Annotated in this window: 54 protein-coding genes and 1 pseudogene (2 of these 55 running past the window's edge); 36 read left to right on the top strand and 19 right to left on the bottom strand. The window is 69.5% G+C overall.

The window, feature by feature from the left end:
- The 6 genes from gltB to FQ137_RS01790 form a co-directional block, all read left to right on the top strand.
- Positions 1-628: the 3' end of a glutamate synthase large subunit gene (gene gltB / locus FQ137_RS01815; protein ID WP_149290872.1), read on the top strand. It extends 3,974 nt beyond the left edge of the window; the window shows 628 of its 4,602 coding nt (coding positions 3,975-4,602); its start codon lies beyond the left edge, outside the window; the stop codon is at positions 626-628.
- Entirely contained in the window at positions 621-2,093 is a 1,473-nt protein-coding gene (locus FQ137_RS01810; protein WP_149290871.1) for a glutamate synthase subunit beta, read from the top strand. The genes gltB and FQ137_RS01810 overlap by 8 nt, the downstream gene beginning before the upstream one ends.
- An 88-nt stretch (positions 2,094-2,181) precedes the next feature.
- The gene (locus tag FQ137_RS01805) at positions 2,182-2,529 is read left to right on the top strand and encodes a hypothetical protein (protein WP_149290870.1); all 348 of its coding nucleotides are present in this window, start codon (positions 2,182-2,184) and stop codon (positions 2,527-2,529) included.
- A gap of 124 nt (positions 2,530-2,653) precedes the next feature.
- Positions 2,654-2,854, top strand: a complete 201-nt coding sequence (locus FQ137_RS01800) for an RNA-binding S4 domain-containing protein (protein ID WP_149292576.1) — start codon at positions 2,654-2,656, stop codon at positions 2,852-2,854.
- Positions 2,854-3,408, top strand: a complete 555-nt coding sequence (locus FQ137_RS01795) for a hypothetical protein (RefSeq protein ID WP_149290869.1) — start codon at positions 2,854-2,856, stop codon at positions 3,406-3,408. Before FQ137_RS01800 ends, FQ137_RS01795 begins: the two co-directional genes overlap by 1 nt.
- A gap of 135 nt (positions 3,409-3,543) precedes the next feature.
- Positions 3,544-3,963, top strand: a complete 420-nt coding sequence (locus FQ137_RS01790) for a hypothetical protein (RefSeq protein ID WP_149290868.1) — start codon at positions 3,544-3,546, stop codon at positions 3,961-3,963.
- A 249-nt stretch (positions 3,964-4,212) separates the two neighbouring features.
- On the opposite strand, the gene rraA is transcribed toward FQ137_RS01790, so the two are convergent.
- Complete coding sequence (gene rraA / locus FQ137_RS01785; protein WP_149290867.1) at positions 4,213-4,695, bottom strand: ribonuclease E activity regulator RraA; 483 nt, start codon at positions 4,693-4,695, stop codon at positions 4,213-4,215.
- Between the two features lie 133 nt (positions 4,696-4,828).
- Between rraA and FQ137_RS01780 the strand changes: the two genes are divergently transcribed.
- The 3 genes from FQ137_RS01780 to FQ137_RS01770 all read left to right on the top strand — a co-directional run bounded on the left by FQ137_RS01780 (position 4,829) and on the right by FQ137_RS01770 (position 8,714).
- Positions 4,829-5,995, top strand: a complete 1,167-nt coding sequence (locus tag FQ137_RS01780; protein ID WP_149290866.1) for an amidohydrolase family protein — start codon at positions 4,829-4,831, stop codon at positions 5,993-5,995.
- Positions 5,992-7,509 (top strand): phospholipase D-like domain-containing protein, encoded by a 1,518-nt coding sequence (locus FQ137_RS01775; protein WP_149290865.1) that lies wholly within the window; start codon positions 5,992-5,994, stop codon positions 7,507-7,509. The genes FQ137_RS01780 and FQ137_RS01775 overlap by 4 nt, the downstream gene beginning before the upstream one ends.
- A 113-nt stretch (positions 7,510-7,622) precedes the next feature.
- Complete coding sequence (locus tag FQ137_RS01770) at positions 7,623-8,714, top strand: hypothetical protein (protein ID WP_149290864.1); 1,092 nt, start codon at positions 7,623-7,625, stop codon at positions 8,712-8,714.
- A 46-nt stretch (positions 8,715-8,760) separates the two neighbouring features.
- On the opposite strand, the gene FQ137_RS01765 is transcribed toward FQ137_RS01770, so the two are convergent.
- Positions 8,761-9,648, bottom strand: a complete 888-nt coding sequence (locus tag FQ137_RS01765; protein WP_149290863.1) for an oxidoreductase — start codon at positions 9,646-9,648, stop codon at positions 8,761-8,763.
- Positions 9,649-9,710: 62 nt separating this feature from the next.
- A complete protein-coding gene (locus FQ137_RS01760) occupies positions 9,711-10,529 on the bottom strand; it encodes a MerR family transcriptional regulator (RefSeq protein WP_149290862.1) in 819 nt (272 codons plus the stop codon).
- 125 nt (positions 10,530-10,654) lie between these two features.
- Between FQ137_RS01760 and FQ137_RS01755 the strand changes: the two genes are divergently transcribed.
- The gene (locus tag FQ137_RS01755; protein ID WP_188064723.1) at positions 10,655-12,220 is read left to right on the top strand and encodes a succinic semialdehyde dehydrogenase; all 1,566 of its coding nucleotides are present in this window, start codon (positions 10,655-10,657) and stop codon (positions 12,218-12,220) included.
- Between the two features lie 362 nt (positions 12,221-12,582).
- Here FQ137_RS01755 and FQ137_RS01750 read toward each other — a convergent pair whose 3' ends face one another.
- On the bottom strand, positions 12,583-13,143 hold the full coding sequence (locus tag FQ137_RS01750) for a copper resistance CopC family protein (protein ID WP_149292574.1): 561 nt from the start codon (positions 13,141-13,143) through the stop codon (positions 12,583-12,585).
- A gap of 2 nt (positions 13,144-13,145) precedes the next feature.
- The gene (locus FQ137_RS01745; protein ID WP_149290861.1) at positions 13,146-13,991 is read right to left on the bottom strand and encodes a DUF6474 family protein; all 846 of its coding nucleotides are present in this window, start codon (positions 13,989-13,991) and stop codon (positions 13,146-13,148) included.
- A 112-nt stretch (positions 13,992-14,103) separates the two neighbouring features.
- Between FQ137_RS01745 and FQ137_RS01740 the strand changes: the two genes are divergently transcribed.
- A complete protein-coding gene (locus FQ137_RS01740) occupies positions 14,104-15,789 on the top strand; it encodes a TM0106 family RecB-like putative nuclease (RefSeq protein ID WP_149290860.1) in 1,686 nt (561 codons plus the stop codon).
- 263 nt (positions 15,790-16,052) lie between these two features.
- Complete coding sequence (locus tag FQ137_RS01735) at positions 16,053-16,706, top strand: hypothetical protein (protein WP_149290859.1); 654 nt, start codon at positions 16,053-16,055, stop codon at positions 16,704-16,706.
- A 93-nt stretch (positions 16,707-16,799) separates the two neighbouring features.
- Here the strand turns inward: FQ137_RS01735 and FQ137_RS01730 are convergent, their stop codons facing one another.
- From FQ137_RS01730 to FQ137_RS01720, 3 genes are all read right to left on the bottom strand, one after another.
- Positions 16,800-17,567 carry an SDR family NAD(P)-dependent oxidoreductase gene (locus FQ137_RS01730; RefSeq protein WP_149290858.1) on the bottom strand — a complete coding sequence of 256 codons (768 nt, stop codon included), beginning with the start codon at positions 17,565-17,567 and terminating at the stop codon, positions 16,800-16,802.
- Between the two features lie 78 nt (positions 17,568-17,645).
- Positions 17,646-19,694 (bottom strand): neutral/alkaline non-lysosomal ceramidase N-terminal domain-containing protein, encoded by a 2,049-nt coding sequence (locus FQ137_RS01725; protein ID WP_149290857.1) that lies wholly within the window; start codon positions 19,692-19,694, stop codon positions 17,646-17,648.
- Positions 19,695-19,901: 207 nt separating this feature from the next.
- Complete coding sequence (locus FQ137_RS01720) at positions 19,902-20,504, bottom strand: superoxide dismutase (RefSeq protein WP_149290856.1); 603 nt, start codon at positions 20,502-20,504, stop codon at positions 19,902-19,904.
- A 159-nt stretch (positions 20,505-20,663) separates the two neighbouring features.
- Here FQ137_RS01720 and FQ137_RS01715 point away from each other — a divergent pair, with 159 nt between their 5' ends.
- Positions 20,664-21,107 (top strand): NUDIX domain-containing protein, encoded by a 444-nt coding sequence (locus tag FQ137_RS01715; protein ID WP_255583354.1) that lies wholly within the window; start codon positions 20,664-20,666, stop codon positions 21,105-21,107.
- Between the two features lie 14 nt (positions 21,108-21,121).
- Here the strand turns inward: FQ137_RS01715 and FQ137_RS15295 are convergent, their stop codons facing one another.
- The gene (locus FQ137_RS15295) at positions 21,122-21,295 is read right to left on the bottom strand and encodes a hypothetical protein (protein WP_188064719.1); all 174 of its coding nucleotides are present in this window, start codon (positions 21,293-21,295) and stop codon (positions 21,122-21,124) included.
- Between the two features lie 106 nt (positions 21,296-21,401).
- Here FQ137_RS15295 and msrA point away from each other — a divergent pair, with 106 nt between their 5' ends.
- Entirely contained in the window at positions 21,402-22,079 is a 678-nt protein-coding gene (gene msrA / locus FQ137_RS01710) for a peptide-methionine (S)-S-oxide reductase MsrA (RefSeq protein WP_149290854.1), read from the top strand.
- 147 nt (positions 22,080-22,226) lie between these two features.
- On the opposite strand, the gene FQ137_RS01705 is transcribed toward msrA, so the two are convergent.
- Positions 22,227-22,430 (bottom strand): cold-shock protein, encoded by a 204-nt coding sequence (locus FQ137_RS01705; RefSeq protein WP_007629661.1) that lies wholly within the window; start codon positions 22,428-22,430, stop codon positions 22,227-22,229.
- A gap of 261 nt (positions 22,431-22,691) precedes the next feature.
- On the bottom strand, positions 22,692-23,063 hold the full coding sequence (locus FQ137_RS01700) for a DUF488 domain-containing protein (RefSeq protein ID WP_149290853.1): 372 nt from the start codon (positions 23,061-23,063) through the stop codon (positions 22,692-22,694).
- 60 nt (positions 23,064-23,123) lie between these two features.
- Here FQ137_RS01700 and FQ137_RS01695 point away from each other — a divergent pair, with 60 nt between their 5' ends.
- The 4 genes from FQ137_RS01695 to FQ137_RS01680 all read left to right on the top strand — a co-directional run bounded on the left by FQ137_RS01695 (position 23,124) and on the right by FQ137_RS01680 (position 26,866).
- Positions 23,124-23,966, top strand: a complete 843-nt coding sequence (locus FQ137_RS01695) for a DUF4328 domain-containing protein (RefSeq protein ID WP_255583347.1) — start codon at positions 23,124-23,126, stop codon at positions 23,964-23,966.
- Positions 23,967-23,969: 3 nt separating this feature from the next.
- The gene (locus tag FQ137_RS01690) at positions 23,970-24,800 is read left to right on the top strand and encodes a glycerophosphodiester phosphodiesterase family protein (protein ID WP_149290852.1); all 831 of its coding nucleotides are present in this window, start codon (positions 23,970-23,972) and stop codon (positions 24,798-24,800) included.
- A gap of 52 nt (positions 24,801-24,852) precedes the next feature.
- The gene (locus tag FQ137_RS01685) at positions 24,853-25,764 is read left to right on the top strand and encodes a DUF5926 family protein (RefSeq protein WP_370452371.1); all 912 of its coding nucleotides are present in this window, start codon (positions 24,853-24,855) and stop codon (positions 25,762-25,764) included.
- Between the two features lie 133 nt (positions 25,765-25,897).
- Positions 25,898-26,866 carry a hypothetical protein gene (locus FQ137_RS01680; RefSeq protein WP_149290850.1) on the top strand — a complete coding sequence of 323 codons (969 nt, stop codon included), beginning with the start codon at positions 25,898-25,900 and terminating at the stop codon, positions 26,864-26,866.
- 10 nt (positions 26,867-26,876) lie between these two features.
- Here the strand turns inward: FQ137_RS01680 and FQ137_RS15470 are convergent, their stop codons facing one another.
- From FQ137_RS15470 to FQ137_RS01665, 3 genes and pseudogenes are all read right to left on the bottom strand, one after another.
- Entirely contained in the window at positions 26,877-28,373 is a 1,497-nt protein-coding gene (locus tag FQ137_RS15470; RefSeq protein ID WP_255583344.1) for an LCP family protein, read from the bottom strand.
- 64 nt (positions 28,374-28,437) lie between these two features.
- Complete coding sequence (locus FQ137_RS01670) at positions 28,438-29,289, bottom strand: CPBP family intramembrane glutamic endopeptidase (protein ID WP_149290849.1); 852 nt, start codon at positions 29,287-29,289, stop codon at positions 28,438-28,440.
- A pseudogene (locus tag FQ137_RS01665) lies at positions 29,286-29,990 on the bottom strand (APA family fibronectin-binding glycoprotein); the annotation flags it as partial. The pseudogene FQ137_RS01665 and the gene FQ137_RS01670, both read right to left, overlap by 4 nt.
- Positions 29,991-30,016: 26 nt before the next feature.
- Here FQ137_RS01665 and FQ137_RS01660 point away from each other — a divergent pair.
- Genes FQ137_RS01660 through FQ137_RS01650 form a run of 3 tightly spaced genes read left to right on the top strand, consistent with a single transcriptional unit; the run spans position 30,017 to position 32,141 of the window.
- A complete protein-coding gene (locus FQ137_RS01660) occupies positions 30,017-30,556 on the top strand; it encodes a hypothetical protein (protein ID WP_149290847.1) in 540 nt (179 codons plus the stop codon).
- 20 nt (positions 30,557-30,576) lie between these two features.
- Positions 30,577-31,512 carry a prephenate dehydratase gene (gene pheA / locus FQ137_RS01655; protein ID WP_149290846.1) on the top strand — a complete coding sequence of 312 codons (936 nt, stop codon included), beginning with the start codon at positions 30,577-30,579 and terminating at the stop codon, positions 31,510-31,512.
- Complete coding sequence (locus FQ137_RS01650; protein ID WP_149290845.1) at positions 31,509-32,141, top strand: histidine phosphatase family protein; 633 nt, start codon at positions 31,509-31,511, stop codon at positions 32,139-32,141. The genes pheA and FQ137_RS01650 overlap by 4 nt, the downstream gene beginning before the upstream one ends.
- 38 nt (positions 32,142-32,179) lie before the next feature.
- Here FQ137_RS01650 and FQ137_RS01645 read toward each other — a convergent pair whose 3' ends face one another.
- Together FQ137_RS01645 and FQ137_RS01640 are read right to left on the bottom strand one after the other, a co-directional pair.
- Positions 32,180-32,530: a metallopeptidase family protein gene (locus FQ137_RS01645; protein WP_149290844.1), complete on the bottom strand. Its 351-nt coding sequence runs from the start codon at positions 32,528-32,530 to the stop codon at positions 32,180-32,182.
- Positions 32,527-33,645, bottom strand: coding sequence for a septum formation family protein (locus FQ137_RS01640; protein ID WP_255583339.1), 1,119 nt, complete (start codon positions 33,643-33,645; stop codon positions 32,527-32,529). Before FQ137_RS01640 ends, FQ137_RS01645 begins: the two co-directional genes overlap by 4 nt.
- A 46-nt stretch (positions 33,646-33,691) precedes the next feature.
- Here FQ137_RS01640 and FQ137_RS01635 point away from each other — a divergent pair, with 46 nt between their 5' ends.
- Both FQ137_RS01635 and serS read left to right on the top strand, forming a co-directional pair.
- On the top strand, positions 33,692-34,135 hold the full coding sequence (locus FQ137_RS01635; protein WP_149290843.1) for an ankyrin repeat domain-containing protein: 444 nt from the start codon (positions 33,692-33,694) through the stop codon (positions 34,133-34,135).
- 60 nt (positions 34,136-34,195) lie between these two features.
- Entirely contained in the window at positions 34,196-35,458 is a 1,263-nt protein-coding gene (gene serS, locus FQ137_RS01630; protein WP_149290842.1) for a serine--tRNA ligase, read from the top strand.
- A 31-nt stretch (positions 35,459-35,489) separates the two neighbouring features.
- Here the strand turns inward: serS and FQ137_RS01625 are convergent, their stop codons facing one another.
- Entirely contained in the window at positions 35,490-36,008 is a 519-nt protein-coding gene (locus FQ137_RS01625) for a PaaI family thioesterase (protein WP_149290841.1), read from the bottom strand.
- 60 nt (positions 36,009-36,068) lie between these two features.
- Between FQ137_RS01625 and FQ137_RS01620 the strand changes: the two genes are divergently transcribed.
- Both FQ137_RS01620 and FQ137_RS01615 read left to right on the top strand, forming a co-directional pair.
- On the top strand, positions 36,069-36,890 hold the full coding sequence (locus FQ137_RS01620; RefSeq protein ID WP_255583336.1) for a 1-acyl-sn-glycerol-3-phosphate acyltransferase: 822 nt from the start codon (positions 36,069-36,071) through the stop codon (positions 36,888-36,890).
- Positions 36,887-37,720 carry an HAD family hydrolase gene (locus FQ137_RS01615; protein WP_149290840.1) on the top strand — a complete coding sequence of 278 codons (834 nt, stop codon included), beginning with the start codon at positions 36,887-36,889 and terminating at the stop codon, positions 37,718-37,720. Before FQ137_RS01620 ends, FQ137_RS01615 begins: the two co-directional genes overlap by 4 nt.
- A 184-nt stretch (positions 37,721-37,904) precedes the next feature.
- On the opposite strand, the gene FQ137_RS01610 is transcribed toward FQ137_RS01615, so the two are convergent.
- Positions 37,905-39,992, bottom strand: coding sequence for an N-acetylmuramoyl-L-alanine amidase (locus tag FQ137_RS01610; protein WP_255583334.1), 2,088 nt, complete (start codon positions 39,990-39,992; stop codon positions 37,905-37,907).
- 408 nt (positions 39,993-40,400) lie between these two features.
- Here FQ137_RS01610 and glf point away from each other — a divergent pair, with 408 nt between their 5' ends.
- Together glf and FQ137_RS01600 are read left to right on the top strand one after the other, a co-directional pair.
- The gene (gene glf / locus FQ137_RS01605) at positions 40,401-41,600 is read left to right on the top strand and encodes a UDP-galactopyranose mutase (protein ID WP_149290839.1); all 1,200 of its coding nucleotides are present in this window, start codon (positions 40,401-40,403) and stop codon (positions 41,598-41,600) included.
- A 289-nt stretch (positions 41,601-41,889) separates the two neighbouring features.
- Positions 41,890-43,323, top strand: a complete 1,434-nt coding sequence (locus FQ137_RS01600; protein WP_149290838.1) for a DUF5129 domain-containing protein — start codon at positions 41,890-41,892, stop codon at positions 43,321-43,323.
- Between the two features lie 236 nt (positions 43,324-43,559).
- Here FQ137_RS01600 and FQ137_RS01595 read toward each other — a convergent pair whose 3' ends face one another.
- On the bottom strand, positions 43,560-44,288 hold the full coding sequence (locus FQ137_RS01595) for a peptidylprolyl isomerase (protein WP_149290837.1): 729 nt from the start codon (positions 44,286-44,288) through the stop codon (positions 43,560-43,562).
- 172 nt (positions 44,289-44,460) lie between these two features.
- Between FQ137_RS01595 and FQ137_RS01590 the strand changes: the two genes are divergently transcribed.
- From FQ137_RS01590 to fadD32, 9 genes are all read left to right on the top strand, one after another.
- Positions 44,461-46,461 carry a glycosyltransferase gene (locus FQ137_RS01590; RefSeq protein ID WP_149290836.1) on the top strand — a complete coding sequence of 667 codons (2,001 nt, stop codon included), beginning with the start codon at positions 44,461-44,463 and terminating at the stop codon, positions 46,459-46,461.
- Positions 46,454-47,083, top strand: coding sequence for a phosphatase PAP2 family protein (locus tag FQ137_RS01585; protein WP_149292568.1), 630 nt, complete (start codon positions 46,454-46,456; stop codon positions 47,081-47,083). The genes FQ137_RS01590 and FQ137_RS01585 overlap by 8 nt, the downstream gene beginning before the upstream one ends.
- Positions 47,080-48,117 carry a decaprenyl-phosphate phosphoribosyltransferase gene (locus FQ137_RS01580; protein WP_149290835.1) on the top strand — a complete coding sequence of 346 codons (1,038 nt, stop codon included), beginning with the start codon at positions 47,080-47,082 and terminating at the stop codon, positions 48,115-48,117. Before FQ137_RS01585 ends, FQ137_RS01580 begins: the two co-directional genes overlap by 4 nt.
- A 16-nt stretch (positions 48,118-48,133) precedes the next feature.
- Entirely contained in the window at positions 48,134-50,125 is a 1,992-nt protein-coding gene (gene zomB, locus FQ137_RS01575) for a flagellar motor control protein ZomB (RefSeq protein WP_149290834.1), read from the top strand.
- A gap of 195 nt (positions 50,126-50,320) precedes the next feature.
- Complete coding sequence (locus tag FQ137_RS01570) at positions 50,321-51,445, top strand: alpha/beta hydrolase family protein (RefSeq protein WP_149290833.1); 1,125 nt, start codon at positions 50,321-50,323, stop codon at positions 51,443-51,445.
- 239 nt (positions 51,446-51,684) lie between these two features.
- On the top strand, positions 51,685-53,643 hold the full coding sequence (locus FQ137_RS01565) for an alpha/beta hydrolase-fold protein (RefSeq protein ID WP_149290832.1): 1,959 nt from the start codon (positions 51,685-51,687) through the stop codon (positions 53,641-53,643).
- A complete protein-coding gene (locus FQ137_RS01560; RefSeq protein ID WP_149290831.1) occupies positions 53,640-54,134 on the top strand; it encodes a DUF732 domain-containing protein in 495 nt (164 codons plus the stop codon). Before FQ137_RS01565 ends, FQ137_RS01560 begins: the two co-directional genes overlap by 4 nt.
- Positions 54,135-54,298: 164 nt before the next feature.
- Positions 54,299-55,264: a cutinase family protein gene (locus FQ137_RS01555; RefSeq protein WP_149290830.1), complete on the top strand. Its 966-nt coding sequence runs from the start codon at positions 54,299-54,301 to the stop codon at positions 55,262-55,264.
- Positions 55,265-55,438: 174 nt separating this feature from the next.
- Positions 55,439-57,005 carry the 5' portion of a long-chain-fatty-acid--AMP ligase FadD32 gene (gene fadD32 / locus FQ137_RS01550; protein WP_149290829.1) on the top strand. The gene runs 380 nt beyond the window's last position, so only the first 1,567 of its 1,947 coding nucleotides appear in the window; it begins with the start codon at positions 55,439-55,441; its stop codon lies off the right edge, out of view.

Below are 57,005 nucleotides of genomic sequence, written 5' to 3'. Positions count from 1 at the left end.
CGGCGTGACGCTCCGGGTGTTCGGTGACGCCAACGACTATGTCGGCAAAGGACTCTCGGGGGGACGCATCGTGGTCCGCCCAGCGGAAGACGCCGCCCCCGATTTCGTGGCCGAGGACAACATCATCGCAGGCAACGTGATCTGTTACGGCGCCACAGCCGGCGAGGTCTTCCTCCGCGGCATCGTGGGCGAGCGCTTCTGCGTGCGCAACTCGGGCGTCACCGCGGTGGTCGAGGGTGTGGGCGATCACGCCTGCGAATACATGACTGGCGGTCGCGTGGTCGTCCTGGGCGAGACGGGACGTAACGTCGCGGCCGGCATGTCCGGCGGCGTCGCCTACTTCTACGACCCGCAGGGCTCGCTGTCCGAGAACCTCAACGTTGAGCTCGTTGATACCGACGAGCTGACCAGCGAAGACGTGGACTTCCTCCGTGACATCGTGCAGCGCCACGTGGAGGAGACCGGTTCGGCCCGGGGACGGGAGATCCTCGGCAACTGGGCCCAGAACGTGAATCATTTCGCCAAGGTCATGCCACGCGACTACAAGCGCGTGCTGCTGGCCATCGAGCAGGCGGAGAAGGACGGACGCAACGTGGACGAGGCGATCATGGAGGCCGCAAATGGCTGACCCGAAGGGCTTTCTCAAGCACACCGAACGGGAGCTCCCCGCCCGTAGGCCCGTCGATTTGCGAATCATGGACTGGAAAGAGGTCTACGAGTCGACGACCCTCCCGGATGATGACCTGAAGACTCAGGCCAGCCGCTGCATGAGCTGCGGCATCCCGTTCTGCCACCAGGGTTGCCCGCTGGGCAACATCATCCCGGAGTGGAACGACTTGGTGCACCGCGGCAAGTGGAATGCCGCGGTCGACCGGTTGCACGCCACCAACAACTTCCCGGAGTTCACCGGTCGGCTCTGCCCCGCACCGTGCGAGGGATCGTGCGTCCTGGGGATCAACCAGCCGCCGGTGACAATCAAGCAGATCGAGGTGGAGATTGCCGAGGCTGCGTGGGCCGACGGCGGTATGGCCCCAGTCATCCCGTCGTTCCGCACGGGACAGAGCGTCGCTGTTGTGGGCTCGGGACCGGCGGGCCTGGCAGCTGCGCAGCAGCTCACGCGCGCTGGTCATGCCGTCACGGTGTTCGAGCGTGACGACCGCATCGGTGGGTTGATGCGTTACGGGATCCCCGAGTTCAAGATGGAGAAGGCGGTCCTCGACCGCCGTCTCGCTCAGATGGAGGCCGAGGGGACGGTCTTCCGCCCCGGTGTCAACGTCGGCAAGGACATCACAGCGTCGCAGTTGCGTGAGCAGTTCGATTCTGTGGTGCTGTGCGGCGGTGCCACGATGAGGCGGGATCTGCCGGTGCCCGGCCGCGAGCTGGACGGCATCCATCAGGCCATGGATTACCTGCCACTGGCCAACAAGGCAGCGGTCGGCGACCCTGTGGTGGACTCCGACGGATTGCCCGCCATCCACGCGCGGGACAAGCACGTCATCATCATCGGTGGCGGTGACACCGGCGCAGACTGCCTCGGCACGGCGACTCGCCAGGGGGCCAAATCGATCAAGAGCTTCGAGATCATGCCCCGACCGCCAGCCACCCGTGCGGCCTCAACCCCGTGGCCGATGTACCCGCTGATGTTCCGGACGGCCTCCGCGCACGAGGAGAACGGCGAACGCGTCTACGGTGTGTCCACCGCGGAGTTCGTCGGCGAGAACGGGCATGTCACCGCCCTCAAGGGGTCCGAGGTGAGGATGGTAGACGGTCGATTCGAGCCCGTTCCCGGTACGGACTTCGAGCACCCGGCAGATCTCGTTCTGCTGGCGATGGGCTTCACCGGCGCGCAGAAGTCCGGGCTGTGTTCGGACCTTGGGGTGGAGTTCACCGACCGCGGCAATGTCGACCGTGACGGCACGTTCGCGACGAATGTCGACGGAGTGTTCGTCGCCGGCGACATGGGCCGCGGCCAGTCGCTCATCGTGTGGGCCATCGCAGAGGGCCGCGCCGCGGCAGCCTCGGTGGATCGCTTCTTGATGGGGGAGACGGCACTGCCCGCACCGGTCCGGCCGACGGACGTGGCCCAGCGTTGAGGGTGACCGTGGCGCCTGACCTTAATGGAACCTAAGATTAGAGCTACTCTGACATCAGGCCGTCCGGCCTCCGTCACGGAAGGCATCCATGGTCCGCCGTCGCTCCGCCAGCATGATCGCTGCGCTCTGCGCGACGATCATGCTGGCAGGGGCGCCGATGGTGTCGGCCCAGCTTCTGGAAACGGGGGCCCGGGCGGTGGTGACGGAGCTACCGGTACTCAGTGAGTTGCCACCGCTCCCCTCTGAGGGGGAGCCGTCCGTCGTGGACGAGAAGGAGGACCCCGATACCTCCGGCAAGTCGGGAGTGCAGACAGTGGCGCTGGCACTGGCGGCCGCGGTATTGGTGGCCGGTGGGACAGGGCTGGCGTTGGTGACGCGGCGCGGCCGCGGGGACCTGCCCGATGAGCCGCCGCCGCAGACGGGTCCTCTCGTGTGACGGCGCGCCCGATAGGCTCGGTCGTATGAGCCGCCACATCGCAGGACGAGGACGGGCCGGCCGTGCGACGCCACCGCCGGCCCGTCCGCCCGTCGACGACGTCGAATGCGACCTCAGCAGCAAGTTGACGCTGGGACAGTTCCTCAAGCTGGCGTCATTGATCGATTCCGGTGCTGAGGCCAAGGATGCTGTCGCCTCCGGTGCAGTGAGCGTCAACGGTGAGGTCGACACCCGTCGGGGTCGCGGCATGGTCGACGGCGACATGGTGGAGATCGGAGGCCGTGCGGCCCGCGTGGTCGCCCGAAACAGACGGGGAGAGGCCTGATGACCAATGAGACGCAGGGGCCGGTCCAGGCCCCGGTAGTGCTACACGACGACGATCCCGGTGCCGGGCGCTACGCGGCGTGGCTCGCCGAAGAGTTCGACACCCGGGCCACCCATCACGATGCTGCTGATCCGGCCGAACTCGTTGTCGCCGGGACGGTCGTCCTCGTCACCGGAATGCGGGCGGGGGGTGGGCTGGGCGGCTCGGCGTTCATCCGCGACAACTGGGAGGCACTCGTCGAGGCCGGCCGCCGGGTCGCTGTCGTCATGGTGGGTCCCACCCCGGTCACCGATGACGCCCGCATCGAGCTCATGTCGAGCGAGTTCTCTGCGGAGCAATTGCGCGATCTCAAACTTTTCCAACTGCGTGGCGTCGTTACCCCGGACCAGCTGGGGTTCCGCCAGCGGCTGGGAATCAAGACCGCGCTCGCTGCGCTGCGCCGCAAGTCCGAACGCACGCCGGAGGAGGAGGCCATGCTCGAACTGGGCGGACTGGACCTCACTGATCGGGTCTCGCTCGGTCCACTCTTGCGCTGGATCCGTCGCGAAGCCTGATCGGACCGGTCGGCCTTGACGATGGTGCGGACAGGCTAAGAGATTCTCTATAGGGGACCGTCTCGACGTTGCGCCGGATAGCATCACCGTCGGATGACCTCGCCGTGGGGCGGGGCGACGACTCGGAGGATCTCGATGCGCACGACCGCCCTCGCCGCTACAGCGCTCACCGCCGCCGCGCTACTGGCCGGCGGCGGCACCGCGACGGCTGAGGAGGCCGACCCGGTGGACCCGGTGGACACGGTGGACCCGGTGGACACGGACGCCCGCGCTGGATGCGTGTACATCTTGGCGTTTGCGGGCGCGTCCCGGTGCATGAACGTCGATCCGGCAGCATTCGCGCCCACTACGGGCTCCGGCTACGGCTCGTTTGGAACGGGTTCATTGATGGACCTGCTCAGCGGGCTGATCAATACCGGTTCGGTCGTCCTGTCCGTGGATCTGCCGAACTCGACGGGCTCATACGCACCCGGGTCGCTCGGCAGCTACGGGCCCGAGGCATCGATCGGCGGCCTGCTCACCGTCCCGACCGCCAGCCTCGGGGGAGCCTCCTGAGAGATATCCCGCCCGCGTCGGTCCAGTCCTAGTCAGTCCCGTTCGAGCGTAACCGTGCGCACGAACGCCTCGCGTGGAGTCACTGCGCGCAGTGTTTCCGCAGGGGCACTCGGGGACCCCGTGGACTGAGCGACTCCACGCGACGTACGCGACCTCCGCGAGGATCCTCGCCTGGTCGATCTGCCTTTTGCGTCTCGCCGCCCGGCCTGGCCTACCCCGGCCGCCCGGCGCGGTATGCCCATGGACGAATCAGCGCACCACGATCCCGTCGGAATCGGCGTAGAGAGTGTCGCCGGGCACGAAGTCGATCCCGCCGAAGCTCACGGTGACGTCACGTTCGCCCTCACCGGTTTTGCTGGACTTGCGTGGGTTGGTGCCCAGAGCCTTGCACCCGAAGTTCATTCCGGCGACGACCGCCGAGTCTCGGATCGCGCCGTTGACCACGATGCCGGCCCAGCCGTTGGATCGACCCAGTTCGGCGATGATGTCGCCCACCAGGGCGGTGTGCACGCTGCCACCACCATCGATTACCAGGACACGGCCCTCGCCGGGCTCGCCGAGGACGCTCTTGAGCAGGGCATTGTCCTGGAAGCAGCGCACGGTCGAGATGGGGCCGAAGAATTCCGTTCGTCCGCCGAGGTCGCGGAACTGGGTGTCGCAGCTGCGGACGTCCTCGCCGATTTCGTCGACGAGGTCTGCGGTGGGGACGAATCCGGCGGGGGTGTCGTTCATGCGGGGCCTCCTGGGAAGTGGTCTGTTCTTGGCAACGCTATCCGGCCGCGCTCCCCCGGGGGAGCGCGGCCGTGGGGGACAATAACGGCTGAAGGGTGCCCCGCCATCGTTCGAGAACCGGAAGGAGCCATCCGTGGCCCAGTACGAACTCCTGATCCATGCCCGCCGCGCGGTGGTCGATGGCCGGATCCAGCAGGCGGCGGTCACAGTGGACGGGGGAGTGATCTCCTCGGTACGGACGGGGCCGGACGCCCGGGACATCGGTTTGGCGGGCGACCACACGATCGACCTCGGTGATGATGCGGTACTGATGCCGGGGCTCGTCGACCCGCATGTCAGTACTGAGGATGTGGCGGTGGGCACGCGCTCGGCGGCGCAGGGTGGGATCACCACCGTCGTGGACTACGGCACCGACGGCGATCCCGTCGCCGTCCAGCCGGAGGACGTGGACCGGTGGCGGGCCCAGGTCTCGGGCGAATCCACGGTCGACGTGGGGTTGTGGGGCGCCGCCGTCCCGGGAAACCTCGGCAGGCTCGGGGAGTTGTTGGACCGAGGCGTGTTCGGAGTGTCGGCCGTGGCAGTCGGCAAAGGTGTAGCGGGCGCGCCAACACTGGATTCTGCGCAGGTGTTGGAGGCCGCCGAGGAGGTCGCCGAGTCCGGCGGGCTGTTCGCCGTCGACGCCGGGATCGACGATCTACCCGGACTGCTGGAGGTGTGCCGACGTACCGGAGGTCGGTTGCACGTGCGGTCGGTTGCCGACCACGAGGAGCTGCCACTCCTGCGGGAGGCCAAGCAGAACGGGCTGGCCGTCACCGCGTCGACCAGCCCGCACATGCTGGCGCTGGTCTCGGAGGTCACCCACGGTGGTGCCGAAGTCGCGCGCCTCGATCCGCCGATCAGGGACGCCACCAACCGGGAGCTGCTGTGGGACGCGCTGCGTGACGGCACTATCGACGCCGTGGCCTCCGCCCGGCTGGGCCTGTCGGTGGTATGGACCGAGGCCCGTCGCCGCGGGTTCGATCTCGCCGACGTGGCCGGGTGGATGGCAGTGCGCACGGCCGAGATCGTGGGCCTGCGGGATCGCGGTGAGATCCGCGTCGGTCTGCGCGCGGACTTCGCCGCGGTCGCCGACGACGAGGCGTTCGTCGTCCTGCCCCGGACCCGCAAGCTGGGTTCATCGGATTCGGTGTACGCCCAGCGAGCCCTGGCGGGCGTGGTGAGGTGGACGATGCGGGGTGGGACAGTAATCGACCCCCGTGCACTCGCCCTCGGGACGGTCCTGACCCGACCGACCACGTGAACCTCACAGCGATACGTTTCGACCTGCCATTCCCGGACGGGGTCGTCTCGGCGTTGCTCATCACCGAGTACGTCATCAAGGTGCTCGCGCTGGGGATGGTTCCGGAAAACCGGCAGCCCGCCTCGTCGCAGGCGTGGTTGCTGGTCATCCTCTTCGTCCCGGTGGTGGGGGTGCCGCTCTTCCTGCTGCTGGGCAATCCGTACATCACCGGTAGGCGCCACATCATCCAGGCCGAGGCGAACCTCCTATACGCGAACGCGCTGGAGCAGCGCCCCACCGTCCCGGACGGGGTGCAGGTGGGCCCGGGGGTGCGGACGATCCTGGAGATGAACCGGAACCTCACTGCGATCCCCGCCATGTCCGGGGACTTCATCGCCTTGCACTCGGACTACAGTCGGTCGCTCGCGGCGATGACCGAAGCGGTGCGTGCCGCGCGGGACCATGTGCATATCGAGTTCTACGCGCAGTCGTGGGACGGGGCGACAGATGAGTTCTTCACCGCCGCGGTGGAGGCAGCCGAGCGCGGGGTCGCGGTTCGGGTGCTGGTCGACCACCTCGGTTCGTTGCGCTACCGGGGTTTCAAATCGCTGCGGAAGCGGCTGCGTCCGACTCCGGTCGAGTTTCATCTCATGTTGCCGGTCAACCCGTTCCGGGGCCGGTTCCGGCGACCAGACCTGCGCAATCACCGCAAGATGCTCATCGTTGACGGCGTCCACGGCTTCATCGGTTCGCAGAACCTCATCGAGCGCCACTACGGGAGCGCCCGCAACGCCAAGCTGGGGCGCGAGTGGGTGGACCTGATGATGGAGGTCCGCGGAGAGATCGTTCAGGCGATGGACAGCGTGTTCGCGGTGGACTGGTACTCGGAGTCCGGAGAGGTCATCGGCACGCTCGAGGACGTGGCGCACGGGGCCCCACTGGCGCCCGGACGCAAGGGCGGGGATCCCACGGCCGGCGACCCGGTCAGCGCGTTCCAGCTGGTCCCGTCCGGGCCGGGATACAGGACGCAGCCCGGTCTCCGAATGTTCACCCAGCTCATCGGTCAGGCCCGGGACCGGGTCCGGATCGTCAGCCCGTACTTCGTGCCGGATGAGTCACTCCTGCATGCCGTCACGTCGGCGTCGTTCCGCGGGGTGGAGGTGGAGGTGTTCGTCCCCGAACACGCCGATCAGTTCCTTGTCCACCATGCGCAGCGGTCGTACTACCGTGCCCTGCTCGAGGCAGGGGTGGTGATCCACCGCTTCCGCTCCCCGGCGGTTCTGCACACCAAGGCCGTGCTCATCGACGACTACGCGGGTGTTGTGGGCTCCAGCAACATGGACCAGCGCTCGTTCAATCTCAACTTCGAGATCAGTCTGCTGGCCCTGGGGGGTGAGGCGGTCTCGGAGCTGAACGACGTGGTGGATGCCTACCTTGAGGACTGCACCACCCTCCGGCTCGAGGCGTGGATGAGTCGGCCGTGGCCGGGTCGGTACATCGACAACGTCGCGCGCCTCACCTCGGCCCTGCAATAGGACCGACACGGCAGGGAGATGGTCGCATCGGCTGAATGGTCCCTTTATGGGGTAGTACGCTCTCCGTGCGGCGGGTCGCTCTGGCCAGCCCCTGTGACGAGAGGCTGTCCCCGATGCCCCAGACCCGTGGTTCCGGAGTCCGGACCAATCGCCTCGGCGCTGCCATCACCACCGCCGTTGTGGCGGCGGTCGTGGCCCCCGCCGTCGGGTACGCCCAGGAGGGAACCGGGTCTGACACGACGCTGCCCGCCGAGACGGGAAACAGTAGCGCGGACCAGTTGATCGGTCAGTTGCCGGAGGAAATCGTCATCGGCGGCAACGGCCTCGGGTCTGAGGCCCTACGCGACACGGGCAGCGCGCCGGTGGCTGATGCAGCGTTGTCGCTGGGGCAGGTCGTGGGCTCGGTGGCGCCGCTGGAGGCGCTCGGGTCGGCGGGCGGGTCCGCGGTGGCTTCGGTGGCGTCCTCGGGGAGCCTGCCCGGGTCGGTCTACGTCAACCCGACCGGATCGTTGGGGTCGGGCACCATCGGGTTGGGATCCGTCACGATCCCCGAATACGTCTTGCCCGTGCTGAGCCTGCAGCTCGCGGGCGGCTTCTTCGCCGCCGCGGGTGAGCGGCAGGAGGCCGGGGAGCTCTCTCCGCAGGAGCTGGAATTCTGGCACGGGGTGGTCGAGGGTTCGGCCGCAGGGGGCGCTCTGCTCACGGACGCCGCGGACGCCGCCGGGACCGAGCTGCCCGGATCCTTGTCGGGGAGTATCGCGGCGGTCCAGGTCGCCGCGCAGCAGGATCCCGTCGAGGAGAACGCGCGTCGCCGTGCCGAAGCCGAGGCGGCTGCTGCGGAAGACGCCGAGTCCGGGGCCACCGGTGATGGTGCTGATGTTTCCGATGCGGGTGCCGCAGACGGTGAGCGGGGTGAGATGGGCGAGGGTGACGACGACGAGACCGGCGTGTCCCCGGTCGGCGAGAACGGGCCCGCCCGGGACTCGCAGGGCGGAACCGGTGACGAGGGCGCCACGCTCGACGCAGCAGCCGCTCCGGGCGACGACACGGTGGTTGCGGGCGAAGCCATGGCCGGACCTGCCGAGCACTCGGTTCCGAGCGCGCTGGCCGTCACCGGTGTGCGGACCACCACGCTGGTCGAAGTTGCCGCTGTGACGGTTCTGTTGGGTGGGCTGATGTTGGCCTTCGCCCGTCGACGCGCGTAGCGGCCCGGACCTGTCGTCGCCCCCTCGGCGCGGTTCCGAGCGGGGGTCACCCCTGCTCGGTCATTTCCCGGCACTTGTCCCACAGTGCGGCGGCAACATCGCGGTCGTGGGAGGCCCTGGTGGAGTTGACGGTCGTCGGGTACCCGGTGAGCTCGCCGGGCCCGTTCGGTCCGATGTATGCGCCGCCCGGCACGGACTTCACGGTCGCGGCGTAGAGCTGCGGCAGGGCGCCGCGCTCGGCTGGCTGCACCAGGTACGGGATCCTCTCGACGCCCTTCATCAGCAGGTCCTGCGCGCGGCTGCCACTGCGGTACTGGAGGTTGGTCGCGGAGTAACCGGGATGGGCGGCCACCGACTTGAGCGTCGACCCGGCGGCCGCCAGTCGGCGCTGTTGCTCGTAGGCCAGCATCACGCAGGCCAGTTTCGAGGCGGCGTAGACCGCCATCGGTGAGTAGCGGCGGCGGGTCCAGTCCAGGTCGTCCGGGTCCACCTGGCCGAAGCGGTGCATGATCGAGCCCAGCCACACCACCCGGTCGGTGAGCGCTGGCGCGAGATGTCCGGTGAGCGCGAAGTGGCCGAGCACGTTGACCCCGAACTGCATTTCGTGGCCTTGGACTGTGCGCGACCGCGGGATGTTCATCAGTCCCGCATTGTTGATGAGCACGTCCGGCGCGCGGCCCGCGAGTAGTTCACCCGCCGCGTGCACCGAATCGAGGTCGGCCAGGTCCATCTCGACGATCTCGGCGCGGTCCGGGTGCTCCAAGCCCGCGCGGGCGGCCTCGGCGCGGCCGGTGTCGCGGCAGGCCATGATCACGCGGGCTCCCGCCTCGGTCAGCGCGCGGGTGGAGTGCAAGCCCAGTCCGGAGTTCGCCCCGGTGACCACGAAGGTCCTCCCGGTCTGGTCGGGAATGTCGGCGGTGGTCCATCGGCTCATGCGGGCCAGCGTACGGTCGCGGTCCGACTCTGCCCACCGACGCTCCCGCGCGCCGAGTCGTGTCAGCTCCAGGTGGCGGCATCCGGGTCCACGCCGTTCGCGCTGGCGTTGGCCTCGACGGCAGTCGCGAGCCACTCGGTCAGGCCCGGTTCGAGAGACTCGTAGGTCCGGGCAAAACGCGGGTCCTGCCGGTACATGCGGGCCAGCAGGACCTGCATCGAGTGCGTGCAGTCGTAGAACCGTGCGATCGACGCCCGGTGCCGCTCCGCCAGCGCTGCGGCCTCGGTCGAGGACGGGTCGACACCCGCCCGCTTGGCGGCGGCGAGGTCGGTGTTCAAGGTCTCTGCCTCGGCTTTGACCCGCGCCCACTCGTCCTTGGACATCGACCCCGCGCGGTGCTGCGACTGCGCCCACTGTGGGGTCTCTCCCCAGCGTTCGGCGGCCTCGTCCTGCCACTCCTCATTCCAGTCGGTGCCGAAGATCTCGGCCCGGTCCTCGGGTGTCAACGGTGCGTTCACGGCCAACGCCTCCTTCAGGCGGTCCACTGCGGAGACCATCTCCTGCAGGTGCGAGATGCGCCCGACCAGCAGCTCGCGCTGGCGGGTCAGGTGTGCCCGGGCGTCGACATCCGGGTCGTCGAGCAGGCCCCGTATCTGCGCGAGTGGAAAGCCCAGCTCGCGGTAGACCAGGATCCGGTGGATGCGGGCGACGTCGTCGTCGTCATAAACCCGGTAGTCCGACCACGTTCGTCCGCTCGCCGGAGCGAGCCCGATCCGGTCCCAGTGGTGCAGGGTCCGGACACTCACGCCGACCAGCCCAGCGACCGCGCCCACGGTGAGGCCCTCGCCCGGTGCCCGGCCCGGCACCCCACCCGTTGTCATTGCTCCAGCATCTCTCACATCCACGAGCGTGGGGCCTGACGCGACGTCAGGGTCAAGCCCCGTTTTGTCGGGCTGCCACCGCGAGACCCGCACACAGATCCTTACCCGCCGGTAACATCGGAGCCATGAGCCGACCTGCGCCCCGTGTGTACGACCGCCTCCGCGACCTCGTCGCGATCCCCGAATTCCTGGCCGACCCCTCGAGTCGCCCATCGACGGTGATCAACGAGGTCTTCACCGGCGAGCCGCTGGCAGAGATCCCCGCCGGTACCGCCGACGACGTGACCGCAGCCGTCGAGCGGGCTCGGGCGGCGCAGGTCGCGTGGGCCGAACGTGACGTGAAGGACCGCGTCGCCGTACTCGCCCGGTTCGCCACACAGGTCATGCGGAACCGCGGCGAACTCATGGACATCGTCCAGGCCGAGACCGGCAAGAGTCGCGCCTCAGCGCAGGAAGAGGTACTCGACTGCCTCATCACCGCCCGCCACTACGCGCGGACCGCACCCGGCCTGCTCGCTCCCAAACGCGTGCAGGGCATGCTGCCGGGGCTGACCAAGGCGGTGGTGCGTCGTCAGCCCAAGGGCGTCGTCGGTGTGATCGCCCCGTGGAACTACCCGCTCAACCTCGCCGCCACCGATGCGCTGGCAGCCCTGGCCGCCGGCAACGCCGTGGTGATCAAGCCGGCGTCACTCACCCCGTTCTGCGCCCTCGCCGCTGCCGACATGCTCTACCGGGCCGGCCTGCCGCGCGAGCTGTTCCAGGTCGTGCCGGGTTCGGGCGGGACCGTCGGAGGCGCGATCGTCGACAACGTCGATTACCTGATGTTCACCGGCTCCACAGCGACGGGCCGCACGCTGGGCCGACAGTGCGGTGAGCGACTGATCGGGTACTCCGCGGAACTGGGCGGCAAGAACGCCATGATCGTCACCGCGGGTGCCGACCTCGATGAGGTTGCCGAGGTGGCCACTCGCGCCTTCTTCTCCAACTCGGGCCAGCTGTGCATCTCGGTCGAGCGTGTGTACGTGGAGAAGTCGGTCGCCCCGAAGCTCATCGAGACCCTCACTGCGCGTGTGCGTGCGATGAGCGTGGGCCCTGGCTACGACTTCGAGGCCGAGATGGGCAGCCTCATCTCCCGTGACCAGCTCGACACCGTGACGGACCACGTCGACGATGCCGTCGCGAAGGGTGCTCGCGTCCTCGCCGGGGGGCGAGCGCGGCCCGACCTGGGCCCGCTGTTCTACGAGCCCACCCTGCTCACCGACGTGCCCGAGGACGCGACCTGCTACGGCGACGAGACCTTCGGCCCGGTCGTGTCGATCTATCCGGTCGACTCGGTCGAGGAGGCGATCGCCCGGGCAAATGACACCGAGTACGGGCTCAACTCGTCAGTGTTCGCCGGATCGGACGCCGAGGGCGAGCAGATCGCCGCGCGCCTGCGGACCGGCACGGTCAACGTCGGCGAGGGCTACGTCGCGGGGTGGGGTTCGATCGCCGGACCGATGGGCGGCATGGGCGCCTCCGGGGTGGGCCGTCGCCATGGCGATGAGGGGCTGCTGAAATACACCGAGGCTCAGACGATTGCCACGCAGCGCGTCATGCACCTGGGCGGGCCGTCGTTCCTGCCCCGCAAGCGGTGGCAGCAGCTGCTCGCGCCCGCCACCGACGCGATGCGCTTCCTGCCGGGGCGGTAGGCGGCGGCTGGCACGGGCGTCAGGTGCGGACGTCCGTGCCAGCCGCCCGGACGGGACGTCTAGGCATTCTCCCAGCGCAGCCCATGCCGGACGCGCTGGCACTCTGGCTTACGCGGGTAGAAAGTACGCGCCAGCAGGGCCTGTGCCGTCGAAATGGACCGCTGAGGGCGAGTAAGTCACCGGGCCAGCGCATCTCAGTTCGGATGCACTGGCCCGGTGTACACGGCAGCGCTATCCTCCGGTGTACATCGTGGGGGTAGCGCCGCGTGAGGGACGGACCCCTCCGGTATGGGGCGCCCGCTGGACGACCCCGGGGACTGTGAGAATCCGCGCAGGCCCGTGGCCGACGTCGTGGACCCGGCTCAGTTCCCGCGGCGCAGCAGGAGGAACGCCCCGCCGATGAGCAAGATCGCCAGGCCACCGACAACCCAGATCGCCGGGTTCATGCCCGAGTCCTCGCCCGACGTCTCATCGGCGGCGTCCGCTTGAGCGTCGGCTCCCGCGTCGGCACCTGCCTCGGCCCCCGCGCCGCCGGCCCCGCCCGCCACGGTGAATGCCGAAGACCCGGACACGACATGCCCGTCCGCGGAGGTGACGCGGTAGCCGACGGTGTAGGAGCCGGGCTCGAGATCTTCGACCTGGGCGGTGACCGTCTCGCCGCTCGCGGTGGGTTTGCCCGCGACCCGGTTGGCCTGGCCGTCCTCGGAGGTCACGGCCACGGAGACGAAATTCTGGTTGATCTCCTCGTTGAAGCTCAGAACTATCTGGCCGGGCGAGGCGTCGAGCTCCGAGCCGTCTTCGGGGTCGACTGAAATCAACACGGAGTGTGCGGTGGCGACCGGGGCGAGCACCACGGACGGCGCGGCCGCCCCGCCGACCAGGGCGGCCGCGACGGCGACGGAAGCCAGGCGGCCACGGAGCATCGTCACGCCTTGACCCCCAAGCGGGCGAAGACGTCCTTGTTGATCCTGTCGAGCTCGCCGGAGATCGCTGCGTGGATCTCGCGCCGCTGCGCGGTCGGTGTGGTCTCGGCGGTCTCGACGGCCGTGCGCAGGTCTGTGAGCCGGCTCCGGGTGGAGGTGATGAAGTCCTTGACCTCACGCTCGCTGCCGCGGCTCACGTCGAGGTGGTCGAGGGTCTGCTCGAGGCGGACGATGCGAGCGCCGAGTGCGGCACCCGGGCCGGTGGCGTTGATTCCGGCGGCCTGGATATCCACGCCACCGGGGCCAGCGGGTTTGCCCGGCGATCCCTGCACGTTGGAGACGGCCTTGTAGACGAGCGGCAGCAGTATCGGGGTGGCGACCTTGGCCATATTCAGCCACCGCTGTAGGTCGTCCTTGTTCAGTTTGGTCCCCTCGAGCTTCTTCAGCTCCATCTCCGCGAGCTGGTACTCGTGCTTGCGGCCGGCCGAGTCGATCTTCTCGGCGAGCTTGCGATCCTTAGCCAGTAGCTTTGCCTCGCGTTTGATGGTGGCGCGCTCCTGTTTGGCGTGCACCTTCTCGTTCTTGCGGTTCCGCTTGGCGGCCTTGCGGTCAAGCTTGGCGCGCTTGTCGGCACGCTTTTCCGCCCGCTTCGCCTTGCGGTCGGAGTTCTTACGCTCGAGCTTCGCGCGCTCCTTGGCCTCGGCGAGTTCCACGCGGTGGGCTTCCTTCGCCTTCTTGCGGGTCTCCTTGGCAGCGAGCTTGGCCTCGGTCATCGCCGTGGACTTGAGCGCCGCTGCATGGGCGCGGAGCTCGGCACGCTTGTCGCGGTAGGTCGTCAGCTTGCCCATGGGCGTCGATCCTTCTCTCGTCGCGAACATCAGGTCTCCAGCCTAGGCGAATCGGCGCGCGGTGAGGATCCGGACCGTTGTGTGAAGTGTGCCTGGTCCATGATGGACAGTGATGGAGGACGCCGGGAGCACCACGCGCCGGGCCCCCGACGCGACGGTGGTGGGGCCGGCCTCGGGGGCCAGATGTCTGCACCGTCTGGCCCGAGAGCGTGACGCCGAACCTGGGTGGTGGCGGACGGCACCGGTCGACGAGGGTGTGCGGCTGCGGGCCATGGCGGCGGCGGATCGTCGCGCGGGTCTGCGCGAGCGCGCGCTGCGCGACGCGCGACCCGACGCCGCGGTGGTCGACGTGGTGGGGGACCACTGGACTGATCTGCCGGGGGACATACCTGGTGACGACGACGAGAGGGCGACCCTCCGGGCCCTGGCTGCCGGGGTGGCCCTGGTGTGGGGCGCAGCCCTCCCCGCCGACCCTCAGAGTGGCAGGGCGGGCATTCGGTGCACCCTGGCAGCCGTGCCCGGCGGTGGGTACGCGCCGGTGCTGGTGGTTAACCACAAGGTGGTCGATCCACGGCGGGGCAGGAGTTCGTCGACGGCGACGGTCACCCGGTTGCTCGACTGGGCGCCTGCGCCGGACCCCACGCTCCGGGTGCGACGCCATCCCGCAGACCTGGACCGGCTCGTCCACGCCTGGTGGCTGCTCCACGCTGTGGGATATGCGGCCTCGTCCCCGGTCGGCGCGGTGCTGGGGTTGGGGTCGGCGCGGGCGGTGGTGCACGATCTGCAGCCCGTGCTCGACGCCGCTGACAGCACCCATGCGACGCGGCTGGCGGTGGTCCGGGGGGAGTTAGACACATCGCCCAGCCGGATCGGCGAGTGCCGTACCTGCCCCTGGTGGGAGGGGTGGAATGGCCGGGACGGGCCCGTCGAGGGCTGCCGCGACCGGCTGGTCATGGCCGACGACGTCAGTCTCGTCGTAGGCGGTGGACAGGTGGGGCCACTTCGGGCGCACGGTATCCGCACCGTAGCGCAGTTGGCGGAGGCCGGGCCGGACCGACCGGTGGACTGGAACGGGGAACCGTTCTCGGACGCGATCCTGCGGGCCCGGGCCCATCGCGACGGCGAGGTGGTCGTCCCCAAGGTGGCCCGGCCGAGCATCCCGCGCGCCGACATCGAGGTGGACGTCGACCTGGAGAGTCACCTCGACGACGGCGCCTACCTGTGGGGGACCCTGCTCACGCTGAGAGACGGGCGGCCTCTGGAGTCCGAGGAGTACCGCCCGTTCGTCACCTGGGCCCGGTTGCCGGATCCGGACGAGGGGCGCTCGTTCGCGCAGTTCTGGCGCTGGCTCACCGGTATCCGGGACAGGGCGGCGGGGCAGGGCCGGTCGTTTCGCGCCTATTGCTATTCCCGGTCCGCCGAGAACGGGTGGATGCTCTCGTCAGCGGGCAGGTTCGGGCCGGAGGGCACCCTCGCCGTCGTCAAGGGCGTCCCCTCCGTCGCCGAGGTCCGGAGTTTCATCTCGTCCCCCCTGTGGGTCGACGTGCACGAGGCGGTCTCCACGCAGTTCGTCTCCACCTCGGGTCTCGGGCTCAAGGTGGTCGCCCCGGCCGCCGGGTTCACGTGGCGCGATCCCGAGGCCGGCGGCGAGGCCTCGCTCGGCTGGTATCGCGACGCGCAGGCGGCGCGGGGTGTGGAGCGGGACGCCGGCCGCGCCCGCATCCTCGCCTACAACGAGGACGACGTGCTGGCCACGCGGGCTGTGCGCGACTGGATCACACGTTCTGGGTCGGCGTGACACGCCGGCAACGTCACCGGACCGGATGGATAGCCGCCGAGCAGGTCACAAGCGCACCGCGCGAACCACTGTCGACCTGACTTCATAACTAAGATTTAACTAAGTTCTCGCCGTTCACTGCCTGAGGACACAGATAGGGTGAGGCAAGGACGGTCGGATCCGGACCCTGCAACACTGATCCGGCGCCGTCGAGCCCTGCCCGGGGTGGTCCGGCTACGAGCCTCCGCGCCTGGGAACACTTTCCACACGAGGAGACGCACACGATGACGTTCACCACCCGCAAGGCCGCCGCCCTCACCGCGGCCGCAGCCCTCGCGATGTTCGGCGCCACGGGCGTCGCCAACGCGCAGGGCAGCCTCGACGCCGGCAGCCTCGGCGAGCTCAGCTCCGGCAGCGGGGACTCGGCGGGCAACGGCTCCGCCGGACAGGACCTGGGCTCGATCATCCTGGAGGGCAACGCAAACCTTAACGGCTCCCTCGACACCAGCGGGTCGCTCATCAGTGAGCCGACCACCGGGTCCCTGTCCGGATCGCTGTCCGAGGCGATCGCCTCTTCCGGCGTGAACTCGCTCAGCCCCGCGGACGGCACGGGCTCCGTCGACACCACTGGGTCGGCGCTCATCGGTGAGCCGACCACCGGTTCGCTCGCCCCGATCTACGCCCCCATCGCGGGTTCGCTCGGCATCGGCCAGGGTGCCACCACAATCATCGGGTCGAGCAATACGGGCTCCCTGGTGCCCGCAGCCCTGGGACTCGGCGCCCTCGGTGCGGGTATCTACTTTGCGCCGGAGATCCACCAGGCGCTCACCGACGCCGGCATCGAGCTGCCGCCACTGCCGCCGCTGCCGTGGGCCCCGGCTCCCGCAGCCGCACCGGCGCCTGCTCCCGGCCCCGTGACCGACAACGGCCGCGGCTGACACCCAGCCGCAACAGCACTGTGGCCCGCCCCTTGAAGGGGCGGGCCACAGTGCTGTTCGATCATCTTTTCGCCCGCACGGGCGTGGCACGTCCTAGCGCGGGGCCATGCGCAGAGCGCCGTCCATGCGGAAGCACTCGCCGTTGAGGTAGTCCTGCTCGACGATCGCGTTCGCCAGCTGCGCGTAGTCGGACGGGCGGCCGAGACGCGACGGGAACGGGATGGAGGCCTCGAGGGTCTTCTGGAACTCCTCGGTCAGACCGCGCAGCATCGGGGTCTCGATAGTTCCCGGGGCGATCGTGTTGACGCGAATGCCGAACTGCGCGAGGTCACGCGCGGCACAGATGCCCATCGAGTAGACGCCACCCTTCGAGGCGGCATAGGCGATCTGACCGACCTGGCCCTCGTAGGCGGCGACGGAGGCGGTGTTGATGATGACGCCGCGCTGGCCGTCCTCGTCCACCGTGTCCTGGGTGGACATGGCCTCGGCGGCCAGACGCAAGACGTTGAACGTGCCGACGAGGTTCACCGAGATGCAGGTCTCGAACAGGTCGAGGGCGTGCACACCGCGCTTGGACACGATGCGGGCGGCCGGGGCGATGCCGGCGCAGTTCACCACCACACGCAGCGGGGCGGCCTCGGTGGCGCGAGCGATGGCAGCCTTGACGTCGTCTTCGCTGGTGACGTCAGCGGCGAGGAGGGTGATGCCCTCATCGATGCCCTGCTCGACTGCCTTGTCGATGGACTGCTGGAGGTCGAGGCCGAACACGACCGCGCCCTTGTCGGCAAACGAACGCGCGGTGGCATTGCCCAGGCCGGAGGCGGCGCCGGTGACGATGACGGAAGCACCCTTGATGTCCACGGGCGAAGTCCTTTCGTTTAGGGAGAACGAGCACTAGGAAGTGCAACGAATGTCGCCCCCAGTGTCCCAGACCCGCCGTCAGCGCACGTCGAAGGCCGGGCTCTCCCCCCTCACGGGGAACAGGCTGCCGTCGATCGCGCGGCCCGAAGCTGTGTAGACCACGCGGTACGCACCGGCCGGAGTGCCCGGCGGGACGTCCCAGGTGACGAGCGCATTTGTGACGGTCAGCAGGCCCTCGAACACGATCATCGTGGACCAGTCGCCGTCGTCATGAACCCGCACCCACCGGTCGCCCTCGCGGCGTTCGATCGCCAGGTACGTGTCTCCCCGGCGAAGGTCGGAATTGGGGTGGGTGCCACAGAACCGCACCGCGACGCGCTGGCCGACGCGATACTCGGCCATCGGCGGGTCCAGGACGTCCCCGAAGTTCCGGAATGGGGCCGGGGTGTCCACGGTCGGATTGCCCAGCGGGGAAACGGGTATCTGTCCGGTGAGGTCCCGTTCGAAGGTGCCGGGATCCAATGGCGTCCCGGCCCGCATCGAGCGGGCCAGCTCGGCGGCGACCTGCTGGATGGCGGGCAGTGTCCACGGCCCGAACGCCGTCGCACCGCCCTCGTAGTTCTGGGCCGAGTACTCCTCGGGCGTCGTGATGTAGTGGCCGTACGCGTTGGAGTACCCCTGGATGGTGACATGGTCCTCGGGCACCCCCAGTTCCGCGGACAGCGTCCGGCGCAACCGCAGGCCAGCAACCACGGTCGGTTCGAATCCCAACGTGAACAGGTAGTGCGAGCCCAGCCGGACTAGGTGGAACGGGTACACGCGCTGGATCGCGTTCGGGACCAGGCCCACCGGGAGAAGGATCTCCTTGGCGCCGTGGGCCTCCCGCAGCCACGCCGGCATGACTACATCGGCGATGGCCGCGATCACCGGGTTCCCGCCGCGGTCGCCCTCCATAAAGGGCAGTTCGTCTCCACCGCCCCCGTCCTCCTGACTGCCGGCGGCGAAGGACGCGCCCAGGGCTGCCACCGCCGTCCGGTGCGTGTGACCGTCGCCGGTGAACTCGGGTCTCACCTCCACCGCGGACATGTCCACCCAGCGGTGCCGGACGTCGACGCCGCTACCGAGCGGGCGGACCCCTCGGTCGACCTGGTCGCGAGCGGCCGCGAACTGCCGCTCGCCGATCGTGCGGGTGTTGAGCCATTCGTCAGCGGTCGGCCCGTGACCGGGGGAGAGCTCGAGGTTAGGGCTCACGTCGCCCGGGTTGGTCTGGGCGAACGCGGTGACGAGGTGTGGCGTGCTGCCGTCGAGGTAGTCCTGCCCGGCCACCTCGCGTTCCCAGTGCCAGGCCGCGTACCCCTTGTTGTCCGAGGAGGCGACCTGGTTGTGCGAGGTCATCGACGTGGCGTGGGCAGCGAACCAGTTGAGCACGCCCACCAGCCGCCCGTCCCTGGTGATCTGCAGGGACTGCGACCTCGGGTCGATGCCCTCGGGGAAGTGCGCCCGTTCCTCGGGGGTGTCGCGGTCGAACGAACCGCGCGAGCGGTTGACGCTGGCGTCGTGGAGAGCCCCGGTGCTGATCCCGACGCTCGACGGCGCCATGTCGCGGTGGGCCATGCGCACGGCGTCGACGATTCCGGCGACATTGGCCTCGAAGGTCACCGGTCGGAAACCGAGCATCGTCAGGTCGACCATCGGGTGACCGGATGTCCCGCCGGGCGCGACGTGGGTGTGCGTGGCGGTGATGACCACGTTGCCTTCGTGGTAGGTGTCGCCGAATTCGGCGGCCAGCCGGCGAAGTACCTCCTGCTGAATCGATTGGAAGATGAGACCGGTCTCGGCGGTGACGTGGAGGAATCGGTGCGACGACGGCGAGTCGGCAAAGATGAAGGCGCGGGCCCTCTGTCGTAAGTGCAGCCCTACGGAGAGCTGCTCGGTGTCCGCGTAGCCGTTCATGCCCGCGCCCAGCGGCTCTCCGGTCATGTCGCCGATGCCGCGGCCGACGTACATGGCGGTCGACTGGCCGGAGGCGACCGCCGGGAGGAGCGACTGCAGGGCCGCGACCCCGCCGAGTGCGGCCGCCCCGCTTAGGACGGTGCGGCGGCTGACGGTAATTCGGTTGTCGGACATCTGTTCTCCCCGGGTGCGCGTGCAACGGTGATTCACATCACCGCGATGGGGCGCACGCTACCCAATCGGACGCTCGTCCGGTGGGTCCTTCCCAGGGCGCCGCTCCGGATACCCGGTGCGGCGACGAATGAGCAGCGGCCCGGGCGGGGGAGGATCCCCACCCGGGCCGCAACGAGCTCAGTGAGCCGTGAAGCGCTAGGCCTGCCTTCAGCCCTTGGCGGCGGCGTATCGCTGGGCGACATCCGCCCAGTTGACGACGTTCCACCAAGCCTTGACGTAGTCCGGCTTGACGTTCTTGTACTGCAGGTAGAAGGCGTGCTCCCACATGTCCAGCATCAGCAGCGGGGTGATGTTGATCGAGATGTTGCCCTGCTGGTCCGTGAGCTGCTGGATGATCAGGCGCTGCCCGATGTGGTCCCAGCCCAGGACGGCCCAGCCCGAACCCTGCAGGGTCGTGGCGGCGGCATTGAAGTGGGCCTGGAACTTGTCGAAGGAGCCGAACTCGGCGTCGATCGCGGAGGCCAGCTCACCCTCGGGCTTGTCGCCTCCGTTCGGCGACATGTTCTGCCAGAACACGGAGTGGTTGGTGTGGCCGCCGAGGTGGAAGGCCAGGTTCTTGCTCAGCAGCGGGGCCTTGGCGGCGATGCTGCCGTCCTCGCGGGCCGCGGCGAGCTGCTCGATGGCGTCGTTCGCACCCTTGACGTAGGTCGCATGGTGCTTGGAGTGGTGCAGTTCCATGATCTCGCCGGAGATGTGCGGCTCGAGAGCGCCGTAATCGTAGTCGAGATCGGGAAGAACGTACTCGGCCATAGTGGAGTGTCCTTTCGGTTGAGTGGCGGGCTGCACGCGGGCGTCGCCCGTGGCGCCCGTCACGACGTCCACCCCCACCATAGTGATCTGCAAAGCGCCGCGTCGGGCTGCACTGCCGTCGGTCGGCACCGGATCCGGTGGCCTGCCATGATCGGGAACGTGGATCACTCCGATATGGCTTCTGGGGCCGGCGTCATCTCGGTTTCCGCCGTGGTGCTCACCCGGCCCGACGGGGCAGTGGTGACAGTGCGGAAGACGGGAACCGAGCGTTACATGCTGCCCGGCGGGAAGTGGGAAGCCGGGGAGTCGCCGGTGGCGTGCGCTGTCCGCGAGGTAGACGAGGAACTGGGGGTGACCATCGCCCCCGACGGGCTCACATTCCTCGGTCGGTTCGAGACCGCCACCGCCAACGAACCGGGCTTCTCGTTGATCTCCGAAGTATTTGCTGCCGAGGTCGACGGGGATCAGCGGCCTCGTGCCGAGATCGAGGAGGTCCGGTGGGTGACGATGGGGGAGATGGCCCACATCGCTACGCTGCCTGAGCACTCGTGCGCACCGTGGGCGCCCCTGCTCGTACGCGTCGCACGCGACTGTCTCGAGTGAAGGAACGTCCCTGCTCAGAGCGCAATGAGGGCGATGAGCACAAGCAGGAGGCCCAGCGCGATCGCGACGCTCACACGGAGGTTGCGGCGGCGTACGTGATCGCTGCAGCCGGACCCTTCGAAAGGCTCCGGCGGCCCAGCTTCGAAAATCGCGCGCAGGCGTTGTGCGGCGGGTTGTGTAGCGGTCACGTCGAGTTCACCCCCTCGGTCGTTATAGCGACCACCCTAACGCCCGATGTGGGATTGGTCACGTCACGGCGGGGTCACGAGTGGAGGACAGGGTTACCCTGGCGGCATGGGCTGGCTACAAGACGCGATCAGACAAGCTGCAATGCGCACGGCGACCACCGTCGTCGAGGCAGAGGCGGCGCTCCCGGGCCGGGCGGAACAGGTGGTGGTGGCGCCGGAGAACATCGTCACCGGAAACCCGATGGTCCCGCCGTTCCCAGAGGGCCACGAATCGATAGTGCTCGGCATGGGCTGCTTCTGGGGTGCGGAGAAGGTGCTCTGGCAACTCGACGGGGTCTGGACGACCGCCGCCGGTTACGCCGGAGGGTGGACGCCGAACCCCACGTACGAGGAGACCTGCACCGGCGCGACTGGCCACACCGAGGCCGTCCTGGTCGTCTTCGATCCCGAAGTGCTACCGGTGGAGAAGCTTTTGGCCACGTTCTTCGAGTGGCACGACCCCACGCAGGGGATGCGCCAGGGCAATGACATGGGGACGCAGTACCGCTCGGCAATCTTCACGACCACGCCGGAGCAGCTGGAGGCGGCCCGCCGTCTCGCTGCCGGCTACCAGAAGGAGCTCGACGCCGCAGGCTACGGGCCATTGACGACCGAGATCGGCGAACTGGAGGATGTTCGGTCCGGCAGGTTCTTCTACGCCGAGAACTACCATCAGCAGTACCTCGTCAAGAATCCGGGCGGCTACGACTGTCACGTTCGCAGCGGCGTCGCCTGCCCCATCTGAGCCAGAGCGGGCTTTCCAGCACCGCACAAGTCTCTAGGCGTCCGAGGGGCCTAGAGACTTGTGCGGACATGCGAGAGGGCCCGGCAGGATTTCTCCTGCCGGGCCCTCTCGTGGAGTCTCTAAACGTCAGATCGCTCTGACGTCAGATCACATCGGGGTGATGTTCTCCGCCTGCAGGCCCTTGGCGCCCTGCGCGACGTCGAAGGAGACCTGCTGGTTCTCCTCGAGCGAGCGGTAGCCCGAGCCCTGGATGGCGGAGAAGTGGGCGAAGACGTCGGCGGAGCCGTCGTCGGGGGCGATGAAGCCGAAGCCCTTGTCGGCGTTGAACCACTTCACGGTACCGGTAGCCATAGTGGCGTCCTTTCGAGAGTTGGTACTCCGCTTGTCGGAGTACCGGATGCTGCAGCAGAGAGCGTGCTGTGTGTTTCCCTGCGGTGCCGCACTGTCCTCTCGCAAGGACGGTGGATCTACAGAAATACAACGAACGATTTCAACTACTGAGAATGACCATACACACGCTGCCGCGGTCCGTCACCCCTAATGTGACGAAGGGCACGCAAACTGTTCGCATCGTTCGCGGAATGTGACAGGTATCCGGTCTAAAAGGGCCGGTCAGCGGGCGTTTGCGCGGATTTCGTCCGCGAGCACCACAGCGTTGTTGTGTTCGGTGTCTTGTGCCGAGTAGGCGAGCACCAGGTCGCCGTCGGTCGCCAGCGCCGTCAGGCGTGCCACCTCATCGGCTGCGGGGTTCCGGGACAGCTCCTCCCGGTACCGCTCCGCGAACCGGTCGAAGTCCACCTCGCCGTGGTGGAACTCGCGGCGCAGGTCGTCGGACGGGGCCACGTCCTTGCACCACTCGTCATGATCGAAAGACTCCTTGCTCACGCCCCGAGGCCACAGCCGGTCTACGAGGACGACGTGGGCACCGCCGGGATCGACTTCTCCCGAGACGAGGTCGTGGACGCGCAGGCAGCTCACGGACATGCATCTAGGGTCCGGCACACCGCCGTCCCGCGCCACCTGTCCTGTGTCAGCATGGTCGCCATGACCACACCGCGGCGGCAGGGGCAGTGGCGCTGGGTCGCGCATCCGCCGTGGCGCCCCCCGACGCCCGTGACGCGGCCACCCGTCCCGCGGCGCCGCACCGGACCCGCGTGGGGCGATCGCACCCCCACCTATCCCGCCACTCCCCACTGGGGCTTGCCGCCCGTGGCGATACCGCGCCGCCGGGTGCAGCCGGCCGAGCCGACACCGGCCCGCCTGGCCACCGCCGCCCCCGGCATCATGCGGGCGGCCGGCGCATGGTTCGTCGCCACCGCCGTGGCCCATGGTCTGCGGTACGCCGCCCTGTCCTGGTATGCGGACCGGCTCGCACCGTGGTGGCTGGAGGCCCTCACCTCCGCACTGGTCTGGGTGACCGGGATCGTCGCCATCGCCGTAGGGGTCGCTGCGGCGGTCACTGCGACGGCATGGCTCGTGGAGACGCGGCGACGGGCGTACGCACCGGTTCGGGACCCCCGTTCACGGACGGGCCTCTGGGTGGGCAGCCTTCTCGTCGTCATTAACTTCTTCCGGCTCCCCGTCTACCTCGAGGAACTACGCCGAGTGTCGACCCGCGCCCCGTCCCGGACAGAACTGCGCCGCTGGTGGGCGGCCTGGGCCGTCAACGCGCTGGCGGTCGCGGTCGCCCTGTGGCGCGGCAGCGGCGACGGCGCCCAGGCCGCCGCCGACACCGTCCTGCTCACCGCACTGGCCGCCCTCGCCGCCGTGTGGGCGGTCCGCGAGACCCGGGGTGTCATGGAGAGTTTCAGTGAGCCTTCCCCGCGGTTCACCCGCAGGTTCATCGCGGTGGGGATTCTGGAAACGTCCGCAACCCGGAAGGAGTGAGACGTGACGGTCCCCGCGACCACCCACCTGCCCTCACCCGTCTCCACCCGCTGCGGAGTCGTCGCGCACCGCGGCGCCTCGGCGGAATTCCCCGAACTCACCCGTGTCGCCTACCTCCAGGCCCTCGAACAGGGCGCCGAGGGGCTCGAGGTGGACGTCCGGCTCACCTCCGACGGGGTTCCCGTCCTCCTCCACGACGCGAGCACCGCCCGTGTCGCCGACAAGAACCTGCTGGTCCACGCCAGCACGCTCGAGCAGGTCTCCGCCCTCGACGTGGGCTCGTGGCACCCCGTGCACCGCGCCCCCGAACACGTGCTCACACTGCGCGCTTTCCTCGCCATGGCCGAGGCGTACCCGCAGGTCCGGCTATTCCTCGAGACCAAGCACCCGGTGCCGTCCGGAGGTCGGGTCGAGACCGCCCTGAGGGACGAGCTGAGGTACTTCGGTCTCGACCGGTCCGGGTCCTTCGCCGACTCGCGCGCCGTGATGATGAGCTTCTCGGTCGCGGCCGTGCGGCGCTTCCGCACCCTCGCCCCCGACGTGCCGACCGTGCAGCTGCGCGGGCGCCGGAACGTCTTCAAATCGTGGCCCGCCGAGGGGTGCGGCGCCCAGCTGATGGGGGCGGGCATCGGGTTGCTGCGGACACGGCCGTGGCTGGTCGAGTACTGGCGATCACGGGGGCTGAGCACCTACTGCTGGACCGTCGACGACCCCGCCGACCTGCTGTTGTGTCGCGACCTCGGAGTGGACTGGGTGGGCACCAACGTCCCGTCGCGGGCCCTGGCAGTCCTCGGAGGGGGCGCTCCCCGGAGCAAGGTGCCCGCAGGCGGCTGACAAAGCTTGACGCCTATGCGGGCGGGCGACGGAGGCGCACCGTAATGTGGGGATCGTGGGTAGACGGAATCGGCACAATGAGCCCAAGGCCGGCGGCAACCGCCAGGCCAAGATCGCCGCGCGCGCGGCCGAGCGTGAGGAACTGAGCGTCGAGCCACGGCCGTTCGCCGGGTTCGCCGGGGAGTGCGACATGGTGGCGATGCGCGAATTCGTGCCATCAGCGACCGCGCAACTCACCCCGGTCGAAGGCGGACGGGAGGTCACCTTGGCCACCGTCCTGCCCGGCGCCATCGCGGGACTGGTCCGCGACGAGGGGCTCGGCGGGGAAGCGATGGTGGGCCTCCAGGTCCAGGTCCACGGACCGGACCCGGCGGCTGATCTGGCATACGCGGTGGACTGGGCGAGCCGCGCCGGTGGCGGGGAGACGCTCACCTCGTCACACCCGACCGACTCCACCCCGGGGCTGGCCGACGTCGTGGTCGCCGATGCGCCGCTGGAGATCGTGGTCCACGACGACTTCTCGTGGTGGGTGGCCGAGGGCGTGGAGGTCGGCCCCGAGATCGCACAGGCGATCCGCAACGCCAACGAGGTCATGATGCCGTCGGCGCGGGTCACCGCCGACGGTATCGAGGCGGCCTGGTGGGTCGATGCCGGTGAGAAGGCGCACATCCGTTGGGTGCGGCCGGAGGACGAGGACGACCTGTTCGAGGCGCTCGCCCGAGTGCACGCGACCGGGGCGCTCGATCTGGGCGAGGGGTCCCGCTTCGCCGGGTCGTTCCGCACGCACGGGCTGCTCGTGCCCGTGTTCGACCTAGACCGCGAGATGCATCACCAGGAGTGGGTGCCGGCGCTGCAGGAGCTCGACGCCCGGCTCGCCGAGGCGCTCGCCGACGACACGCCCCTCACCTCGGACGAACGCTCGTCCCGCGACGGCCTGCGAGCCCGCCAGGTCACCCTCCGCTAGACGGACCTCCTCCCGCCCGGTCCTCGCGGTACGGACCCCCGACCGGGCGCGGTGGCCTCTAGGATCCTGTCCGGTGGCACTTGTGGCCGCCGGAGATCCGACGAGGCGACCAGGCGTGGAATGAGGGGGCGGCGTGGCCGACCGACCGAGGACGGGCGACGACGATGAGGGGCCCCGTCCCCCGGAGGTGACGGTTCCGCCGTGGTTGCGGTCCGGGCCGACCCCAGAGCACGCGATCCCCGGCGTGACGGCCGCGGACCGGTCGGCTGGTGCGGCGACCGGTCCGGACGTCGCGCGGGCCGCAGCGCGGGAGCAGGATCCCCCGGGTCAGGCCCCGCCGCCCAACCGGATCACCCTGGGTGCCGCCGGTGGCTCCGCCCGCCCCGGTGCCAGGTCCGTCGGATCGGGCGGTCCCCCGCCCGCAGAGTATCCAGTCGGCCCCCCGGGGTCAGATCGGCTGCCGTCCGGGGACTCCGACCGCACCAACCCTTACGATTCCGGCCGAACCGCTCCGTCTGACGCGGACGGCCTGTCCACCCTCTCCCTCGGCGCCCCGGTCGCGGTCTCGAATCGACCGGATGATCCTGAGCCGGCCTCCCGTGCGGTGGTGGACCGCCGCCCGGCGCGGATAGCGCTTCTGGTGGCCGCCGGCGTCGCCGTGCTGGGCGGGTCCGCGGTCCTCGGGTACGTCATTGCCCGTGGGGCCGTCAGCCCGGTGGCGGAGCAGGATTCGGGGTGCGTGGAGGTGTCGGAACCGGGCCGGGTGGTCGGTTCCGGACCGGGCTCGCTCGAGACGCCCGCCGGCGCGGTGCTGGCCTTCGACCACGCCTACTACGTGGAACGTTCGGTCGGAAAGGCGTTCGAGGCGGTCGCGCCGTCGAGCCGGATGACCGAGGAGCAGCTGCGCGTCGAGGGGGTGGAGCAGGTTCCAGAGGGCACGACCCACTGTGTGGAGCTGCGCGAACTCTCACCCACCCTGCTAGAGGTGGACCTCACCGAGTACCCACCGGAGGCAGCCCCGGTGCTGATCCGGCAACGCGTGCGCGTCGCCGAGAACGCGGACGGAACCTGGGGGATCGTCTCCATCACCCCGGCCGGCTGACCGGTGCCGCTCACGGCCCGGTGTCGAGGTACTCCTGTCCAGGGGTCCGCCCGGCGGCGAGCGCGTCGAAGAACCCGGTGGTCGTGGGTCCCCACACCAGGTAGGAACCCACGGATCCCGACGCCATCCCGTCGTGCGGTGCGGTGACGGTGAGCGGGTCGTTGCTGAGTTTGCGCATGACCATCGCGAGGGTCCAGATGTGGTCTCCGGTGTCCACGGTGACAGCTTCGGCACCAGAGTTCAGCAACGGCACCGACGTGAACGGGTTGAGCAGATTCCCGGGTGAGAGGGTCTTATGCATGAGCGCACCGAGGAACTGCCGCTGGTTGCGGACGCGCTGCAGGTCCTGTTCGGCGAAACCGTAGCGGGTGCGTACGAACCCCAGGGCCTGCGGGCCGGCGAGGGTCTGGCAGCCCGCCGCCAGATCGAGGCCGGCGAGCGGGTCATTGATGGGCTCCTCGATGCAGATGTCGACCCCACCGACGGCGTCGACGATCCCCGCGAACCCACCGAACCCGATCTCCGCGTAGTGGTCGATCCGAATGCCCGTCTGCTGTTCCAGCGTCTGGGTCAGCAATGGCGGGCCGCCGAACGTGTAGGCGGCATTGAGTTTGTTCTCGCCGTACCCGGGGATGTCGACCAGCAGGTCGCGTGGCAGCGAGATGAGCATCGTCCGATCACGGCCACGGGGGGTGTAAACGAGCATCATGGTGTCCGTGCGCTTGCCACCGGCGTCGGACTCCGACCCGGTCGATAACTGGGCCTGCTGCTCGGCGGTCAGCCCTTCCCGCGAGTCGGTGCCCACGAGGAGCGTGACGGTGCCGGGTGTGTTGCCGCCGCGCCCCGGATAGTCGGTCAAGGCGTCGATCCGCTGGAGTGTCGAATCCGCCCACAGCACGCTGATCACTCCGAGCGTGAGCACGAGGACCAGCACGAGACCGAGAATCCTCAGGGGCCCGATTCGGCGCCGCGGGGTGCGGCGGGTGCGTCGCCCGCCAGGCGGCATCGCGGCCGACCCGCGTGGGGGCCGGCGGTCCGGTCGACCGCCGCGGCGGTCGACGGGCTGGCGGTAGGGATCGCGCGACCCGGTCGGGGCGCCCGACGGCTGCCTCGGGTTCCGGGGGTCACGGGCGGCTCGCGGGTCTCGGGCGCGGGGATCTCGGGCAGCTCGTGGATCCCGGGGGTCTCGGGAGGCTCGTGGGTCGCGAGGGGCCCGCGTGGCTCTGAGATCACCGGGGTCGCGCGGATCTCGGCGGGCGCGTCCGGCGTAACGCGCCCGCTCCTCCGGGGACAGCGGTTCGGGGTCCTGACGTGGCTGGTATCCGGCGCGACCCGCCGGACGCTCACGGCCCGCTGCGCGCGGGTCCCGCCGGGCGGCCTGGTCGGGTCGCGCCGACGGATCGCCCGACGTGCCGGGGTCGGCGTAACCGCGGCGTTCGCGCGCGCGTCGCCGAAGCTCGGCGGCCTCCTCCGGAGTGAGGTGCCGGCGCCTGGGGTCGTCGGTCATGGGATCGGACTCTACTTGCCCGGCCCCGCGGTCGGCGGGTCCCACCGCCCCGGCGGGACCAGCGTCACAGCCACGACACGTGCGGGGCCAGTAGTGCGTAGCCGACGAACGCCACCACATCGAGCAGCGTGTGCGCCAGCACCAGCGGCCACAGCCGTCGGGTTCGCATCCACCACAGTGCGAACACCACGCCCATCAGCAGATTGCCGAGCCCGCCGCCGAATCCCTGGTAGAGGTGGTACGACCCGCGCAGCAGGGCACTCGCTACCAGGGCCAGCGCGGGTGGCACCCCCAGCTGACGCAGACGGATCAGCAGGTAGCCCACCACGAGGATTTCCTCGGCGGCGCCGTTACCGGCCGCGGACAACACCAGCACGACAGGCCGCCACCACGTCTCGCCCAGGCCCGACGCGGACACTTGGAGGTTGACGCCGGCGGCGACCGCGCCGAGGTACAGCGCCAGGCCGGGGACGCCGATGACGGCCGTCAACGCCAGCCCCCACGCCACCTGCCGCCCCGGCCGGTCGCGCACGAGACCGATCGCCCTTGCGCGGAGCCCGGAGTGCGCGAGCAAAACCAGTGGCAGCAGCGCCCATGCCACCAGCCGCATCACCCCGAGCGCCTGGTAGGCCAGGTCGAGCCACGGGTGCTCAGAACGCGAGACGTTGAGCGCGGCGGTCTGCTCCCCGAGACCGGTGGGTGCGAGCAGGGCGGAGACCAGGTCGAGGACGGCGTAGGCGCCGGAAAGGCCGAAAGTGACGAGGAGGACGACGACGAACTCCGCCACCAACAACCGGCGGACTCGAGGATCGATGACCGGGTCGAACCGAGCCGCATACCTGGCGAACGCCTCGCGGGGCGAGAGAGCGCGTCGGAGTCGTCCCGCCCCGGACCAGGGGGTCGACGAGTCGCTCACCAGGGGAGCCGGACGTGGTCGACGATCCGGTCCATCCACCGGATGCCGGGAGCGGACCGTTGCGCGGTGGTCACATATGCCACCCACCAGCGGCGACCCTCCGAACCGAAGACGGCGGCGTAGACGAGCCCGCCGGAGTCATGGTCGACGCCGCTCGGGGCCACCACGTACGAGATCGAGGCGCCCGTGCCCGCCTCGTTGGCGACGGGGACGGTTCGTTGTTCGTCACGGACCCCGGTCACGCCCAGGACAAACATCTGAACGGTCTCGGCGAGGGCGGTCGCCGCACCCTGGTCGTCATCGATCGCCGCGGCGGCGATCCCGGATTCCAGGGGCCCGGCGAGGATGCGGGTGTCCAGGGCCCGCCCGGTGCCGACCGGTCGCATCTCCACGGTCCCGAACTCGGCGTTGCTCTGCACACGCCAGCCGACGGGCACCTGCAGCTCCAACCCGGAGGCCTTGTCCAGGTGATAGGCGCCGTGCAGGGTCGAGTCCCTGGGCAGGACTGACGCCGGATCGGTGGCTACCGAGATAATGAGCAACGCGGCCAGCAGGGCCAGTGCCACGTAGACGGTGCGAGGCCCGTGCTTCTCCTCCGGTGTGAGGTGGGAGGCGTCCGGGGCGTCGTCCGGGGCGGGGAGGTGGTCGGCCGCGTACTCGGGCACGGGGGAGTTGTCGGTACCCATCGGGGAGAGCGTAGCAACGCCCGGGGTGTAGACCTGAGGTCATGACAGTGTCGCTCGAACTGCTCGGCCGCGGACCTTCGAGACCGGATCTCCTGGACGACCTTGTTGTCGACGAGACTTCGATGGTGTCGGCGCTGGCCCGCTGGTCTGCGCCTGCCCCGGTCGTGGTGGAGTCCGCTGCCGGCACCGGCCTACCCACGCTCGACGCTGTGGCTGACGTCCTCGCCGCGGGTACTCCTGCGGTCGTCGACGTAGCCCCCGGGTTGGCTGGGGCCGGCCCCGCCGCCGATCATCTCGCGGGCCTGCTGGCGGTAGCCGCGCACTCCGGGGTCGGGTTCGGTTCCGGGCTGGTGCCACGCTGCGCCGACGCCGGTCAGGTGTGGGCGTTGCTCGCCGGCGCGGTGGCGGCCATGACCGGAGCGGATGTGCGCGCGGCACTAGGCGCGCCGGACCCGGCCCGAATTCTGGGCCTGTCGAGGTCGGCCCGGGAGGCGATCCGCGACGTGGTGACGTACGTTCTCGTGCCCGACGGGCGGGTCAAGGCCGTCACGGCAGGCCTCGCGTCCGTCGACGGCACCTGACGCTGGCTAGGCTTGTCGTCGTGGTCACCGTCGCCTACCTCGGCCCGCCCGGCACCTTCACCGATGCCGCCCTGCACCGACTGCGCGCCGACGCGCGGACTTCGGCTCTGCTCGCGGACGCCGAGGCGGTCCCCGCCGGCACCCCCGACGAGGCGCTGGCCATGGTCCGCGACGGCACCGCCGACTACGCGTGTGTCCCGTTCGAAAACTCCGTCGACGGCACCGTCAACCCCACCAGCGACGCGCTCGCTGTGGGGGACCGGCTGCAGATCTTCGCCGAGACCGAACTCGATGTGGTGTTCTCCATCCTCGTGCGGCCCGGTACTGCCGCCGCCGACGTGCGCGTCCTGCGGACTCACCCCGTCGCCGCGGCGCAGGTCCGGCGCTGGGTCGGGGTGAACCTGCCGAGGGCACACATCGAGACCACCTCCTCCACCGCGGCCGGAGCCGAGGAGGTCGCCGCCGGCACCGCCGACGCCACCGCCGCACCCGGCCGGGCCGGCGAGATCAACGGGCTGGTCCCGCTCGCCGAGAACGTCGCCGACGTGAGCGGCGCCCGCACCCGGTTCGTACTGGTCGGCCGTCCCGCCCCGCCGCCGCCCCGCACCGGCAGCGACCGCACCTGCGTGATCTTCGGACTGCCGCACGAACCCAACTCCCTGGTCCAGGCCCTCACCGAACTGTCGATCCGCGACATCGACCTCACCCGCATCGGCTCCCGACCGACCCGCGTCGAGCGGTTCACCTACCTGTTCCACGTGGACCTCGTGGGGCACCTCGAGGACCCTGCCGTAGCCGAGGCGCTCGTCGCACTGCGCCACCGGACCGCCGACCTGCGGTACCTCGGATCGTGGCCCGTCGCGGACGGTGGAAACGCTGCCGGTGCGCCGCCGCCGGATCGCGGGGCGGCGCTGCAGTGGGTCGACGGGCTGCGCCGCGGGGAGGACGCGGGGTGAGCGCACGCCTCCACCTGGTCCGCCATGGTCAGACCCCCTCGAACGTCGCGGGCGCCCTGGACACCGCACTGCCGGGCGCCCCGCTCACTGACCTCGGTCGCGACCAGGCGCGGCTCGTGGGTGAGGAGCTCGCCGGCTCGGGCATCCGGCCCTCCGTCGTCCTCAGTTCCGAAGCCGCCCGCGCCCGCGAGACCGCCGGGCTGATCGCTGCGGAGATGAACCTGCCCACGCAGGCCGTTCCCGGCGTCCACGAGGTGCAGGCCGGAAGCTACGAGATGCAGACCGGCACCGAGGCATTGCTGGCCTATAACCGGATGGTGCGCGACTGGCTAGAGCGCGGCGACCTCGACTCTCGGCTGCCGGGCGGCGAGAGCGCCCTGGACGTGCAGGCGCGGACCATGCCACTGATCGCGGAGCTGCGCGAGTCCTACCTCGACAACGCCATCGATGTGGTGTTGGTGGTGCACGGCACGCTGATGCGGATGGTCTCCGTGTTCGCCGGCTCGGTGCCCTCGCAGTGGGCACTGGACAACCGGATCCCCAATTGCGGGATCATCGAACTCGCGCCGGACGGCGGCGGCTGGTCGTGCGAGCGGTGGGGCGATCACCCGGGGCGTCCGGGGTACTGACCGCGGGGCACTGCTCGCGCCGGACGGGCCCGGGCGGCTCACCCCCAGCCGAGCTCGTGGAGGGTCTGCTCGTCGATCCCGAAGTGGTGCGCGATCTCGTGGATCACCGTCACCGCCACTTCGTGGACCAGTTCTTCCTCTGTGGAGCAGAACGCGCACAGCGCGCCCCGGTAGATCGTGATGGTGTCCGGCAGGAATCCTGAGTAGGTGGTGTCGCGTTCGGTCAGCGCCACCCCCTCGTACAGGCCCAGCAGGTCGGGCTCGTCCGGGTGGCGGTCGGCGATGAGGACGACGACGTTGTCCATCGCCGCGAACAGCGCATCGGGGACGGAGTCCAAGGCGTCGTCCACCAGTTCCTCGAAGCGCGTCTCGTCAACGGTGAGGCTCACGGCGTCCCGCCGGGCACCGGCACCGACACCGTGCCCTGGCCCGTGTCGGTCGGGGCTCCGGGGACGCCCCCCGGCGGCTGACCCGGCGGCGGTATCTGGGTGGTGGTGGGCGCGACCGGGGTGGCCCCGTCGATCAGCACGCCCTGCCGAGCCGACCCCCGCAGTACCGCGAACGGGCCGGGCTCCGCGGCCTTCATCAACCCGCAGTTGACGGTTCGGCTACCGGTCTGCCAGGAGACCTCCGAGATCGGGTTGACCAGCGTGGAGATGAGGGTCGTCTGGCGTAGCGCCTCGGCCTCACCGAGGTAGGCGACGCCGGCCTCCCGGCAGGCGTCGGCGGTGAGCTCGGACTGCTGGCGTGGATCCGGGGGGACTGGCCCCTCCGGGAATACGCCGGAGACGTCGATGTCGGCGACGATCTCGATCGAGTGGTCCTCCGAACAGGGCGTGGTCGCGCCGGGCAGGCCCTCGTCGGTGAAGCCCAGGCAGGTGCCCGGATCCCACCGGCGGTGCTGGTCGGCCCGGGCGAATGTTCCCGTCGACAGGGCGGAGCGACCGTCGAGCTCAGCGGCGGCGATACCGCACAGCACGCTCCGGTCACCCTTGTTCCACCCCTGTTCGGACGGCGGCACCACGAGCCCGGTGAACCTCCCCTCGGGGTCGACCTCGCGTCCGCCGGCGTAACTGGCCACCAGCGGCAGACAGCGGTTCGTGCCCACCGGCGCCAGCTCGGCGCTGACCGGCAGTGGCGCGGCCTCCCCGAAGCCGGGGACCCCCGAGAGGTCGATCCGACCCGCCACCTCGAACCGGTGCGGCTCGGCACAGTTGACGGTGTCGAACGAGGTGACGCGGTCCGCGGCGTCGATCGACCAGGTGAGGCAGGTGCCCGGCGTGGCGTCCGCGTACGCGGGTCCGGACAGGGTGCGCGGATCGACTTGGGGCACGACCGCCGCTATGCGCTCGGAGCTTTTCGAGTGGGGATCGTTGATGGCCGACGCCATGAGGGCGCCGGTGACCGCCCCGCCGGACAGGACGGCGAGGAGCGAGGCCATGACCGCGCCCCGCGTGCGGAGCAGCGATCGACCACGGCGCGACGATCGGGTAGTAGTGCTCATCGCTTCCATGATGCCGCAACCACGCCGTCCCGATAGGATCCAGTGCATGAGCGGACAGAACCACGACGAGCGAGCCGGTGCGGACGGCGACGTGCGCTCGCCGCGGGAGGGCGTGGACCCGGAGGTCCTCGAATTCGCGCAGATGCTGTTCCAGCTGGCCCGCGAGGGTGAAACGGAGCGGCTGGCGGCGTACGTCGACGCCGGGGTTAGCCCCGACCTGACCAACGAGCGGGGCGACGCGCTGCTGATGCTCGCCGCCTACAACGGTCATCCGGACACCGTCCGCGCACTGCTCACGCGCGGTGCGGACGTGGATCGCGCCAACGACCGGGGCCAGACGCCGCTCGCTGGTGCGGTATTCAAGGGTTACGGCGAGATCGTCCGCGCGCTCTTCGAGGCCGGTGCGGACCCCTACGGCGGAACGCCCACCGCGATCGACACGGCACGCATGTTCGAGAAGGACGCTTTTCTGGAACTGTTCGGCGTCTGATCGGCCGGGGCGCGCGGTCGCAGATCGGGACCATCGTGCGGGGCCGCTAGGCTGAGGTGCGTGATCGATCTCAAGCTGCTCCGCGAGAATCCCGACGTCGTCCGCGACTCCCAGCGCACCCGTGGCGAGGACCCGTCGCTGGTCGACCAGCTACTCGCCGCCGACGAGGCCCGCCGGTCCTCGATCGCGGCCGCGGACGGTGCCCGCGCCGAGCAGAAGGCCCACGGCAAAAAGGTCGGACAGGCCGCGCCGGAGGACCGCCCCACGCTGCTCGAAGCCGCAGGTGCGCTGAAACAAGCAGTCAAGGACGCCGAAGAGGCCGAGAAGACCGCGGCGGCAGAGGTCGACCGGCTGCAGCGATTACTGTCCAACGTCGTCGAGGAGGGCACTCCCGCCGGCGGCGAGGACGACTTCGTGGAGATCGAGCGCGTCGGCGAGATCCCGACCTTCGACTTCGAGCCGAAGGACCACCTCGAGCTGGGCGAGAGTCTGGGACTGCTCGACATGGAGCGCGGCGCCAAGGTCTCCGGCGCCCGCTTCTACTTCCTCACCGGCTACGGCGCCCTCCTCCAGCTCGGCATGCTGCAGCTGGCCGCCCAGAAGGCCACCGCCAACGGCTTCACCATGATGATCCCGCCCGTGCTGGTGCGGCCCGAGATCATGCAGGGCACCGGATTCCTCGGCGCCCACGCCGACGAGGTCTACCGGCTCGAGGCCGACGATCTCTACCTGGTCGGCACCTCCGAGGTCGCCCTCGCCGGCTACCACCAGGGCGAGATCCTCGACCTGTCCGACGGGCCCAAGCGCTACTGCGGCTGGTCCTCCTGCTTCCGCCGCGAGGCCGGCAGTCACGGCAAGGACACCCGCGGCATCATCCGCGTCCACCAGTTCGACAAGGTGGAGATGTTCTCCTGGTGCAAGCCCGAAGAGGCGCGCGAGGAGCACAAGCGCCTGCTCGGCTTCGAGAAGGAGATGCTCGAGGCGATGGGCCTGCCGTTCCGCGTCGTCGACATCGCCGGTGGCGACTTGGGCTCCTCGGCCGCTCGAAAGTACGACTGCGAGGCGTGGGTCCCCACGCAGGGCACCTACCGGGAGCTCACGTCGACCTCCAACTGCACGACCTTCCAGGCCCGTCGGCTGGGGGTGCGCTACCGCGACGAGGAGGGGCGGACGCAGACCGCCGCCACCCTCAACGGCACGCTGGCCACCACTCGGTGGCTGGTCGCGATCCTGGAGAACCACCAGCAGGCCGACGGGTCCGTGGTGGTCCCCGAGGCCCTGCGCCCGTTCGTCGGCAAGGACGTGCTCGAGCCGGTGCGCTGACCGGCAGGTCCGGCGCAGGACAGGTAGCCGGTCAGGGACGGAAGAGCATCATGACGCCGCTCGCGCTGGCGCACGTGCGACCGTCGGTGTCCGTGACCCGGACCTGCACCACGCACGTCGACCGGCCCGCGTGTTCGACCTCGGCGCGGAGCGTGGCGGGCGTCTTTTCCAGCCGCAGCGCCCGGATGTATCGCACGGTCAGATCCAGGGTGCTGTAACCCACGCCCTCGTCCACGATCGACGCCGTGGCGTACCCGAGCGCCGTGTCCACCCACCCCGAGACGATCCCGCCGTGGACCGTCCCGCCGTTGTTCAGTGCCCATTCGGCGGGCTCGGCAGTCATGGTCACCGCGCCCTCCTCGGCCGCGGCGAGCCGGACACCGAGCGTGTGCGCGCCGGGGGAGAGGTGCCGCTCGCCGTCGATGATCCGGTGCAGTGCGTCCAGGCCCGCGTGGTGGGCGCGGTCGCCGGCCGCCGGACGGGCGGGCCATGAGTAATGGCGGCGTCGCGCGGCCGGGTCGACCGAATCGAAGGGGGCATCGTCGTTCACGGCGCCGAACCTACCGGCAGGGTCGGCCGTCTGTCGTGGCGGGCCGCTACGCTGGGGGCCGTGGAGCTGCTCTATACGGGGATCATCGGGTTCGCCCGCATGTTGTTCAGGGTCCAGGGACTGGACCTCACTGTTCGCGGGGAGCGCAATTTTCCCGAGGTCGGCGGGGCTGTGGTGGTGATGAACCACACCGGGTACCTCGACTTCGTCTACGGCGGCATCCCGGCGCGCGTGCACAAGCGGTTCATCCGCTACATGGCCAAGGTCGAGGTGTTCGACCACAAGGTGTCCGGGCCGATCATGCGGGAGCTGCGGCACATCCCGGTGGACCGCACAGCAGGCAAGGGGTCCTTCGACGAGGCCGTCGCGAGGCTCAAGGCCGGTGAGCTCGTCGGTGTGTTCCCCGAGGCGACCATCAGCCGCAGCTTCGAGATCAAGGAGTTCAAGTCCGGCGCGGTGCGCATGGCGCTCGCCGCGGGCGTCCCCATCATCACTGTCACGCTGTGGGGCTCCCAGCGAGTCTGGACCAAGGGCCTGCCCAAGAAGCTGCTGCGCCCGAAGGTGCCCATCATGATGGAGGTCGGCGCTCCGATGACGCCGTACGAGCCCGTCGACGAGTGCACCGAGGAGGTCCGCTCCAGGATGCAGGCCACCCTCGAGCGGCTACAGAACGAGTACGCGCGGCGTTACGGCCCCTACCCGGTCGGTGCCCCCTGGGTGCCCCACCGCCTCGGTGGATCCGCCCCCACCCTGGAGGAGGCCACCGCACTGGATGAGGCCGAACACGCCGAGCGCATGCGTCGCCGCGCCCAGAAATCGGCTGACCCCGGGGCCGACGCGACCGATGTTCCGAAGGGGCCGGCGGGGCCGGACGCTCCGTGACCCCCTCAAGGCCGCTGTTTATCGCCTCCGATATCGACGGGACACTGATCGACAACGACCACCTCGTACCGGCGGCGAACCGGGCTGTCGTGGAAGAACTGGTTGCCGACGGTGCCACGTTCGTCCTGGCCACCGGACGGCCCCCGCGCTGGCTGGCGCAGGTGGTCGACCAGTTGCCTATCGCGCCGTTGGCCGTCTGTGCAAACGGCGCCGTCATCATGGACACCGACAGTGGCGAGTTCCTGGCCACGAGTCTGCTCGATCCCGAGACGCTCGCAGAGATCGACGACGTGCTCCGTCGTCTACTGCCAGGTAGCGGGATCGCAGCCGAACGCCTCGGCGCCGACGCCGCAGACGCCGACTTTGTGGCCAGCCCGGACTACGACCACGCCTGGATTCACCCCGCTCACCTCGAGGTGGGCCATGACGAGGTCCTTTCCGAGCCGGTGCTCAAATTGCTGGCCCGGGTGCCGGGTATGCCGAGCGCGGACATGGTGGCCGCCCTGCGAGGGGAGGTGGACCACCTCGCCGACCTCACCTACTCGACTACCGATGGGCTGATCGAGTTCGCGGCCCGGGGAGTCACCAAGGCGAGCGGGCTGTCCCGAATCGTGTCGGGCACGGAGGTTGCCGCAGCCAGCCCAACCGCCGCGGTGCCGGTGACGGTCGCGTTCGGTGACATGCCCAACGATCTAGAGATGCTGCGCTGGGCCGACCACGGGGTCGCGATGGGCAATGCCATCCCCGCCGTGCACGCCGCCGCCGACGAAGTCACGTTGACCAACGACGAGGCGGGGTTCGCGCACGTCCTGCGTCGCTGGTGGAGCTGAGCGGCTGACGGCAGACCCGCCGGGAGATGGCAGGCCCGCCCAGATAGGATGCGGACCGGTCCCCACCACTTCCCCGGTGTGCCCGCCGCCCCTGGTGGGGGAGGCGGGCACACCTGGTGGGACCCGGTCCGCACGTCTGGTCGGCCGGCGCACGCTCGTCGTTCGAGCGGCGCCCGGCCGGGGATCAGGGGTTCGGCTCGGCCGAGAGTTCCTTTGTCGCCGGGTCGTAGACCAGCGTGCCGCCGACGAACCGCTGGGCGATCGTCCCGTCAGCCCGCTCGGCTTCCGCGGACACCGGGAGCCCGAGGGGGCCGTGCTCGAAGCCCTGGGCGGCCCACGCGTCACCGATCACGCCCCACACCGGGTGGGTGCCCGTCTCGGGGGAGGAGTACAGCGCACCGTTCTCGTGCTTGACCAGCGAGACGTTGCCGAAGCGCTGGATGCCAGACAGGGCCTTCCCGAGCGGCCCGGCGAGCTGCTGGGCGAGCGTCGAGAAGTCGCCGCCGATCGCGTCCTGCACCGAGCCGGCATCGAACGGGATGTCGGCCAGGGTCTTGCCGCCGGTGAGGATGCGGGTCAGGGTCGCGGAGTCGAGCTTGCCGCCGGTGAGGACGGTCCGCAGGGCCGTGGTGACGGCCTCCTGGACGCTGCCCTGGGTGACAGACGGGAACTCGGTGCTCCCGGCACCGCCGCCGGTGCCTCCCCCGCCGCCACCGGTGCCAGGGCTCGGTGTGGACGGAGCAGTTCCGCCTCCGCCGCCTCCGCCGCCTCCGCCGCCCTTGGCGTACGAGGCCGCGATGTCGCGGATCTGGCCCATCTTGGCGTAGCCCGAATTACCGGGACAGGTGGTGAGGCCGACGTCGCGGTGGGCGAAGATGTTCGGCAGTCGGACGGCGGTTCCGTAGGAGTACTTGGTGTACGAGGTGCCCTCGGAGTAGTGGGTGTCCGAACCCTTGGGGTCGACACCGGCGACCGACAGGCGCCAGCCGATGATCTCGCCGACCTTGCGGATGGTGGCATCGGACGGGGCGACGGTCGAGTAATCGCCCATCATCGAGATGCCCCAGGTGTTGCTGTTGAAACCGCCGGCGTGGGCGCCCTGGACGTTGCGGTTGAGTCCGCCGGCGCGGCCCTCGAAAGCCTGACCGTACTTGTCGACCAGCACGTTGTAGCCGACGTCGCACCATCCGAGCGTCCGTGCGTGGTAGGTGTATATCCCGCGCACGACGCTGGCTGAACCCTCGCGGGTGTAGTTGTTGCTGCCCGCCGTGTGGTGGACGGTGGCGGCTGCCAGCGAGGAGTCATAGGTGGTGCCGCCGCAGCGGATCGACTCGTCTGCGCCCCACCCGGCCCGCGAGATGATCGACGGCTGCTTGGCCGCGATGTCGCCGTTGGTACCGGTACCGCCGGAGGCGGTGATGTCGGCGAACGCGTCGGGGTCGGGCGTCGGGGTGTTGTCGGGGGAGATGAGGACGGCCTTGACCGACTCGGCGCCGAGGTCGGAACTCTCGGCGACCGGCTTGATGTCCGCGTAGCGGGTCGGCACCGGTGGGGTGTTGGCCGTCGCGGGCCGTGCCGGTGCGGATGAGGGGCCTGCCGGCGAGGGCGGCTCGGCGGCCCGGGTGGCGGCGACGTCTGTATCGGCCCGCGGGGCCTCGGAGCGGCTCGCATCGGCGGCCGACTCGTCGACCGCGGGCTCAGTGGCGGCGGGTGCGGGTCGCGGAGCGTCGGATTTCTCATCGCCCTCGGTCGTGGCCTCGGGTGCGTCCGCCAGCGAAGTATCGGCGAGGTCTACGCCGGAGAGTTTGATCTGGACCGCGGTGGTGTCGGTGCCCAGGAAGACGGGCTCGGTGCCGCCGGTGCCAGTGACGCTCTCTCCCTCGCCGTCGGTTGATTCAGCCTCGTACCAGGGCCCCCACGATCCGTCGGGGTTCTTGGCGCGCACGGCAGCGACGGCTTCGGGCTTGTGACCCTTCCAGGTGACGCCGACCATCGAGAACGGCGTCTCGGAGGTGACCTCGCGGACCGCGGCGCCGCCGGCGGCGATGTCGGTGTCCACGCCGACGGCGGGCGGGGCCTCGCCCAGCGGGACCTCGGTCTCGGCGGTCGGCAGACCACTGCCCGCGGTGGTGGCGATGCCGTCGCCGGACTGGACGACCTGGTCCGCCCCGTACACGGCGAGGGGCGTGACGACGGACGCCGCGACCGCCACCGCCAGGGCGAGGGTGCGGCGTCGACCACTGACGTACAGGGGGCGGCGTCGTGTTCTCAAGGGCTTCTCCAGATCAGATGTCAGTGTCACGCGGCTGCGGGCTGCGGGGCGCTACTGCCCGAAGGCCGCGCCGAGACGCGTCCACTGGGGCAAATGTGACGAACGAGGTCAATGTTAGTCAAGAAACGCGTGAAACCAAGTGGTAAAGGTGGGAATTTTGGGACTACAGGGATGTAGTTTCGAACCGGCGTACGACTGCGAAAACCCTCGACCTGCAGGGCGGGCCATCGCGGCCGGTTCGAGAAGTCGCCCTCCTCGTCGTCGTCGGCGTGCCCTGAACCCACCCCCCACCCGCCGGATACCCTTGAGCGAAGGACCCGCGCCGACCGGCGTGTGGACAGGCGAGTGGTCTCGGGCGCACTACACCCGGACGAACCGCCGCGACGGACAACGGAAAGGCCCGAAGTGATGGCAGGCGAACGGCAGTGGGGCACCTACGACCTCATCGTGGTGGGGTCGGGTTTCTACGGCCTGACAGTTGCCGAACGGGCGGCGACCGAGCTCGGTAAGCGCGTACTTGTGCTCGAACGGCGCCACCACATTGGCGGCAACGCCTACTCGGAGGCCGAGCCCGAGACCGGCATCGAGATCCACAAGTACGGCGCGCACCTATTCCACACCTCCAACGAGCGCGTGTGGGAGTACGTCAACCGCTTCACCGACTTCACCGGCTACCAGCACCGCGTGTTCTGTATGTACAAGGACACCGCCTACCAGTTCCCTATGGGGCTGGGGCTGATCAACCAGTTCTTCGGCCGCTACTACTCCCCGGATGAGGCCCGGAAGCTGATCTCCGAGCAGGCCTCCGAGTTCACCGCCGACAACGCGGCCAACTTCGAGGAGAAGGCCATCTCCCTGATCGGCCGCCCGCTCTACGAGGCCTTCATCAAGGGCTACACCGCCAAGCAGTGGCAGACCGACCCCAAGAACCTGCCCGCCGGCAACATCACCCGCCTGCCCGTGCGCTACAACTTCGACAACCGCTACTTCTCAGACACCTACGAGGGGCTGCCCGTCGACGGTTACACCGCGTGGCTCGAGAACATGGCTGCCGACGAGAAGATTGACGTGGTGCTGAACACCGACTGGTTCGATGTCCGCGACGCCGTGCGTGCCGCGAGCCCAGACGCGCCCGTGGTCTACACAGGCCCACTGGACCGCTACTTCGACTACGCCGACGGCGAGCTGGGCTGGCGCACCCTGGACTTCGAGACCGAGGTCCTGCCGACCGGCGACTTCCAGGGCACCCCGGTGATGAACTACAACGACGCCGAGGTCGAGTTCACCCGCATCCACGAGTTCCGGCACTTCCACCCTGAACGCAAGAACTACCCCACGGACAAGACCGTGATCATGCGCGAGTACAGCCGCTTCGCGGAGCGCGACGATGAGCCGTACTACCCGATCAACGAATCCACCGACCGGGAGAGGTTGGCCGCTTACCGCGAGCGGGCCAAGGCCGAGACTGCCGCCAACAAGGTCCTCTTCGGCGGCCGGCTGGGCACGTACCAGTACCTGGACATGCACATGGCGATCGCGTCGGCACTGACGATGTTCGACAACACGCTGGCGCCGCACCTACGCGATGGCGCCCCGCTCGCGGACTGACCCAGGTACCCCGACCCCACCCCCCGACCCCCACCACCCCGACCACCCCGACCACCCCTATCTCCACCACCCCGGCGAGTGGTCATACCCGCTCACGTTCTCCCAGGACCGCACGGCGGAGCAGGCGGATTTGCGACCACTCGCCGGGCCTGGTGTGGGGCCGGCTGCGGACCTTGGCCAACGTCGCCGGCGGGGCGCATCCGGTCGGTGCTCTCGGCTGGAAGTCGCCCGCTGGCGCCGCCCACGTTCACGCAGTCCCGGCCTTCCCGGCGAGCGCTAGGGTGAGGCCATGACGCGCATCACGTTCCTACCCACCTCTCATCTGGCCGTGGTCTGGTGCGGCGTGGCGGCAGCACTGCTCTTCATGTTCCAGGTCGGCGCTGCCCAAGCCCAGGCACCCGCACCCGCGCCCGCCCAGACCGGGGCGGTCGACGTCGGCATCACCGACCGGGCCGGGGTGCTCTCGTCGGGCGACCAAGACCTCCTCCGCGGGGAGACCGATCGGATTGCGTTCCCCCTGCAGGTGACGAGGGTCGAGTACCTGGTCTTCGACGACGACGGTGACAATCTCAACGACACCACCGAGCGGTTCGCCCAGGACGCGCGCCCGGACCTGGTGGCCGACGACCGGAAGAAGTGGGCGCCCGGGACGCTGATCGTGGCCAACGACACCTCGTCGCGGAAGGTCGGCATCTACTGCGGCGACGACGTCTGCGCCGCCCTAGACCTGTTCGAGGGGCGTCACCTCGACGGAGCACTCGAGGCGATGAAGGACCCGATGCGGCGGGGGAATCACGCGGTCGGGCTGCTCTCGGGCGCGCAGGCGGCGGCCGATCCCACCGTGCTGGCGCCGGAGCCCGAGGGCGCACCGGGGTGGCTGCCGTGGGCCTTGGGCGGGGCGGGGGTCGTTGCCGCGGGCGCGGTCGGCGCCGGGGTCGCGGCGAGCCGTAAGAAGAAGGCGACGACGGCGAGGGAGCGTTACGACCGGATCTCCCGCGAGTACGGGCGGATTGCAGGGGAACTCACCGGGCTGGACGTCCGCGCCAACTCGCTGCGATCCCCACTGGCCGATGCTGAGCTCCGATCGCAGTGGGAGGACGTCCGTGACCGGTTCCTCTCGCTGGACACCGTCATGGGACGGATAGGCGATCTGCGACCGGACTCCACGGACGCCGAGTTCCGCGCCAAGGCCGGCGACATCGACACCGCCCACACCACTGTCGACCAGATGCTCGCGGCCGAGCAGAACATTGACCAGCTCTTCCGGATGGAGCAGGGCGACTCCGACGTGCGCCGCCGCCAGCTCGGCGACCTCCACGAGGACATGCTCGCGGCTGCGCTGGGGACGAAGGACGAGCGGCTGGCAGCCGAGGCCAGGGCCCTGGACGCGCGGGCCGACGACCTGGCCCGGGACACCCGGTCGGCCGACTTCATGGACCGTTACGCCCGGCTCGTGGTGGACTACCGGCTCGTCGTGGAGGCGATCCGGGCCCGCGAGATGGCGGGCGTCGAAACGGCGAAGGACGCAGGAGATCGCCACGCGCCGCGACTGTACGACCGGGACTGGCGAGCAGGTTACGGATACAACGGGTTCGTGCCCTACTACGTGGTGTCGAGCTGGCACGCGCATGACGTGCAGGCGGCCCAGGCGGCGTCGAGCTCCACCAATACTGGCTACTCCAACGCCTCGTTCTCGGGCGGCGGCGGGTCGAGCGGGTACTAGCTCCGCACCCGCCCGACAGCGCGCCTGCCACTCAGGGTTGCGCGCCCCCAGTGCACGGTTTCTTCCGCGGTGCGCGGGAGGAATGGACCGTTCTGGGTGCGCAAGCCGACGGGTGCAGCGAATCCGGGGGCGGTGGAGTCGGCGTCCCGCCCGCCAGGCCCGGGGCCGACTGCCCGGCCGGTCTCCTGCCGAGCGCCGCCCGGCCGGGCTGCTGACGGGTGCTGGCCCGGGGCGCCTCAGCCCTCGACGATCGTCACCGACTCGATCGTGTGCAACGTCGTCGGCCGGCCCTGGGGGCTGCCGTCGTCCTCGATTGCGGTGACGGCGTCCATCCCGTCGGTGACCGTGCCGAAGAGGCTGTAGTCGGGCGGCAGGGAGACGCCGGAGTCGCCCGTGACGATGAAGAACTGGGAACCGTTGGTGTTTGGGCCGGCATTGGCCATGGCCATCGATCCGATCTCGTACTCGCCGGACTTTGGCAGTTCGTCGGCGAACTCGTATCCCGGACCGCCGCTGCCGGTGCCCTCCGGGTCGCCGCCCTGGATCATGAAGCCGGGAATGACACGGTGGAACGTGATGCCCTCGTAGTACTTGTTGCGGGCCAGGAACACGAAGTTGTTCACCGTCTCGGGGGCCTTCTCCTCGAGCAGGTCCACGGTGACCGCACCGGCGTCGGTGGTGATGACGGCCGAGTAGTCGACCCCGGGCGTCAGACACATCGGCGGGGCCGAGTCGAACGACGTCGTGCGCTCGGCGGCGCCCTCGGCGGGCGGACACTCGGCGGCGCCCCCGGCGGATCCGCGGGACTCGGACTGCGCGGCCGCAGTCGATCCGGTGGCCGTCGCATTGTCGGCCGGCACGTCATCCGAGCCACACCCGGCGAGTGCGAGTGGAGTGGCGAGGGCGAGCAGTCCCAGGGCGGTGCGAACGGTCGGGCGGCGGCGGGGGGATCCGGTGAGGTGCATGGGTCGAACCTACTTCTTTCGTCCGCCCGGGTGGGTCCCGGCGCGTGCTGGGCTGAGCGTGAGGGCCCCGCCGGGTACGATCGACCCGGCTTTCGTGCCCGCGCTGCGGATGCGGTCGGTACAGCAAGGTGGATGAGGGCGGCCCCGGCCGTCGGGACGGGGACTGGCATATATGGAACACCACGGCCACCACGAACTGGTCGACGAGGTCGAGCGATCGGTCGCTGCGCTCGCCGCTCCACGTGGCCGGGAATGCCTCCAGCGCATCATCCTGCCGCGGGCGGGGGAGCCGTCGGACGTCCGCTCGCTCTATCTCGCCGAGGCCCCCACCAATGTTCGGCGCGCGCATTCGTCGTCGCGGACATCGTTGAGCATCGGCGCTGACTCCGAGGTCTCGTTCGCCACATACTTCAACGCGTTCGCCGCGGCGTACTGGCGGCGCTGGACGATCCTCGGTGAGGTCGTCCTGCGGTTGACCGTGCGCGGCGCGGGCCGCGTCGACCTGTACCGCTCCAAGATTGATGGTTCGCGCATCGCGATCACCGGTGACGTCGTGGGGGAGCCGGGACGCGCCGGCGAAGTGACGACGGTCGAGTTCGTCTGCGACCTCGGCCCGTTTGAGGACGGTGGGTGGATCTGGTTCGACCTGACCTCAGACACGGACATCGAGTTGCTCGCCGGCGGCTGGTACTCCTCGGTCGACGCACCGGCCACGCGCCCCGACGCCGGCCCGGACGGCACGCCCGACCCGGCGGTGCAGGTGCCCAACGACCGACGGGTCACGATCGGCATCCCGACGTTCAACCGTCCGGGCGACGCGGTTGCCGCGCTGCGGGCCCTCACCTCTGATCCCGAGGTCGACGCGGTGATCGACGCGGTGCTCATGCCGGACCAGGGTGACCGGAAGGTCCGCGACGAGCCCGGCTTCGCCGAGGTGGCCGACTTCCTCGGCGACCGGCTGAGCATCTTCGACCAGCCCAACCTGGGCGGCTCGGGTGGGTACAGCCGGATCATGTACGAGGCGCGGCGGCTGACGGATTCGCCGTACATCCTCTACATGGACGACGACATCGAGATCGAGCCCGACTCGATCCTGCGTGCGCTGGCCTTTGGACGCTTTGCCACGGTCCCGATGCTGGTGGGTGGGCAGATGCTCAACCTGCAGGAACGCAGCCACCTGCACACCATGGGTGAGGTGGTGGGCGCCCACGACTTCATGTGGACCGCCGCGCCGCACGCGGACTACGATTACGACTTTTCCACCTACCAGCTGACGGACCGCGACAATCCCAAGCCGCTGCACCGCCGGATCGACGTGGACTACAACGGGTGGTGGATGTGCCTCATCCCACGAGTGGTGGCAGAGAAGATCGGCCAGCCGCTGCCGCTGTTCATCAAGTGGGACGACGCGGAATACGGGCTGCGCGCGCGACAGGCCGGCCACCCCACGGTCACCATGCCCGGGGTGGCGATCTGGCACATGGCGTGGTCGGACAAGGACGACGCTATCGACTGGCAGGCGTACTTCCACCTTCGCAATCGGCTGGTGGTGGCCTCGATGTACCACGACGGAGACCACAAGGGCATCATGCAGTCCAGCCTCAAAGCGCTGGTCAAACACCTCGTCTGCCTAGAATATTCGACGGTGGCCATCCAGATCGAGGCCATCCGTGATTTCTTGCGGGGCCCGGAGGCCCTATTTGAACTTCTCCCCACGGCCCTACCCAAGGTGCGCGCCATGCGCCTCGAGTTCCCCGACGCAGTGGTCATCCCGTCGGCCGTCGACCTGCCCGCGCCGTCGGGCGGCCCGGCCGGCATCCACGCCGAGCCCCGGGGCCCGGTCCGCAAGGCCGTGGCGCTGGCCCGAGGCCTCGCGCACACGCTGAGCAAGGACGACAAGACGCACCACGAGGTGCCGCAGGCCAATTTCCCGCCGATCGAGGCCCGCTGGTACTCGCTCAGCCGGGTCGACGGGGCGACTGTCACCACCGCGGACGGACGCGGAGTGGTGTACCGCAAACGCGACCGCGATCTCGCCGCCGCCCTGTTCAAGGAGTCGGTCGCCGTGCACCGCGAACTGTTCCGCCGTTTCCCGGAGATGCGCCGCCGCTACCGCGAGGCCCACGCCGAACTCGTCACCAAGGAGGCCTGGGGCCGTGTCTTCGATGCCTGATCCGGTGTGGTCCGAGCCCGCGGCCGTGGAGATCCCCGCGCCGACCGGCGAGGTCCGGCTGTTGTCGGCGGTCCAGCGGCGACTGCTGGCCGTGCCGGGTTCGCGCGAGGCGGCCGTGACGTTGTCCCATCTCGGCGAGCACGCCCTGGGATGGATGGCGATCGCGGCGGCCGGTATGGCGGTCGACCCGGGCCGCCGTGGCCGGTGGGCGATGGTCGGTGTCGGCACCTTCGGGGCACACGCCACGTCCGTCGTCGTCAAGCGCGTCGTCCGACGGCGACGCCCGGACCACCCCGCCGTGACCGTCGGTGTCGGTACACCCTCGACGCTGAGTTTCCCGTCCTCCCACGCCACCTCGACCACGGCGTTCGCGCTGCTAGCGGGATCGGTGAGCGGCGTCCCGGTGGCGCCGGCGCTCGTGCCGGTGATGCTGGCGTCCAGGTTGGTGCTCGGAGTCCATTACCCTTCGGATGTGTTGGCCGGCGCCGCAGTCGGTGCAGGCTGCGCTGCGCTCACCCGCGTGGTGTGGGAATCCGACGCCGTCCAGGACGTGTTGCCCGCAACACTTCGCGACGGCGCGGCGAGCCCACGCGTCACCCAGAATCCCGAGGAGAAGCGATGACCGATCATTCCGGAGCGCCGGCAGCCCGGGGCGGTACAGATCACCACCTCCTCGGCGCCGAGCCGCACACGGCGAACGAGATCGACGACATCGCCGAGGCGGAGGAGGGCGCCAAGGGCGCGCCCCCGAAGAACCTCCTCGAGGGCATGATCAAGGCCCTCCGGCCGCGCCAGTGGGTCAAGAATGTCCTCGTGATCGCCGCGCCGGCGGCCGCTGGGTCCCAGACCCTTACCGACGGCACGGTCCTGTTCTCGGTGTTCATCGCGTTCGTGGCGTTCTGCATGGCCGCATCGAGCGTGTACCTGATCAACGACGCGATGGACGTCGAGGCGGATCGCGCACACCCGACCAAGAGGTTCCGGCCTATCGCGGCGGGTGTCCTGCCCGTGGGGCTCGCGTACGGCATGGCGGTGGTGCTCATCGTTGCATCGATCGCCATCTCGCTGATCTTCGCGCACTCGGCCCTGGCGATCGTCGTGGCCGTGTACATCGTTCTGCAGCTCATGTACTGCTTCGGGCTCAAGCACCAGCCGGTGCTCGACATCGCGTTCGTCTCCTCCGGCTTCCTGCTGCGCGCGGTCGCCGGTGGCGCGGCCGCCGAGGTCGAGATCTCGCAGTGGTTCCTCTTGGTCATGGCGTTCGGTTCGCTGTTCATGGCGGCCGGTAAGCGGTACGCCGAGCTGAGCCTGCACCTGAAGACCGGCGCGAAGATCCGCAAGGCGTTGGAGAGCTACACGCCCACGTACCTGCGGTTCGTGTGGACGCTCTCGGCCACGGTGCTCGTGCTCTGCTACGCCCTGTGGGCCTACGACCGCGGATCCGACCCCACGCAGCCGGCCAGGTCGGCGATCTGGCTGCAGATCTCGATTGTGCCGTTCACCATCGCCGTCCTGCGCTATGCGGTCGACGTCGATGCCGCGCAGGCGGGCGAGCCCGAGGACATCGCTCTCGGCGATCGCGTCCTGCAGGTGCTCGCCGCCCTGTGGGTGCTCTCCGTGGTGATCGGCGTCTATATCGTCCCGTCGATCTCCTGAGTCCGGCGGCCGGACGATGTCGGAGGTGACGGTGGCGCGCCGGGCCGGGCGCACCGATGCGGTTTTCTGGTCCGGGGTCGTGGCGGTGGTGGCGATCTTCTTCGCCGGTGCGTGGCAGCGGCGGTGGATCGCCGACGACGGCCTCATCGTCCTACGCACCGTCAGGAACCTCATCGCCGGCAACGGTCCGGTGTTCAACGCGGGGGAGCGGGTCGAGTCCAACACCTCCACGTTGTGGACCTACCTCGTCTACTTCGCCCACGAGGTGGTGGGCTACCGGCTCGAACTGGTCGTCCTCGGTGTGGCGCTCACGCTGAGCATGGCCGCGGTGGTGTGCGCGATGCTGGGCGCCCGGGTGATGTACCGCGGCACGCGTCGTGCACCGTCCGGGGGCCCGATGGTGCTCCTGCCGTTCGGGGTGCTGATCTACGTCATGTTGCCGCCTGCCCGCGATTTCGCGAGTTCGGGGCTCGAGACGGGCCTGGTGATCTGCTGGATCGGCCTGATGTGGCTGGGCCTGCAGCTCTGGGCGCGCGCCCCGCACGGGGAGGGCCGCTTCGGACTGCCCGCGATCGGCACCGCAGCGGTCGCCTTCGTCGCCGGTCTCGGCCCCCTTGTGCGACCCGAGATGGCGCTGGCGGCGGCGGCGTTCCTGGCATTGATGGCCGCTGCCCCCCAGTCCTGGCGTCACCTCGGATGGCTGGTGGGCATCGCCGGTGCGGTTCCGGTGGCCTATCAGGTGTGGCGGATGTCGTACTACGCCCTGCCGTATCCGCTCACGGCCGTGGCCAAGGACGCGGGCGGGTCGAAGTGGGACAAGGGTGCCGAGTACCTGTGGGACCTGTTGGCGCCCTACGCCCTGGTGTTGCCGCTCGTGGTGGTCCTCGTCGCGGGGGTGATCGCCGTGTGGGCCCGAGTGGCCCCGGGCGGTGCTGGCGGTAACGAGGGCGACGACGGCGAGGTTGGCGAGGCGAACGACGAGGACGACGACGATGAGGGCAGCCGCCTGCTCCGACTGCGTCGCCGGGTTCGCTCGACCCCGGTGGTCACGGCCGTGTTCCTCGTGGTGGCGCTGGTGATGTTGCTCTACGTCGTCCGCGTGGGCGGCGACTTCATGCACGGCCGCGTGCTGTTGCCGTCCTTGTTCCTCATCCTCCTGCCCGTCTCGGTGATACCGCTTCCCGTCGGTCCTGCCCGCGGGTCCGTCGACGCCTCGGTGCGCCGGGTGGCTGTCCCGGTGACCGTGGTGGCGTGGCTCGTCGTCGTCGGCTGGGCGGTGACCATCCAGGTCACGGAGGACCCCTTCCGGGAGAAGCCGGAGTCGATCACCGCGGCGGGGATCGTCGATGAGCGACAGTTCTACATCCAGCGGACTGGTCACAAGCATCCGTTGCTCGCCGAGGACTACCTGGACTTCCCCCGGATGCGGGCGCTGGTGCGGTCCGTCGACCAGAACCGGACGGGCGCGGTCTTCCTCCCGGTGCCGGGGTTCCAGGACCGGTGGGACGTGGTCTCCTACGACCGGCCGATGCCCGGACTGGGACCGTTCGAGCTCCCGGAGGAGCCGATCAAGACGGTCGTGTTCCTCAACCTCGGTATGACCAGCATGAACTTGCCCCTCGACGTGGGCGTCTACGACACCGTGGGGCTGGCCTCTCCGCTGGCCGCGCACACGGACCGCATGGAGGACGGTCGGATCGGGCACGACAAGTTCCTGCCCTACGACTGGGTGCTCGCCCGCACCGGCGTCGTGGAGGACCCGGTCAACTTCCCGCGGTGGATTGACGTCAACTGGGTGAACCAGGCCGAGGTCGCGCTGCAGTGTCCGGCGACGCAAGCGCTCATAGAGTCGTATTCAGCCCCGTTGACGCTGGAACGACGTTGGTCGAACGTGGTAAATGCATTTTCATACGCCGAGTATCGGATCAACAGAATCCCTGCGTATGAGGTGCAGCGGTGCGGGTTGCCGATGCCTGAGAATGTGGAGAAGTACCAGGGGACTCGGTAGTCTGGCGCTCACTGTTATCTCGAAAAGGTAACAGTTGGGGGCCGAATTGGTCCCCGACCTGTAACACCTGTCCCAAAGTGCGCGACAGTATCGATGACCTCGATGTCGCAGTTCCGGTCCTCCCCTGGTGGGGCCGGTCCGATGAACGTCACCGATGCCCCCCTGGGCACCAGGAACGAACAAAGGAACCAACGAATGTCCCACTCCACCCTCCGGCGCAGGTTCGCCGCCGGGCTCACCGCACTGGCGACGGCCGCAGGGCTCCTCGTCGGCGCCCCGGCCCTGGCCGGCGCCCAGGCGACCGAGCAGGGCTCGTCGGCCAGCCTCGGGTCCGCGGGCTCGGCTGCCCCGCCGCCCGCCGCCGCCGCGTTCCGGCCGGCCGGTGGTGACGAGAACCCGGTTGGTTTCCGCAACTGGCTGCGTCCCGGCTGCGACTGGGACCCGGTCGCCTCCTGGGTCCAGATCTGTACGGTCCACTCGCCGTCCATGAACCGGCCCATCAAGGTCCAGGTCCAGCCCGCGCGCTTCGGCGGCAACGCCGGCCTATATTTGCTCGACGGGCTGCGCGCGCGCGACGACTGGAACGCGTGGACGCACGACGCCCAGGCGCAGCGCATCTTCCTGCAGGACAACATCACCCTGGTCATGCCCGTCGGAGGCCAGGTCTCCTTCTACTCCGACTGGGAGCGGCCCATCAACCTGGGCGGCAACCTGCTCGAGTACAAGTACGAGACGTTCCTGACCAAGGAGCTGCCGAACTACCTGGCGGACCACTTCGGTGTCCGCCGCGACAACAACGCCATCGCCGGACTGTCGATGGGCGGCTCCGCGGCCGCGTCGCTCGCCGCCAACCATCCGGGCCAGTTCAAGCAGGTGTCGGTGTTCTCCGGCTACATGAACCCCACCGCGCCGGGCATGTACACCATGATCCCGCTTGCGATGTTCGACCAGTGCAAGTGCGACCCGTTCGCGATGTGGGGCCTGCCCGGCTCGCCCCAGTGGGGCCGGAACGACCCGCTGCTCAACGCGGACAAGCTGCGCAACATCCCGATGTACGTGACCGCCGGATCCGCGATCCCGGGGCAGTACGACCAACCCTCCAGCCTGCAGGCCGTGTTCAACACGTTCAACGGCATCATCCTCGAAGGACTGTCGCGTGGCTCGACGCTGGCGTTCCAGAACACCATGAACGCGGCGCCGAATAAGGCCACGTTCGAATACCGCACCACCGGTATCCACGGCTGGGGCTACTGGAACGACGACCTCATCGCGGCCCGCTCGGCGCAGATCCTCGACGTGATGAAGGCCCACGCGTGGTGATGACACCGAGTTAACCGACGAATCGGACTCCCATCAGCGAGTCCTCACCCGTCACACCGGGGCCCCGCGCGTAGATTCTCGTGCGGGGCCCCGGTCGCGTGTGACCGCCGGGTTCGGCCGCGGGAGGGGAACCCGCGGACGCGCCACGGACCCGGGCCTCGGTTCATATGGCGCGGGTCGGTGCGACGCGCGCTCACCAACTATTCGGCGACACGACGCGGCAAGGAAGAGAACAACTCATGGCGACCCCCAGCGCACACGCGAGCCCCCGTTCCCGGTGGGCCTCCCTCCTCGCGGCTCCCCTCGTGGCGTCCGTGGTGGGCTCCGGTCTCGTCCTCCCTCCCGTCGCCGCAGCGCAGGAGACGCCGGCACAGCCGAGTCCGGGACAGGCCAGCACGGCGGAAAGCCCGGCGCGGTCGACCCCCGCCGAGAGCCCGGCCAACGCTCCGGAGGCGCCCACCCTGCGCGTGCCGTCGACACCGCCGTCCGGGGTCCGCCTCGACAAGGTCGAGTGGAAATCCGCCAACAGGGTCGCGCTGTGGGTCCAGTCGCCGGCCATGAAGCAGGCGATCCAGGTGCAACTCATGCTCCCGGCGGCGTGGAACGCGGACCCCGAGCGCACCTACCCGTCCCTGCTGCTGCTCGACGGGCTCCGTGCCCGGGACGACGCGAGCGGCTGGACGCTGGAGACAAAAATCTCGCAGTTCTTCGACGCCAAGAATGCGATCATCGTCCTGCCCATCGGTGGCGAGTCGAGCTTCTACACGGACTGGGTTTCCGACGCCAAGGGGTCGGCATACCAGTGGGAGACGTTCCTCATGCAGGAACTTCCGCCGCTGCTGGCGCGCGACTGGCGGGTGGGGGACCAGCACGGCGTCGCCGGGCTGTCCATGGGCGGCACGGCCGCCATGATGCTCGCCCAGCGCTACCCGGAGCACTTCAAGTTCGCCGCGAGCTACTCGGGATTCCTCGACACCACCAGCTTCGGTATGCCCGAGGCCGTGAAGGTGGCCATGCAGGACGCCGGTGGCTACCCCGCCGAGAACATGTGGGGCCCGCTCGGCTCCCCACGCTGGCAGGAACAGGACCCCAAACTCCACACCGAGAAGATGCGCGGGCAGAGCGTCTACGTCTCCGCGGGCAGCGGTAACACCGGCCCCTGGGACCAACCGTCCGGGCTCCCGGACATCCCCACCAACTTCCCCGGCTATGGCCTGGAGTTGCTGTCACGGATGACCACCCAGACCTTCGTCAACAGGGCCCGCGCCGACGGGGTCGAGGTGACCGCCAACTTCCGGCCGTCCGGTACGCACACCTGGCCGTACTGGCAGTTCGAGATGACCCAGGCGTGGCCGCAGTACGCCACCGCGATGGGGATCGAGAACGTCGAGAAGCCGTGCGCGGCGGAGGGCGAGATCGCCCGCCTCGCAGAGCGTCAGCCCGGTCTCGGGCCGTGCCTGACCGGCGAGTACGACGTCCGCGGGGGCAAGGCGACAGACTTCCGCTTCGGTCGAGTCTTCTGGTCCCAGCGGACCGGCGCCCACTCGGTCCTCGGCGCGATCGGTGCGGCCTTCCAAGCCGAGGGCGGGCCCGACGGGGTGCTCGGCCTGCCGACCTCCGGTGAGACCACCGCCCCGGACGGCCGTGGCCGGTTCTCCACTTTCCAGAATGGCGTCATCTACTGGTCGCCCACCACCGGCGCGCACGCCGTCCGCGGTGGCATCAGGGCGATGTGGCAGGAGCGCGGCGCCGAGCGCGGCAAGCTCGGTTACCCGACCACCGATGAGATCACCAACCCCAATAAGCCGGGTGTCGTCCAGGGCTTCCAGGGTGGGACCGTCTACTGGTCGGAGGAGACCGGCCCGAAGGTCGTCGAGGGCGAGATTCTCAAGACCTACCGCGAGGCCGGCGCCGAGAACTCCGAGCTGGGTTACCCCACCTCCGACGAGATCGCGCTGAGTACCCGGAATGGCGCATTCAGCCGGTTCCAGGGCGGCGCGATCTACTGGTCCCCGCGGACCGGGGCGCACGTCGTTCCGCGTGGCCCGGTGTTCGACGCCTGGGGCACGGCCGACTACGAGCGTGGACGGCTGGGCTACCCGACTGGACCGCTGCGCAACACGAGGGACGGTCAGGTGATGGAGTTCGAGGGCGGCCGCATCACGGTGAGCGGCGGCCAGGCGGAGATCTCGTCGTGAGAACCCGGTTGGTGACCCTCACCGCCACGCTGATCGTCGCCGGCGGGGTACTCACCGCGTGCGGTGGAGGCGACTCGACGGTCTCCGGCGTGCCCGACTCGGAGACACTGGCTCCGCCCCCCGGTGGCGGCGTCACGTCCGGAGCGTCACGCGTGCCCGCGACCGAGGACTCGGGCCGCTACACGGAGGCGCCCGCTCCAGTCGACCGGGACGCCACCGGTTACACCGCCCCAGCCGTCGGTGCGCGGGAGCGCGGGTACCTCGCAGCGCTGGAGAAGCAGGGCATCGAAACCTCGGAACTCTCCGATTCGCTCGTCGCCGCGGGGAACACCATCTGCCGCATCCGGACGACCGGTGGCGCCGCCGACGAGACCACCACGATCGCCGACGCGGTCGCTGGTCAGATCTCGGCGGGCGGTTACTCGGATCGCGAGGTCGACGAGCTCTCGCGAGTGGTCGTGGACGCCTCGGCGAGCCAGCTCTGTCCGTAGCCCTCGCAGTGGCCGGAGGCCCCGCCCCGCACAACCCGAGAAATCGCGGAGTGAGTCCCGACACCCTCCCGGGGTAGGCGGAACCCGAGGGACACCCGGGGCGTTGACCGGTCGTCGGCCATCCGCCACTTCTCGCGCGGTGAGGCCAGAAAGGAGTTCGTATCGTGGCTCGCCGATCGCGTCGTGGGAGCGGCCGCCGTCTCGGGTGCTCGTTGGGGGCGCTCGTGCTGGTGGTCGCGCTCGTCCTGGGTATCGGATGGTGGATCGGGAACCGGGGACTACCCACCGGGCCCGAAGGGCCCCTGCCCGGCCCGGGGGAGCCTGAACTCGCCCAGCCCGCGGACTGCCCGGACGTGGAGATGATCGCCGTGCCGGGAACGTGGGAGAGCAGTCCGACCGATGACCCGTACAACCCGAGCTTCCTGCCTAACGCCCTGCTGCGGACGATCACCGACCCGCTGAGTCAGCAGTACCCGGAAGAGCGGCTCGAGGTGTTCACCGTCCCGTACGTGGCCCAGTTCCGGAACCCGCAGGCGCCCAACGAGATCACCTACGACCAGAGCCGGGCGGAGGGCACCGCCCGTGCTCGCACCGAACTCGCGGGCACGCACGAGCGATGCCCGTACACCTCCTTCGTGCTTCTGGGCTTCTCCCAGGGTGCGGTGATCGCCGGTGATCTCACCGGCGAGATCGGCAACGGTAACGGGCCCGTGCCCGCCGACCTGGTTCGTGGCTCCGTCCTCATCGCCGACGGGCGCCGGCTACCGGGGGACGGCCAGTCGCCGGGCTTGGCGCCGGGCAACGGTCAGGGGATGGAGATCTCCCTGCAGCCGGCGACCGGGCTCACACAGCTCATCGCCGGAGCCACCATGACCGGTCCCCGCCCGGGAGGGTTCGGCGAGCTCGCCGGCCGGACCGCACAGATCTGCGACTCCCGCGATCTGATCTGCAACGCCCCGGTCAACGTGGTGGACGGAGCCGCGCGGTTCCAGGAGTTCATCGCCAACAACGCGATCCACGCGATGTACGCCACCAACCCCGATGTCATAATGGGAACCACGGTCCCGGAATGGACGATCGGACATGTGCGCGAGCTCGTCGACGCCGCCCCGGAGATCGCCCACGAGTGACACGTGAGCCCCCTCTCCGGACTCCGCGCGCGACACGCCTGGCGGACCGGGTGATTCGGAGTTCGGAAGTGCCCTAGGGCACGCTGTAGGATCGACCAAGCTTGTCGTCAGGGCACCCGGCATGTCCGTAGTCGACGACGTCGACCACCGTAAGACGGATCGGAACGGAGCAACGTGGAGTTCGAGCAGTACCACGACGCCAATGGGGCGATCGTCATCCCTGATCGCACCACCCTCGTCGACTTCGTCGAAGCCAATATCTCCGCCGCTCGCAGAGATCCAGCCGAAGACGGGCTGATCTACCGCTACATCGACTACTCGGCCTCCCGTCAAGGTGAGGTGCACGAGTTGTCGTGGTCGCAATTCGGGGACCGGCTCTACGCCATCGCGGCCCGCCTGCAGCAAGTCGCCCAGCCGGGCGACCGGGTGGCGATTCTCGCGCCTCAGGGGCTCGACTACATCGTGTCGTTCTTCGCCGCGATCCACGCCGGGCTCATCGCCGTACCCCTGTTCGACCCAGACGAGCCCGGTCACCACGACCGCCTCCACGCCGTCCTTGCAGACTGCGCACCCGCGGTCATCCTCACCTCCACCGAATCCGCAGCCGGTGTCCGCACGTTGTTCCGGTCACTGCCTGCCCGCGAACGCCCGCGCACCGTCGCCGTCGATGCCATCCCGGCCGAGCTCGGCTCGGGGTGGACCCGACCCGACCTCGGCGCCGACGACATCGCCTACCTGCAGTACACCTCCGGCTCGACCCGGGTACCGGCCGGTGTGGAGATCACCCATCGCAACGTGGTCACCAACGTCATGCAGTTGTTCGACGGGCTCGGGCTCACCCGCGCGTCCCGTGGCGTCAGCTGGTTGCCGCTGTTCCACGACATGGGCTTGGTGACGGTGATCCTGCCCGCGATGGGCGGGGCCGCCATCACGGTGATGAGCCCCCGCGCGTTCGTGCAGCGCCCGGGTCGCTGGGTCTCGCAGCTGGGCGCCATGTCCGACGGCGACGGAGTGTTCGCCGCGGCCCCCAACTTCGCGTTTGAACACGCCGCCCGCCGGGGACTGCCCAAGGAGGGCGAAACCCTCGACCTGTCCGGTGTCACGAGCATCATCAATGGCTCGGAGCCGGTCACCCCAGCCTCCATGCGGGCCTTCAACGAGGCCTTCGCGCCGTACGGACTCGCGCCCACCGTCATCAAGCCGTCCTACGGGATGGCCGAGGCGACACTCTTCGTCTCCTCGCCGCGCCGGGATGACGAGGCGATCGTCATCCATGTGGATCGGTCCGATCTCAACAAGGGCCTCATGACCGTCCTCGACCCGTCGCAGGTCGAGGGCAACGAGGACGCCATCCCGCAGGTCGCCTGTGGCTACGTCGCGCCGAGCCAGTGGGCGACCATTGTCGATGCGAACATCGACGAGGCCACCGGCGAGCACGACGGCACCGGTCGCGAGCTCCCCGAGGGCCGGGTGGGCGAGATCTGGCTGTACGGCACGAACATCGGCCGTGCCTACTGGGGGCGCACCGAAGAGACCGAGGCCACCTTCGGCAACACGCTCGTCGAACGCCTGGAGCACGGCTCCCGGACGGTCCGCGAGTTCGGGACCGTGCCCGAGGACGCGCGGTGGCTGCGCACCGGGGACTACGGCGCCTACGTGGACGGTCAGCTGTACATCACCGGCCGAGTCAAGGACCTCGTGATCGTCGCCGGCCGTAACCATTATCCGCAGGACTTGGAGA

The organism is Dietzia sp. ANT_WB102 (assembly GCF_008369165.1).
Classification (GTDB): domain Bacteria; phylum Actinomycetota; class Actinomycetes; order Mycobacteriales; family Mycobacteriaceae; genus Dietzia.
Note: the sequence above shows the minus strand (reverse complement) of the source record. Positions and strands in the feature narration are given on the sequence as shown.

Excerpts from the sequence above, each read along its gene's own strand:
- FQ137_RS01810 (WP_149290871.1), top strand. The coding sequence starts at position 621 with ATGGCTGACCCGAAGGGCTTTCTCAAGCACACCGAACGGGAGCTCCCC.
- FQ137_RS01805 (WP_149290870.1), top strand. The coding sequence starts at position 2,182 with ATGGTCCGCCGTCGCTCCGCCAGCATGATCGCTGCGCTCTGCGCGACG.
- FQ137_RS01795 (WP_149290869.1), top strand. The coding sequence starts at position 2,854 with ATGACCAATGAGACGCAGGGGCCGGTCCAGGCCCCGGTAGTGCTACAC.
- FQ137_RS01790 (WP_149290868.1), top strand. The coding sequence starts at position 3,544 with ATGCGCACGACCGCCCTCGCCGCTACAGCGCTCACCGCCGCCGCGCTA.
- rraA (WP_149290867.1), bottom strand. The coding sequence starts at position 4,695 with ATGAACGACACCCCCGCCGGATTCGTCCCCACCGCAGACCTCGTCGAC.
- FQ137_RS01770 (WP_149290864.1), top strand. The coding sequence starts at position 7,623 with ATGCCCCAGACCCGTGGTTCCGGAGTCCGGACCAATCGCCTCGGCGCT.
- FQ137_RS01765 (WP_149290863.1), bottom strand. The coding sequence starts at position 9,648 with ATGAGCCGATGGACCACCGCCGACATTCCCGACCAGACCGGGAGGACC.
- FQ137_RS01760 (WP_149290862.1), bottom strand. The coding sequence starts at position 10,529 with ATGACAACGGGTGGGGTGCCGGGCCGGGCACCGGGCGAGGGCCTCACC.
- FQ137_RS01755 (WP_188064723.1), top strand. The coding sequence starts at position 10,655 with ATGAGCCGACCTGCGCCCCGTGTGTACGACCGCCTCCGCGACCTCGTC.
- FQ137_RS01750 (WP_149292574.1), bottom strand. The coding sequence starts at position 13,143 with ATGCTCCGTGGCCGCCTGGCTTCCGTCGCCGTCGCGGCCGCCCTGGTC.
- FQ137_RS01745 (WP_149290861.1), bottom strand. The coding sequence starts at position 13,991 with ATGGGCAAGCTGACGACCTACCGCGACAAGCGTGCCGAGCTCCGCGCC.
- FQ137_RS01740 (WP_149290860.1), top strand. The coding sequence starts at position 14,104 with ATGGAGGACGCCGGGAGCACCACGCGCCGGGCCCCCGACGCGACGGTG.
- FQ137_RS01735 (WP_149290859.1), top strand. The coding sequence starts at position 16,053 with ATGACGTTCACCACCCGCAAGGCCGCCGCCCTCACCGCGGCCGCAGCC.
- FQ137_RS01725 (WP_149290857.1), bottom strand. The coding sequence starts at position 19,694 with ATGTCCGACAACCGAATTACCGTCAGCCGCCGCACCGTCCTAAGCGGG.
- FQ137_RS01720 (WP_149290856.1), bottom strand. The coding sequence starts at position 20,504 with ATGGCCGAGTACGTTCTTCCCGATCTCGACTACGATTACGGCGCTCTC.
- msrA (WP_149290854.1), top strand. The coding sequence starts at position 21,402 with ATGGGCTGGCTACAAGACGCGATCAGACAAGCTGCAATGCGCACGGCG.
- FQ137_RS01705 (WP_007629661.1), bottom strand. The coding sequence starts at position 22,430 with ATGGCTACCGGTACCGTGAAGTGGTTCAACGCCGACAAGGGCTTCGGC.
- FQ137_RS01700 (WP_149290853.1), bottom strand. The coding sequence starts at position 23,063 with ATGTCCGTGAGCTGCCTGCGCGTCCACGACCTCGTCTCGGGAGAAGTC.
- FQ137_RS01695 (WP_255583347.1), top strand. The coding sequence starts at position 23,124 with ATGACCACACCGCGGCGGCAGGGGCAGTGGCGCTGGGTCGCGCATCCG.
- FQ137_RS15470 (WP_255583344.1), bottom strand. The coding sequence starts at position 28,373 with ATGACCGACGACCCCAGGCGCCGGCACCTCACTCCGGAGGAGGCCGCC.
- FQ137_RS01660 (WP_149290847.1), top strand. The coding sequence starts at position 30,017 with ATGACAGTGTCGCTCGAACTGCTCGGCCGCGGACCTTCGAGACCGGAT.
- FQ137_RS01640 (WP_255583339.1), bottom strand. The coding sequence starts at position 33,645 with ATGAGCACTACTACCCGATCGTCGCGCCGTGGTCGATCGCTGCTCCGC.
- FQ137_RS01635 (WP_149290843.1), top strand. The coding sequence starts at position 33,692 with ATGAGCGGACAGAACCACGACGAGCGAGCCGGTGCGGACGGCGACGTG.
- glf (WP_149290839.1), top strand. The coding sequence starts at position 40,401 with ATGGCAGGCGAACGGCAGTGGGGCACCTACGACCTCATCGTGGTGGGG.
- FQ137_RS01600 (WP_149290838.1), top strand. The coding sequence starts at position 41,890 with ATGACGCGCATCACGTTCCTACCCACCTCTCATCTGGCCGTGGTCTGG.
- FQ137_RS01595 (WP_149290837.1), bottom strand. The coding sequence starts at position 44,288 with ATGCACCTCACCGGATCCCCCCGCCGCCGCCCGACCGTTCGCACCGCC.
- FQ137_RS01590 (WP_149290836.1), top strand. The coding sequence starts at position 44,461 with ATGGAACACCACGGCCACCACGAACTGGTCGACGAGGTCGAGCGATCG.
- FQ137_RS01585 (WP_149292568.1), top strand. The coding sequence starts at position 46,454 with ATGCCTGATCCGGTGTGGTCCGAGCCCGCGGCCGTGGAGATCCCCGCG.
- FQ137_RS01580 (WP_149290835.1), top strand. The coding sequence starts at position 47,080 with ATGACCGATCATTCCGGAGCGCCGGCAGCCCGGGGCGGTACAGATCAC.
- zomB (WP_149290834.1), top strand. The coding sequence starts at position 48,134 with ATGTCGGAGGTGACGGTGGCGCGCCGGGCCGGGCGCACCGATGCGGTT.
- FQ137_RS01570 (WP_149290833.1), top strand. The coding sequence starts at position 50,321 with ATGTCCCACTCCACCCTCCGGCGCAGGTTCGCCGCCGGGCTCACCGCA.
- FQ137_RS01565 (WP_149290832.1), top strand. The coding sequence starts at position 51,685 with ATGGCGACCCCCAGCGCACACGCGAGCCCCCGTTCCCGGTGGGCCTCC.